The sequence below is a fragment of the Sutcliffiella rhizosphaerae genome (genome assembly GCF_917563925.1).
GTDB classification, from domain to species: Bacteria; Bacillota; Bacilli; order Bacillales; family Bacillaceae_I; genus Sutcliffiella_A; species Sutcliffiella_A rhizosphaerae.
On sequence record NZ_CAKJTJ010000006.1, the window covers coordinates 57,672 to 115,342 of the forward strand.

General features: G+C 37.3%; 49 protein-coding genes, 1 other RNA gene and 2 riboswitches (2 of these 52 cut by a window edge). Of the genes, 46 read left to right on the top strand and 4 right to left on the bottom strand.

Going from position 1 to position 57,671, the window contains the following annotated elements; translation table 11 throughout:
* A protein-coding gene (locus LRP81_RS07580; protein WP_230500665.1) for an ABC transporter ATP-binding protein crosses the window boundary here: on the top strand, positions 1-1,009 show its 3' portion. 719 nt of this gene lie to the left of the window's left edge; the window shows 1,009 of its 1,728 coding nt (coding positions 720-1,728); its start codon lies beyond the left edge, outside the window; it ends in the stop codon at positions 1,007-1,009.
* Positions 1,010-1,147: 138 nt separating this feature from the next.
* Here LRP81_RS07580 and LRP81_RS07585 read toward each other — a convergent pair whose 3' ends face one another.
* Complete coding sequence (locus LRP81_RS07585; protein WP_230500666.1) at positions 1,148-3,826, bottom strand: hypothetical protein; 2,679 nt, start codon at positions 3,824-3,826, stop codon at positions 1,148-1,150.
* A gap of 204 nt (positions 3,827-4,030) precedes the next feature.
* Here LRP81_RS07585 and LRP81_RS07590 point away from each other — a divergent pair, with 204 nt between their 5' ends.
* The 17 genes from LRP81_RS07590 to LRP81_RS07670 all read left to right on the top strand — a co-directional run bounded on the left by LRP81_RS07590 (position 4,031) and on the right by LRP81_RS07670 (position 18,592).
* On the top strand, positions 4,031-5,968 hold the full coding sequence (locus LRP81_RS07590) for an asparagine synthase-related protein (protein WP_230500667.1): 1,938 nt from the start codon (positions 4,031-4,033) through the stop codon (positions 5,966-5,968).
* A 14-nt stretch (positions 5,969-5,982) separates the two neighbouring features.
* Positions 5,983-6,117, top strand: coding sequence for a paeninodin family lasso peptide (locus LRP81_RS07595; protein ID WP_230500668.1), 135 nt, complete (start codon positions 5,983-5,985; stop codon positions 6,115-6,117).
* Between the two features lie 248 nt (positions 6,118-6,365).
* The gene (locus tag LRP81_RS07600; protein ID WP_230500669.1) at positions 6,366-8,159 is read left to right on the top strand and encodes an asparagine synthetase B family protein; all 1,794 of its coding nucleotides are present in this window, start codon (positions 6,366-6,368) and stop codon (positions 8,157-8,159) included.
* A 14-nt stretch (positions 8,160-8,173) separates the two neighbouring features.
* Entirely contained in the window at positions 8,174-8,356 is a 183-nt protein-coding gene (locus LRP81_RS07605; protein WP_230500670.1) for a paeninodin family lasso peptide, read from the top strand.
* A gap of 81 nt (positions 8,357-8,437) precedes the next feature.
* Complete coding sequence (locus LRP81_RS07610; protein WP_230500671.1) at positions 8,438-9,379, top strand: HPr kinase/phosphorylase; 942 nt, start codon at positions 8,438-8,440, stop codon at positions 9,377-9,379.
* Positions 9,372-9,665 carry a lasso peptide biosynthesis PqqD family chaperone gene (locus LRP81_RS07615; protein WP_230500672.1) on the top strand — a complete coding sequence of 98 codons (294 nt, stop codon included), beginning with the start codon at positions 9,372-9,374 and terminating at the stop codon, positions 9,663-9,665. Before LRP81_RS07610 ends, LRP81_RS07615 begins: the two co-directional genes overlap by 8 nt.
* Positions 9,666-9,690: 25 nt before the next feature.
* Positions 9,691-10,155, top strand: a complete 465-nt coding sequence (locus LRP81_RS07620) for a lasso peptide biosynthesis B2 protein (RefSeq protein ID WP_230500800.1) — start codon at positions 9,691-9,693, stop codon at positions 10,153-10,155.
* Positions 10,152-11,330 carry a nucleotidyltransferase domain-containing protein gene (locus LRP81_RS07625; RefSeq protein WP_230500673.1) on the top strand — a complete coding sequence of 393 codons (1,179 nt, stop codon included), beginning with the start codon at positions 10,152-10,154 and terminating at the stop codon, positions 11,328-11,330. The genes LRP81_RS07620 and LRP81_RS07625 overlap by 4 nt, the downstream gene beginning before the upstream one ends.
* Before the next feature lie 2 nt (positions 11,331-11,332).
* Entirely contained in the window at positions 11,333-11,470 is a 138-nt protein-coding gene (locus tag LRP81_RS07630) for a paeninodin family lasso peptide (protein ID WP_230500674.1), read from the top strand.
* A gap of 74 nt (positions 11,471-11,544) precedes the next feature.
* Entirely contained in the window at positions 11,545-12,117 is a 573-nt protein-coding gene (locus tag LRP81_RS07635) for a hypothetical protein (protein WP_230500675.1), read from the top strand.
* A gap of 151 nt (positions 12,118-12,268) precedes the next feature.
* Positions 12,269-14,065, top strand: a complete 1,797-nt coding sequence (locus LRP81_RS07640) for an ABC transporter ATP-binding protein (RefSeq protein ID WP_230500676.1) — start codon at positions 12,269-12,271, stop codon at positions 14,063-14,065.
* A 38-nt stretch (positions 14,066-14,103) separates the two neighbouring features.
* Complete coding sequence (locus LRP81_RS07645) at positions 14,104-15,075, top strand: metallophosphoesterase (RefSeq protein ID WP_230500677.1); 972 nt, start codon at positions 14,104-14,106, stop codon at positions 15,073-15,075.
* Between the two features lie 360 nt (positions 15,076-15,435).
* Complete coding sequence (locus LRP81_RS07650) at positions 15,436-15,738, top strand: hypothetical protein (RefSeq protein WP_230500678.1); 303 nt, start codon at positions 15,436-15,438, stop codon at positions 15,736-15,738.
* 225 nt (positions 15,739-15,963) lie between these two features.
* Entirely contained in the window at positions 15,964-16,371 is a 408-nt protein-coding gene (locus tag LRP81_RS07655) for a hypothetical protein (RefSeq protein ID WP_230500679.1), read from the top strand.
* A gap of 84 nt (positions 16,372-16,455) precedes the next feature.
* On the top strand, positions 16,456-16,998 hold the full coding sequence (locus tag LRP81_RS07660; RefSeq protein ID WP_230500680.1) for a signal peptidase I: 543 nt from the start codon (positions 16,456-16,458) through the stop codon (positions 16,996-16,998).
* 66 nt (positions 16,999-17,064) lie between these two features.
* Positions 17,065-17,721, top strand: a complete 657-nt coding sequence (locus LRP81_RS07665) for a hypothetical protein (protein ID WP_230500681.1) — start codon at positions 17,065-17,067, stop codon at positions 17,719-17,721.
* A gap of 55 nt (positions 17,722-17,776) precedes the next feature.
* Positions 17,777-18,592, top strand: coding sequence for a SipW-dependent-type signal peptide-containing protein (locus LRP81_RS07670; protein WP_230500682.1), 816 nt, complete (start codon positions 17,777-17,779; stop codon positions 18,590-18,592).
* Between the two features lie 234 nt (positions 18,593-18,826).
* Here the strand turns inward: LRP81_RS07670 and LRP81_RS07675 are convergent, their stop codons facing one another.
* Both LRP81_RS07675 and LRP81_RS07680 read right to left on the bottom strand, forming a co-directional pair.
* Positions 18,827-19,162 carry a helix-turn-helix domain-containing protein gene (locus LRP81_RS07675; protein ID WP_230500683.1) on the bottom strand — a complete coding sequence of 112 codons (336 nt, stop codon included), beginning with the start codon at positions 19,160-19,162 and terminating at the stop codon, positions 18,827-18,829.
* A gap of 93 nt (positions 19,163-19,255) precedes the next feature.
* Complete coding sequence (locus LRP81_RS07680; RefSeq protein ID WP_230500684.1) at positions 19,256-19,396, bottom strand: anti-repressor SinI family protein; 141 nt, start codon at positions 19,394-19,396, stop codon at positions 19,256-19,258.
* A gap of 29 nt (positions 19,397-19,425) precedes the next feature.
* A riboswitch (cyclic di-GMP riboswitch) is annotated at positions 19,426-19,533 on the bottom strand.
* A gap of 449 nt (positions 19,534-19,982) precedes the next feature.
* On the opposite strand from LRP81_RS07680, the gene LRP81_RS07685 reads away from it, so the two are divergent.
* The 11 genes from LRP81_RS07685 to LRP81_RS07730 all read left to right on the top strand — a co-directional run bounded on the left by LRP81_RS07685 (position 19,983) and on the right by LRP81_RS07730 (position 29,728).
* Positions 19,983-20,723, top strand: a complete 741-nt coding sequence (locus LRP81_RS07685; protein ID WP_230500685.1) for an alpha/beta hydrolase — start codon at positions 19,983-19,985, stop codon at positions 20,721-20,723.
* A gap of 167 nt (positions 20,724-20,890) precedes the next feature.
* Complete coding sequence (gene rnr / locus LRP81_RS07690; RefSeq protein WP_230500686.1) at positions 20,891-23,251, top strand: ribonuclease R; 2,361 nt, start codon at positions 20,891-20,893, stop codon at positions 23,249-23,251.
* A gap of 116 nt (positions 23,252-23,367) precedes the next feature.
* Positions 23,368-23,835, top strand: a complete 468-nt coding sequence (gene smpB / locus LRP81_RS07695; RefSeq protein WP_230500687.1) for an SsrA-binding protein SmpB — start codon at positions 23,368-23,370, stop codon at positions 23,833-23,835.
* Positions 23,836-24,018: 183 nt separating this feature from the next.
* Positions 24,019-24,384, top strand: a transfer-messenger RNA (tmRNA) gene (gene ssrA / locus LRP81_RS07700).
* A 155-nt stretch (positions 24,385-24,539) separates the two neighbouring features.
* The gene (locus LRP81_RS23200) at positions 24,540-24,920 is read left to right on the top strand and encodes an ATP-binding cassette domain-containing protein (protein ID WP_253073867.1); all 381 of its coding nucleotides are present in this window, start codon (positions 24,540-24,542) and stop codon (positions 24,918-24,920) included.
* The gene (locus LRP81_RS07705; RefSeq protein WP_253073869.1) at positions 24,878-25,555 is read left to right on the top strand and encodes an ATP-binding cassette domain-containing protein; all 678 of its coding nucleotides are present in this window, start codon (positions 24,878-24,880) and stop codon (positions 25,553-25,555) included. Before LRP81_RS23200 ends, LRP81_RS07705 begins: the two co-directional genes overlap by 43 nt.
* Positions 25,556-25,576: 21 nt before the next feature.
* Positions 25,577-26,299, top strand: a complete 723-nt coding sequence (locus LRP81_RS07710; RefSeq protein WP_230500688.1) for a hypothetical protein — start codon at positions 25,577-25,579, stop codon at positions 26,297-26,299.
* Between the two features lie 319 nt (positions 26,300-26,618).
* The gene (locus LRP81_RS07715; protein ID WP_230500689.1) at positions 26,619-27,407 is read left to right on the top strand and encodes a transporter substrate-binding domain-containing protein; all 789 of its coding nucleotides are present in this window, start codon (positions 26,619-26,621) and stop codon (positions 27,405-27,407) included.
* 138 nt (positions 27,408-27,545) lie between these two features.
* Positions 27,546-28,190: an amino acid ABC transporter permease gene (locus LRP81_RS07720; protein WP_230500690.1), complete on the top strand. Its 645-nt coding sequence runs from the start codon at positions 27,546-27,548 to the stop codon at positions 28,188-28,190.
* Positions 28,187-28,915 carry an amino acid ABC transporter ATP-binding protein gene (locus LRP81_RS07725; protein WP_317987045.1) on the top strand — a complete coding sequence of 243 codons (729 nt, stop codon included), beginning with the start codon at positions 28,187-28,189 and terminating at the stop codon, positions 28,913-28,915. Before LRP81_RS07720 ends, LRP81_RS07725 begins: the two co-directional genes overlap by 4 nt.
* Before the next feature lie 81 nt (positions 28,916-28,996).
* Entirely contained in the window at positions 28,997-29,728 is a 732-nt protein-coding gene (locus LRP81_RS07730; protein WP_230500691.1) for a glucose 1-dehydrogenase, read from the top strand.
* Positions 29,729-30,344: 616 nt separating this feature from the next.
* Here the strand turns inward: LRP81_RS07730 and LRP81_RS07735 are convergent.
* The gene (locus LRP81_RS07735) at positions 30,345-30,755 is read right to left on the bottom strand and encodes a VOC family protein (RefSeq protein ID WP_230500692.1); all 411 of its coding nucleotides are present in this window, start codon (positions 30,753-30,755) and stop codon (positions 30,345-30,347) included.
* Between the two features lie 186 nt (positions 30,756-30,941).
* On the opposite strand from LRP81_RS07735, the gene LRP81_RS07740 reads away from it, so the two are divergent.
* The 17 genes from LRP81_RS07740 to ade all read left to right on the top strand — a co-directional run.
* Positions 30,942-31,697: an alpha/beta hydrolase gene (locus LRP81_RS07740; protein ID WP_230500693.1), complete on the top strand. Its 756-nt coding sequence runs from the start codon at positions 30,942-30,944 to the stop codon at positions 31,695-31,697.
* A 16-nt stretch (positions 31,698-31,713) separates the two neighbouring features.
* Positions 31,714-33,897 (top strand): ABC transporter ATP-binding protein, encoded by a 2,184-nt coding sequence (locus LRP81_RS07745; RefSeq protein WP_230500694.1) that lies wholly within the window; start codon positions 31,714-31,716, stop codon positions 33,895-33,897.
* Positions 33,897-34,391, top strand: coding sequence for a DUF1854 domain-containing protein (locus tag LRP81_RS07750; RefSeq protein WP_230500695.1), 495 nt, complete (start codon positions 33,897-33,899; stop codon positions 34,389-34,391). The genes LRP81_RS07745 and LRP81_RS07750 overlap by 1 nt, the downstream gene beginning before the upstream one ends.
* 350 nt (positions 34,392-34,741) lie before the next feature.
* A complete protein-coding gene (locus LRP81_RS07755) occupies positions 34,742-36,115 on the top strand; it encodes an ABC transporter substrate-binding protein (protein WP_230500696.1) in 1,374 nt (457 codons plus the stop codon).
* A 33-nt stretch (positions 36,116-36,148) separates the two neighbouring features.
* Positions 36,149-39,088: an extracellular solute-binding protein gene (locus LRP81_RS07760; protein ID WP_230500697.1), complete on the top strand. Its 2,940-nt coding sequence runs from the start codon at positions 36,149-36,151 to the stop codon at positions 39,086-39,088.
* On the top strand, positions 39,078-39,971 hold the full coding sequence (locus tag LRP81_RS07765) for a carbohydrate ABC transporter permease (RefSeq protein WP_230500698.1): 894 nt from the start codon (positions 39,078-39,080) through the stop codon (positions 39,969-39,971). Before LRP81_RS07760 ends, LRP81_RS07765 begins: the two co-directional genes overlap by 11 nt.
* A gap of 43 nt (positions 39,972-40,014) precedes the next feature.
* The gene (locus tag LRP81_RS07770; protein WP_230500699.1) at positions 40,015-40,893 is read left to right on the top strand and encodes a carbohydrate ABC transporter permease; all 879 of its coding nucleotides are present in this window, start codon (positions 40,015-40,017) and stop codon (positions 40,891-40,893) included.
* Between the two features lie 16 nt (positions 40,894-40,909).
* On the top strand, positions 40,910-42,934 hold the full coding sequence (locus tag LRP81_RS07775) for a YIP1 family protein (protein WP_230500700.1): 2,025 nt from the start codon (positions 40,910-40,912) through the stop codon (positions 42,932-42,934).
* Complete coding sequence (locus LRP81_RS07780; protein ID WP_230500701.1) at positions 42,927-45,188, top strand: DUF5696 domain-containing protein; 2,262 nt, start codon at positions 42,927-42,929, stop codon at positions 45,186-45,188. The genes LRP81_RS07775 and LRP81_RS07780 overlap by 8 nt, the downstream gene beginning before the upstream one ends.
* Before the next feature lie 2 nt (positions 45,189-45,190).
* Complete coding sequence (locus LRP81_RS07785; RefSeq protein WP_230500702.1) at positions 45,191-46,054, top strand: carbohydrate ABC transporter permease; 864 nt, start codon at positions 45,191-45,193, stop codon at positions 46,052-46,054.
* A 14-nt stretch (positions 46,055-46,068) separates the two neighbouring features.
* Complete coding sequence (locus tag LRP81_RS07790; protein ID WP_230500703.1) at positions 46,069-47,025, top strand: carbohydrate ABC transporter permease; 957 nt, start codon at positions 46,069-46,071, stop codon at positions 47,023-47,025.
* Positions 47,026-47,484: 459 nt separating this feature from the next.
* Positions 47,485-47,610, top strand: coding sequence for a hypothetical protein (locus LRP81_RS23220; protein ID WP_263458233.1), 126 nt, complete (start codon positions 47,485-47,487; stop codon positions 47,608-47,610).
* A 142-nt stretch (positions 47,611-47,752) separates the two neighbouring features.
* Positions 47,753-49,912, top strand: coding sequence for a glycoside hydrolase family 3 N-terminal domain-containing protein (locus LRP81_RS07795; RefSeq protein ID WP_230500704.1), 2,160 nt, complete (start codon positions 47,753-47,755; stop codon positions 49,910-49,912).
* A 128-nt stretch (positions 49,913-50,040) separates the two neighbouring features.
* The gene (locus LRP81_RS07800) at positions 50,041-53,385 is read left to right on the top strand and encodes a GH36-type glycosyl hydrolase domain-containing protein (protein ID WP_230500705.1); all 3,345 of its coding nucleotides are present in this window, start codon (positions 50,041-50,043) and stop codon (positions 53,383-53,385) included.
* A gap of 132 nt (positions 53,386-53,517) precedes the next feature.
* Entirely contained in the window at positions 53,518-54,633 is a 1,116-nt protein-coding gene (locus tag LRP81_RS07805; protein WP_230500706.1) for a Gfo/Idh/MocA family protein, read from the top strand.
* 110 nt (positions 54,634-54,743) lie between these two features.
* Positions 54,744-55,730 carry a LacI family DNA-binding transcriptional regulator gene (locus tag LRP81_RS07810; RefSeq protein WP_230500707.1) on the top strand — a complete coding sequence of 329 codons (987 nt, stop codon included), beginning with the start codon at positions 54,744-54,746 and terminating at the stop codon, positions 55,728-55,730.
* A gap of 133 nt (positions 55,731-55,863) precedes the next feature.
* Positions 55,864-55,965, top strand: a riboswitch (purine riboswitch).
* Between the two features lie 342 nt (positions 55,966-56,307).
* Positions 56,308-57,671: the 5' portion of an adenine deaminase gene (gene ade, locus LRP81_RS07815; protein ID WP_230500708.1), read on the top strand. 352 nt of this gene lie beyond the right edge of the window; only the first 1,364 of its 1,716 coding nucleotides appear in the window; the start codon lies at positions 56,308-56,310; its stop codon lies beyond the right edge, outside the window.

A 57,671-nucleotide genomic window follows, 5' to 3' on the forward strand; every position in this document is an offset into this window, starting at 1 on the left:
GCTATTTATTGAGACGTTACTTGTATCTGTAGTATTAATAACCATGTTAATAATCATATTTCAAGGAACTAATACTACCCAACTTGTATCAACAATGGCCTTATTTGCTATGGCGGCTTTTAGAATAATGCCTTCAATAAATCGTGTAGTTGCTTTGATTACCAATATAAAATACAGCAAACCTGCATTGGATGTGGTATATGAGGATTTATTTTTGAACAAAGATTCAATAACTGAAAGTGGGAGCAATGGTACTTTATCATCCTTTAAATTAAGTCAAAGAACGTTTAATCAGTCAATTGAGTTGGAGAACGTATTTTTCAAATATCCTAATCAAAAAAATTATTCTATAAAAAATGTCTCACTTACAATTCCTACTGGAAAGTCTGTGGCCATCATTGGAGAATCAGGATCTGGTAAGACTACAATTGTTGATATTATGTTAGGGCTGCTATTACCTGAAAAAGGTAAAGTAATTGTCGATGGAGTGGATTTACATAATCAGATATCATTATGGCAGAAAAAAATTGGGTATATTCCTCAGACTATCTTTTTATCGGATGACTCCATACGAAATAACATTGCTTTTGGTGTTGACACGATAAATATCAATGATGACCAGGTTTGGAAAGCACTTGAACAAGCTCAATTAAAAGACTTCGTGCTAAGCCTTCCAGAAAAATTAGATACTTCAGTAGGAGAAAGAGGCGTAAGACTTTCAGGAGGACAAAGGCAACGTATAGGTATAGCACGTGCGTTGTATCATAATCCTGAAATTTTGTTTATGGATGAGGCAACTTCTGCTCTTGACAATGAAACAGAAATGGAAGTTATGAAAGCCATTGACAATTTGAAAGGGCAAAAGACTTTAATTATTATCGCACATAGATTAAGTACAATTTCAAATTGTGATATTGTTTTTAAATTGAAACAGGCACAAATAGTAGAGGTAGAATATCAGAATAATAGTTCAATTCCTAGACTATTAGGAAATATGGGAGTGAATTAATAACTAATGTTATTCCATTATTATGTGAGTAAAATTAATTGGTGAATTTTCAGCTTTAGTTAGGAAATTAGAAGAAATAAAAGCAGACGGGTAAAAATGTATTTTTCCGTCCAGCTTTTTATTTTGAAAAACTAAATTTTATACATTATTTCCATTTGCATCTCCCCATATTGCAGAAATGCCTTTACACACCCAAAGTATATTTCCATCTTTGGTAGTGCTTCCTACAATGGGAGAGAATGAAGGTTTAGTATTATCCGACTTTCCTTCAATTTGACACTCATACACATTGCCATTCTCAAGAACTAAATGTCCTACTCTATATGTTGTATTTCTTGCTGATAATTCTCTACAATAAAAACCACTTTCTTCCTTTTTGATAAAAATAGGCTTGCTAATGGTTGTATCATAGTATTCTAATCCATCCGTTAAATATCTTTGTGGACGGTAGTCAGTTGGACCTTTTGAGTGGGTGTCACCTACCTTGAGTAAAGGCTTGGAAATGTTAATATAAGAGTTATTTACAAAAACAGTAGGTTCAGTTTGTAATTTCCAATCAAAATTTAATGCTCTAACATTTGATGATAGTGCTGAAAAATGATTATCTTTAAACAAACAATAACCTCTATTAAAACCACTCGACGAAAAGAAAGATCCCAATAAAGCGTTTGGTGCAAAGAGACTGCAATTTTGAACGATAAATAATTTAGCAGCTGTTAAACTAATAAAGTCAAGCGTAGTTCCAGTATGTTTTACTTTACTATTAATGATTTTTAGCTTGGAATCAGGACTATTAAAAGTGATGAACCTTTCACTTAAGGTAAAATCACATTCATCAAAGACCATTTCCTTCTCATTGGCAGATACTACTGTCGTCATTAGTGAAGGGAATTTTATAATGCAATTTATAAATTTTAGAAAGTAGGACCCATTAAAAATAGGATTAATTAATGTTGAATCTTGAATAATACTATCCTCTTTAGCAATAATAGAGGCTCCATTTGTTTCCCTACCAGAAATGGTTATATTTTTTATTATGCATTCATGGTGAAAGCTAGAAATTGAGCCATTTCTATATTTATTACTATTATTATGGAAACTAGAATTACTAAGATTAATAGTGTAAGGCTCTGATTGATTCATCACTATACTTGAATTATGAAAAATACATGATGTAATGATGATATTTTTTCCTCTGTTATTACTACCAAACGAATATAGTGAGTCGTTACAAGTATTATTTGCGAAAACAACATCACTTGCAGTAATACTGCAACCAGCTTTTATAAAATGATTATCATTAATGGACCAGTATTTCCCACTGCCACCACAATTAGATTGGAATGAATTATTTGCTACTGAGACGTAATATGTTCCTACAAAAATAACATCATTGATACCGTGGCCATAAAACCTGTTCCCATGAATAAATATGTGTTGATTTGTTCTATAACCATCCTCAATATCAATTCCAGCACCAACGTACCCCGTATTATGATGAATAAGGTTGTCTTTTATGAAAAAAAATCTAGTACCAGCACCCACTATACCGATTCGTCTATTATTCATCACTTCACAATTTTCGATTGTGATGAATTCAGGTCTTGGTTCTGCACGGACTTCAAAAGCAATATCGGTAGTAGTTGTTTGATGAAGAACGATATGCATTGTTTTGGCCCCATTAGGGCGCTCAATATCCTCGTACCAAGTTTTATTCTCTTGAAGTTGAATAAATGTACCGTCTGCATCATAGAAAAACAAATCAAAAATATCAGTGTGTATGCCTCTTAATGCACCATATCCATTTCCAGTTAACATAAATTTGTTACCATTATTTGTAACCCTAACGTGACTCACATCATAAGGGGTTATTGTTCTTATTCTGGCAGCTGAACTTTCCTTATTTCCTGAACTTTTATTAATAGCACCAACTTCAAAATTCGACTGTGTAGGATATAGCCATACATCATAGTTACCTTCTCCGATATATCCATCACCTATAGCGTTTCTTAGTATACAATTGCGTATTTGGATAAACTTACAATGCCCCTTTAAAGAAATGCAATGCCCCCATTCATGGGTACCCCCTGGGGAAAAGTCGTGTTCATCGCGATCACCTATAAACTCCCCATTTGATATAACTATGTGGTGTGCTTTTTTTGTTGAATCAGCTGACCCAATGGATAATATGGAGTAGTTTTCTTGATTGTTTGGTTCCATAAACATTTTCGAGCCGCCAAAGTCATAGTGGGTATTATTTTGAGGGCGAATACTTTTGGAATGAGAAATTAAGTATTCTCCTTTAGGGAATACGATATTACGGTATCCGTTTTCTGCTGCCCATAAGAAGGCATTATTTATGCCATCAACTGTTTCTAAAGAATTAGTTTTGTCATTTCGAATTCCCCATCTCTGCAGTTCAATTAAATAAGAACCACTTAAACTACTACTGGTAGCGGCTACAGTGTTAGTAGGTTCAGGTTTAGAAGAGGCATTTAAAGTTTCTAACTTTAAATCTTTCAAGGGGCTAGGTTGTGAAGCTTGACCTTGTAAGTCAGTACCATTTCCATTTCTTTCATTTTCATTTATTTTCGCTTGAAATTCATTTATAGCAGAGACAATGTTTGTTTTATTTTGTGTAGTTAAGTTAGAAAGTTGTCCAATTGTTGTAACATCTAATATTTGAATATTCCCATGATCTCCTGAACCAATAAAAAGTTCATTTGTATCAGTACATAATCCGAATTCCCCGGTTTCCAGTACAGGTAATTCAGCTTTTAAACAACTAAATATTTGAAACCGATTTGCCATATTCAACCCACCGTTGTAAATAGTTTTATTATATTTAATTCATTGGATAGGAAAAGTGATTGTACATATAGGTAAAAATCTTCTATTAAAATATGATTACGTATCCGTAAGAAATTACATTGACGAAAGCCAATAAATAAAGTAAGATGTTATCAAGTTGTTCTTTATTAAGAACTTAAAAGTTATAAAATAAATATTTAGGAGAACAATATGAGTGCAATTTCTGGCATTTTCAACCTTAATAACGAACCAGTTCCTTTTGAATGTAGTTCTGCTTTAATGGGGCATTTAAACAAGTACCCAACAAATGATACTGGTACTTTTTTAGTAGAGAATATATTTCTAGGATGCCATGCACAATGGATTACACCTGAATCGATTGGAGAAAAGTTGCCATACTACGACCACCAAAGGAAACTTGCTATAACTGCTGACGCAATTATTGACAATCGAGAGGAACTCTTTGAAAGATTACAAATAAGAAAGAATCTTAAAGAAGATACTACTGATAGTGAATTGATATTACGGGCATATGAAAAGTGGGGGGAAGAATCCCCAAAGTTTTTACTTGGAGACTTTGCTTATATGATATGGGATGAGAAAAATCGTAAGTTTTTTGGAGCGAGAGATTTTTCTGGAAGCAGGCCACTTTACTATTATGGCAACCAACATACATTTGCTTTTTGCACAACAATGGAGGCATTGATGCAATTGCCTTTCGTATCAAAAGAATTGAATGAGGATTGGATCGCCCAATTTTTAGCTATTTCTGCTGTAGTGGATGCTGTAGACAGTTCCATCACTCCTTTTCAGAAGATAAAGCAAGTTCCACCTTCACATTGTATAACAATCAATAATAAGAAAATTACTTTGAAAAAATACTGTGAGCTTCAACCTGAGAAGCCTCTAATACTCAAATCTTCTGAGGAATATGTAGAAGCATTTCAAGATGTTTTTCGAGAGGCTGTCAAGTCAAGGCTACGGACTTTTCGTCAAATAGGTGCTCATCTTAGCGGAGGGTTGGATTCTAGCTCAGTGGTTAGTTATGCAGCTATGGAGTTAGGTGGTAAAAAGCCATTACACACCTTCAGTTATATTCCAACAAGTGATTTTGTTGATTACACGCCAAAACGATTATTAGCCGATGAACGACCTTTCATCAATAAAACGGTGAATTTTATTGGCGGATTGAAAGACTCCTATTTTGATTTTAAAGAGAGGAACTCTTACACAGATATAGATGATTATTTAGATATTTTAGAAATGCCTTATAAATTCTTTGAAAATTCATTTTGGGTAAAAGGAATGTTTGAAAAATCGCAAAAAATGAATGTAGGAGTTTTATTGAATGGAGGTAGAGGTAATTTTACTATTTCTTGGGGGCATGCAATGAACTACTATGCAGAACTTATGAAAAAGATGAAATTACTTAAGCTTATAAATGAGTTAAATCAGTACAGCAAGAAAGCAGGAGGTGCAAGATTTCGTAGAGTGCCTTTTGTTGCAAAATTAGCCTTTCCTTTTTTAAATAAAGCCTTTCCTCAACTACAAACTTATATTTTTCCAAAATTAATTAATGAAGACTTTGCAAGTAACACAAATGTTTTTAAACTACTTCAGGAACATGGACTTAACCACACCGGATGGTCTAGTAGTACGGACATATATGAGCAAAGAAGGAAGCATTTTCAAGATTTATTTCATTGGAATGCAACAAATACATTCGCAGCAAAATTATCCTTAAAATATTCAGTTTGGAAACGTGATGCCACAAATGACCTTCGAATCGTGAAATTTTGTTTATCTGTTCCAGAAGACCAATATGTTTCAAATGGAATGGATAGAGCACTTATTCGTAGGGCTACAAAGAATTACTTGCCTGATGAGGTAAGATTGAATCAACGTGTAAGGGGAGTTCAAGGAGCAGACTGGCTGCATAGAATGAGACCCCATTGGGAGCAAGTAATTATTGAGATGGAAGAACTAAGTGTCAATGAAAGTACAATGAGGTACCTAGATCCACAAACGATAAAAGCAGCTCTTCAAAAGGCAAAACAAGGATTTCATTCTGAAGACGCTACAGATCCACTCATTAGAGTACTAATGCGTAGTTTAATATTTCATCGGTTTTTACAAAGAGTTTCATGAAGGGAGGTGAGAGCATGAAGAAAGAATGGCAAGAACCACAATTAGAAGTTTTAAATATTACAATGACCATGGCTAACCCGCATAGTGGTAATCACCTCGACTATACTTATGAAGAGGGAACCCCTAGAGAAGACCTTACTTGGAGCTAAATAAAAAAGACTCCTTCTTGTCCTTATACTACTGCGGTATAAGGACTTTTTTTCTGGGATATTGAGGAGGAAAATATTAAGTGTTCCATCTTATAAAACTTCTTGACTATGTTCTAGTTAAGTGGTAATTTAACTATATAGCGTTCTTAATAATGAATTATAAGTTGGTTATATGCAATTATACCCTTGATTTTTTTTTTGCTACCAATGTTCTTTATAACGAATTTAAAGAGAGAGGGATGAGAATTGTGATTGAGGTTAAGGAAAGGACGAAAGAAATTCAAGGTCTTCATAAGAATATTTTTGTTCTTTCCAACAGTGCAATCTATAACAAAGATCAGTTAATTGATTTATTAGGTTTAAAGGTAAGCAAAGGATCTATTCTTAGTGACGAAAACCTAATTTTGCTCGCCTATCAAAAGTGGGGCGAAGAATCTCCAAAATATTTCGTAGGTGACTATGCTTTTGTTATTTATGATAAACAAAAGCAAAAATATTTTGGAGCTAGAGATTTTTCAGGTTCTCGGACACTTTATTATATTAAAGATAAGAATAATGTAGCTTTTTCCTCTCTTATCAAACCTTTATTAAAACTACGCAATTATAAGAAAAAGCTAAACTACTCTTGGTTAGCAGAATTTATTGCAATACCTACCCTTGTAGAAGCTATAGATATGACGTCTACGGTATATGAGGGAATTTATCAAGTTCCACCATCACACAGCATTGTAGTAAATAAAGATGGAAAGGTGCAACTAAAAAGATATTCCACCATAAATGTTGATCATGAATTACGTTTATCTTCCAATCAAGAATATATGGAAGCTTTTCACGAAGTTTTTAGTCAGGCGGTAAAAGAAAGGCTATCAACGAGCGGGGAAGTAGGCTCTCATTTAAGTGGTGGTCTGGATTCAGGAGCTGTGGTTAGTTTTGCTTCTAAGGAACTAGCAAAAGAAAATAAGATTCTACATACATTTAGTAATGTTCCTGAACATGACTTTGTGGATTGGACTTCTAGCTATTACATACCAGATGAAACTCCATATATCAAAGAAACGGTCAAATACGTTGGGAATATCAATGATAACTATTTATGTTTCCCTGGTGCAAGTCCATATAATGAAATAGATGATTTCTTGGATATTATGGAAATGCCATATAAGTTTTTCGAAAATGCCTTTTGGTTGAAAGGGATTACGGAAGAAGCTTCAAAAAAAGGAATTACAGTTATGTTAAATGGTGCCAGAGGAAATCACTCTATTTCCTGGGGATCTATGCGTTTAAATTACGATTATTATAGTAAGCTCCTCAAGCAATGGAAGTGGCTAAAATTTAACAAAGAGTTAATTCATTTTAGCGAAGTATTTAATACAGGAAGATCTGTCATGATTCCCTTTTTATTTAAACGTACTTTTCCGAAGGTAATATCCTTTAAAAAAGAAGAAACGGTGTATGAATTCCCAAGCTTTATAAACCCGTATTTGGCTAAGAAAACAAACGTTTATGAAAAGCTTCAGGATGCTGGTATCTATGATACTAGTGGGAAAATTTCTGATTTGAACTATTATCGACGGGATTATTACGAACAACTATATCCATGGAACAAAAGCGGAGTCGCAAATACGAAACTCGCTTTGCGATATGGAGTATGGGATAGAGATCCAACGAATGATATACGTGTTATTAATTTTTGTCTGTCACTGCCTAAAGAACAATACGTACTTGAAGGGTATGAACGTTCGTTAATAAGAAGGGCTATGCAAGGACGGTTACCCGATACCGTTCGTTTGAATCAACAAAGAAGAGGGTTGCAAGGAGCCGATGTCATACATCGTATGAGGAAAGAGTGGCATTGCTTTATGGAGGAGATTGAAAGGATGAGTAAGGACTCCATGATGGCGGATTTAATTGATACGAAAGTAATAGAACGCGCTTTTTCAAATATTGGGAAGTCGCCACGTCCTGAAATGATATTTGAGGATGACTTTAAAATCCTCACTCGCAGCTTGATCTTATATCGATTTCTAATGAAGCATGGATGAAAGGGGGTGATGGAATGAAGCGAAGATGGGAGAATCTTAGTTTGGAAGTATTAGATATTTCAATGACCATGAACGGACCAGGAAATGCGAATGCAGATTGTTTTGACGTTTCAGATGGGAGAACAGAAACTCACCCAGGCCGTTCTAATGCTAGCTGTAAAAATCCAGGTCCTGGTCAAGATCCTTTTGACTCATAAATATTACTAGATTGAATTATAAACTAATCATGCCCCTTAGATATCTTAAGGGGCTGTAAAAAACCTTTAGGAGAGATCCCCATGAATATTCCCTTTGTTAAACGTTCATATAAAGCTTTTGGCTTTACTATTTTAAGTGAATATCCCCTAAACGAATTAGAACCCCTTTCTATATTAAAGCAATCACCAGAAATCATTATTCAAAAAGGTGAATTAAAAAGGGATTGGGAAAGTGTCTGCAATCCGAATTCCTACTTTTTTATTGAAGAGGATGTTTGCATGTTTGAAGTGCCGCAAACAGCCATTTTTCTAATAAAAAACGGAAATGAAATCATTGTTAGTGAAGCGGAAGGTGCTAAAGAGGATCAAATCCGATTATATTTGCTGGGTACCTGTATGGGAGCTATTCTTATGCAAAGAAAAATCCTTCCACTGCATGGGAGTGCCATCGCCATAAACGGAAAAGCATATGCAATTGTAGGTGATTCAGGTGCGGGGAAATCAACCACAGCATCAGCTTTATTACAAAAAGGATGTCGGTTAATAAGTGATGATGTTATTCCAATCACAATTAATCAAGCTGGTATTCCTGTTGTAACCCCGGCTTATCCTCAACAAAAACTATGGCAAGAGAGTTTGAATGAGTTTGGGATGGATTCAAGATCTTTACGGCCAATCATAGATAGGGAGACAAAATTTGCTATTCCAGTAGTCGATCAATTTATGACAGAATCGCTTCCGTTAGCTGGTGTTTTTGAATTAGTTAAAAGTGAGAAGATAGATAACCAGTATTCCTTGGTAGAGGGGTTAGTTCGCTTACAATTATTATTCCGGCACACATATAGAAACTTCTTCCTGTCACGAGCTGGGATAATGGATTGGCATTTTCAAATAACAGCAAAAATGGCCAATAAAATGGTGTTTTACCGGATAGAGAGGTCGAATTCGAAATTTACGGCAAATGAAATCACTGATTTTATTTTGAAATCGATAGAAAGAAAGGGTGAAGTTGTAAATGGATAATAGCATATTATTAGCAAACAATCAGATGATAACTCAAGTAGAGGGTAATCTTGTTAGTGACATGGATGGAGAAAAAGTGATGTTTAGTATTACGAATGGAAAGTATTATAATCTTGGCGAAATTGGGGGAGTCATTTGGGAATTGCTTGAGAACCCTCATACTACCGATGATATAGTGATGGATTTATTAACAAAATACGAAGTGGATAAAAAAACTTGTGAAGATCAGGTATTCGCATTCATTTCGTTGTTACATCAAGAGGGTCTCATAAATATAGGTGAATGATTTAGATGTTACAGATTGGAAAGGGATTAGTGCCATGAATAAGCTTCTACTATTCATTAAAACAGATTGGAAATCTAAGAAACTATTGTTAGAGTCATATTTTTATCTAGCTTGGGCGAGGTGGTTAAAAAGAGTTCCGTTTTCTAATGTTGCACCTTCCTTAGGGGAAAGGATGAAGGAGACGTCGTTCGACTCCGCCATGACAGATAGGAAAGTATTAGCTACTGTTTCCCAATCCATTCATATTATGAGCAAATATACCTTCTGGGAAAGTCAGTGTTTAGTAAAAGCCATTGCAGCCATGAAAATGTTAGAAAAGCGAAAAGTTGAAAGCACCTTATATTTAGGAACAGCCAAAGATGATAACGGAAAGCTTATCGCACATGCATGGTTAAGAAGTGGCCCATACTTTGTTACTGGTTCAGAGGGAATGGAACGTTTCACAGTAGTTGGAAAATTTGCTAAAACAATTGGAGGGAACAGAGGATGAAAGGTTCAGGTTTAGATTTAACCAATGTTCCCAAAGAAATTTTATTTATGGGAGATCTATTAAAGGACGTCCCAGTAGATCAACTAGAAATTAGCGATAACATGGATTGGGAGTTGTTTATAGACTTCTCCCTACATCATCGACTTTTTCCCATACTACATCAAAAAGTAAAAAATGCGAACAAGATCCCAGTTCACGTCAGAGAAACACTGGCAATCTACTACAAACAAAATGCTTTTAGGATGTTACAGTTATCGGCAGAGATGATTAACTTCCATAAACATTTTGTAGAAAAAGAAATACCCATGCTTTTTTTAAAAGGGCCGAATCTTGCACATGATTTGTATGGGAATGTATCTCTACGTACATGCAGTGATTTAGATGTGTTAGTTCCTATTGATAGGCTGCAAGACGCTGAGGAAATCCTTTTGAATCAAGGATTTGAGAAGGATGATTATATTCAAACGATTTTAGGTGATTGGACATGGAGACATCATCATTTTACTTATATTCATAAAGAAAAAGAGCTAAAAGTAGAAATTCATTGGAGATTGAATCCAGGACCTGGGTACGAGCCTACATTCAGACAACTATGGGAGCATAGAAGAAAGAGTAATTTAACAAAAAAACCTTTATATATGTTAGGCAAAGAGCACCAATTTTTCTTTTTAGTTACACATGGGGCAAGGCATGGCTGGTCTCGGTTAAGGTGGTTGTTTGATATTCATCAAATGCTGAAACAAGAGATAGATTGGGAAATGGTCTTAAACATCTTCAAAAAGCACCATTACACAAAAGTTGGATTTCAAGCATTATTATTAGCCCGTGCATTATTTCAATCAAAAATGCCAATATTTGCAGAATGTAAAAAATCAAGAAAGCTTGCACAGAGTGCAATATATTATTTGGAGCGAAAAGTTAACTTACATAAGGAACCTCTACCAGAAGAGATATCCAAATATCATGAACAATATTTATTTGGTTTAATGTCTATACAACAAAAGCTTCTATATTCATTGAGTCTATTCTTCCCATATCCCGAAGATGCTCAAAGGTTTCCACTCCCGAAAAGATTGCATTTTTTATATTTCCCACTCAGACCAATATTGGGGGGAATACGGATGTTTAAGAAACAGACATTCCTGAAGAAACCAAACTATGAAGGAGGTGAGTAAATATGAAAAAAGAATGGTCACACCCAGAATTAGAAGTATTAGATGTCGCGATGACACTAAAAGGGACTAAGCCACCGAAACCACCAGTCGATGGCAATGATCCAGATCCACCTATTGAGGAGCCGGATTTGGATAGCTAGTGAATAATCCCTTATGCTTTCCGTATAGGGGAGACAATTACTTATATTATATGGGAAGTATAAGGGGGGTTCACATGTTTGAAATAGTGAAAAACAGCAAGCAACAAAAAGCTTTTCAACAGACATGGGAACATATTTGTGAAAAACAGGATTGGTATAACGATCCTTATGCTCGAAACGGAGTTCGTTACAATCTGCTCCATATCGAACGAAAGGTAATCTTCAGCAAGAAAAAAGTAATAGGAACGATTGAGTTCTTGCCATATGATCCTTTAAATCCTCAAAGTACTGTGGAAGGTCCGAGCAAATATGAATTTTCCAAATTAGAAAAAGTGAAGCTACATCAAGATAGAACATGGGAAATTGACAAGCTTTGTCTAAATGAAGCATATCAGCGAAAAGGGAATTTCCCCCTCTTTATTCATATTTTCTATGATCATATTCAAAAACATAATCCGAAATATTATATTGGTTTAATGGAGAAGAAATTTTTTAGGATGGTTCGTATTATTTTTGGTATTGGATTAGAACAACCTGGTGATGAGTTGTGCGGTTCTACAACATCACTAATTCCAGTAATCTTCCATATAGAAAAGCTAATGGAAGATAAAGAGAAAGTAGAGCACTTTTTACGAATGGTTAAATAGAACGGGAAAGCTTAGAGTCATTCAATTTTACATGGTGAGTGAATTAACTAGCTTTTTTCTTAAAATTGAACGTTCCATCATTTCTTGATGATTTTAATAGAGACCTTTTTTTAGAAAGAACGCATTAACACAAATCAATGGAGGTTATGGTATGAGGGCAATGCTCTATTTTTATAAGAAAATCCACAACTATGCTGGTAAGGTTTTATACATAAATATGCTCTCTATGATTATTATAGGTTTACTTGACGGTATAGGATTATTGTTGCTCATTCCAATGATTACCATGACGGGTTTCGTAAATCTCGATATAAGTGGTACGTCATTTGCAGGTGTTTTTGAGTTTCTTCAAAAGATTCCTGAAACTATTGGCCTTTCGGGTATTCTCGTTATCTATGTGTTAATAGTAGTTGCCCATAATTACCTAGAACGGCAGATTTCTATTAGGAATGCTATCATTCAGCATGGCTTTTTCCGTCATCTTCGTGTGAAAACGTATGATGCATTTTTACACGCAAATTGGAACTTTTTTATTAAAAATAGGAAGTCTGACTTGATTAACTTTATGACCGCTGAAATCGCAAGGGCAAGTGCTGGGACAAATTCTTTCCTGCAGTTTATTTCTTCCCTTATTTTCACGGTCATTCAAATTGGCTTAGCTCTTTGGCTTTCTCCGACAATTACAGGGTTTGTTCTTTTAAGTGGGGTGTTTCTTGTCCTCATGAATCGTAAGTTCCTAAAATGGTCAATGGAACTCGGAAAGAGAAATTACGATTTAGGTAGAAGTTATTTGGCAGGTATTACCGATCAAATAAACGGCATTAAAGATATTAAAAGCAATACTCTTGAAAATTCACGAATGGATTGGTATCAATCGATAACGGAACGGATGCAAAATGAACAGATACAATACACTAAATTAAAAACAAAGTCGCAAATGTACTATAAAATTGCTTCCGCTGCATTAATTGCTTCATTCATTTTTATTGCTGTAAATATGTTTAATGCTCAAGTGACCCAATTAATGCTCATCATTGTTATTTTCTCGAGACTATGGCCGAGAGTTGCAGGTATTCAAGGTGCCCTTGAACAGCTGGCGTCAACCATCCCTGCTTTTCATGCGGTAATTGGTATACAAACAGAATCACAGGAGGCCAGAGAGTTTTCTTCCTCAAAAGAGTCTTCAGTTGAGCCAATGACAATAATGGAAGGATTGGAATGCAAAGGTGTCTATTTCCGATACAATACCGATCAACCTGTATATGCACTACGAAACATCAATTTACAAATATCTGCAAATCAAATGACAGCTGTAGTTGGAAAATCTGGTGTTGGGAAAAGTACGTTAATAGATTTACTTATGGGTCTGAATCAACCTGAATATGGGGAAATTATAGTAGATGGGAAGCCCCTTTCTAAAGAGAACTTGGTCTCTTTTAGAAAAGCGGTAAGTTATGTTCCACAGGATCCTTTTCTATTTAATGCTAGTGTAAGAGAAAATTTGCTGCTAGTTCATCCAGATGCATCAGAGGAAGAATTATGGGAAGCGCTTGAATTCTCATCTGCTGCTGAGTTTGTTCAAAAGTTACCTGATGGCTTGGACTCTGTAATTGGAGATAGAGGAATCAAATTATCTGGTGGAGAACGTCAACGTCTTGTTCTAGCAAGAGCAATATTAAGGAAGCCGTCAATCCTTGTTTTGGATGAGGCTACAAGTGCATTGGATTCGGAAAACGAAACGAAAATTCAACAAGCAATTGAAAATTTGAAAGGGAAAATGACTATCATTGTTATTGCACATCGGTTATCTACCATTCGAAAAGCTGACCAAGTAGTCGTTCTCCATGAAGGAGAGATCATTCAAAAAGGCGGCTTTAGCCAGCTTACGGAAGAAAAGAAAAGCTTGTTTAGTAATTTAGTAAAGAATCAGTTAGAGGTTATGTCATAACACTTTCCTAGTTTAATAATTGGATTGGAGAGTTTAGTTTGTTTTCATTTAGAAATAAAATATGGATTGTCGTTATTATTATATTAATCCTCTATACAGTTTGGGATAACAATCGAATTAAAGTGGTAGAACAAGAAATTGAAATTGATTCACTTCCAGCTGACCTACAAGGATTTACTATATTGCAAGTGACAGATTTGCATGAAAAGGAATTCGGTAAGGACCAGATAAGGCTAATTAAAAAGCTTAATTCTATTGAGTATGATGTAATAGCTTTTACTGGAGATATGTTGAATAGAAATACTAGTCAAAATTATCGTCCTTTTTATCAAGTGATAGAGGGGTTGAAAAACAAAGAACATGCGCTTTTTGTTTCGGGTAACTCTGACCCACGTCCCTATATATTGAGCGGCTCAGGCTATAAAAGGAATGAGTTTATTACTGGAATGGAAGAGAGGGGTGTCACCTTTTTGGCATCCAATTATCCTTTTCAAGTAGGCGGTTCTGAGGTGGCGATTGTTGACTTTGAAAATGCCATTATTAACGATAAGAGAATCCGAGCTTTGAAAGTATCTGCATCTGAAAAGGAATATTCACCATATGTAAAACTTCAACTGGACGTTTTTGAGGAGAATCAATTACTCGAAGAGCGTTCTTTTGATTTAATAATAGCACTTAATCACTATCCAGTAGCTGATTCTCGAATGGATGTACTTTTTAGTGATCCCCACTATTCAATTAGAAATTTTGATTTACTATTGGCAGGCCATTATCATGGTGGACAGTATCGATTGCCACTTCTAGGTGCATTTTTTGTGCCAGAAGCCTACATTGACAGAAATGGCTTTTTCCCTCCTCAAGATAGAGTGAAAGGTTTATGGAACTACAGAGGTTTAAAGCAATATGTTAGCACTGGTTTGGGGAGCAGCGATACGATACCATTTTTAAAATTTCGCTTATTCAACTCCCCTGAGGTGAATGTAATTACATTTGTAAAAAAAGAAAACTAGGTTTGTATATTGGTTCTTTATGAAGAACGGAGTGTGCGCTTTATAAAAAACAAGAAACAGTGAAAATAAGAGATATCCTGAGTATTTAGTAGAATAATGTCCTTAATTGAGTGAATATGGTGTTATTTCGGAATTTATTAAGAACAAATTGTAAACTATACTTAAGTTATAGTTCTTTATAAAGAACAAAAGTGGCTTTGGAAGTAGGTGAAGAGCACTTGATTCAAAAGCTTACTTATATATTATTTAGTGTGGCTCTTTTATTTGTGTTTGCGAGTTCAAGTCTGGCAAAAAGAAAGTGAAAAGAAGGACATTAATATGGAGTTAGGAAAACATTTTACGCTGTTTCCTTAGGTGAAAATGGCTCCTTCCAGACATACAGAGGAAAATACCATTACCTTTATCAATACAAATGATGTGCCCGTAGGAATATTTTCAATTCTTTATAGAAAAAAAAGATGGGATAGTTTAAAGCTCAAAGAGATGCTCTTTTTTTATGAGTTAAGTGCAGCCATTAATCATATTGGGAAAATTTATAACTTGGACTGGACAAGCTTGAATCATGATGATGATCATATGCAATCATTTAACTTGCATTTACTACCTGCAAAGGAATCACTTGCTTTTACATATTCTTTAAGATTATCGGAACATAAACAATGATTTTCAATCAGTTAAACTTCATGGGAAATTACATGTACGTTCCTTAATGGATACTATAGTAGAAATAGAACCAATTCCAGAAGAGGGAAAATAATGGTATTTTACCAATTACAGCAACGAATTCTACATTATTTTTATTAGTTGGAGTATTGTTTTTAGTTGGTGGTTTAGTGTTATGGATGTACAAATCTATCAAAGAGATACATAGAAAAAGAGGTGTTGTCCATGGGGATTAATCTCAAAAAGAATAAACGTCTTTCACTTTCTTTTTTATTACTGTCTTTGACTATTTATATTTCAGCATTTCTAATTGCGGATACTTACTCACATTTTACCGTAGAAACCAAAATATATGGCTCACTAATGACAGAGGAGGATTTTGGCATCACTTTTTCTCAAGGATCTGAGATTGAAAACAAAGAAGAAATAAAAGAAGAAATAAAAGAAAAAGAAGATGTAGAACAGCAGAATCAGGAGATCATTATGGATACTGAGAAGGAAGATGTTTCGACAGAAGAGAATGCATTAACACCTAATGAAGAGGAAATAGAAGAAAATCTAGAAGAAGAAAAAGCGGAGTCAGAGGATGAATCAGTAATAGAATCCGATGAACCCGACGGTGACGCTGAATAGTATTAACGAACAATCATTTTAGTTTTGACCTTTTGTTCTTAATAAGGAACGATTATATTCTTAATAAAAAGAGGAGTGGCGTTATTGGTTAAAGGAATAATGAAAGTCTTATCCACCCTTATTCTAATAGTACTAGCTATTGCTGCTGGACTTGTTATTTTTTTCGTCTCCCAATCAAAGGGAGATATAGAAAAGGTTCCGAGTGTCTTTGGTTATAAACCACTGACTATTTTGTCTAATAGTATGCAGCCTTATTTTAATGCTGGCGATGTTATCTTGATAAAGCCAGATCAACCTCCAAAAGTGAATGATGTAATTACCTTTAAGCACCCTGAAGGGATATTGGTAACTCATAGAATCATAGATACAGCTGTAGAAAATGGGAAAAATGTATTCATTACTAAAGGTGATAACAATAATACTGCTGATGAGCTGATGGTCACATCAGAAAGTATACTCGGTGTGCAAACAAACATAATTCCTGGTGCAGGTCACGTCGCCAAGTTTGTTGCTGGTCCAATAGGATTTATTTTGTTGATAGGGGTGCCAATCTTCATTTTTCTATTAATAGAAATTTTTCAAAGGACTGGAATTATTGGTAAACGAAAAGAATCACATTCAAACTAGGGATCAACAAATAGAGATAACTCTATTTGCCACTATAAAACAAATTTGCAAAGGGGATGTATTTAAATGGCAAAAATGAAAAATGTCAAAAAGGCGTTAATTGGGACAGCACTTGCTGGAACACTAGCGGTAGGAGCAGGATTTGGTACATATTCTTGGTTTACTAGCCATGCTGCAGTTACAGGTGAGGTGCAGAACTCTCAGTTAAAAATTGAGGGAAGTGGCTTTAGTAAATTTACTTTCGAAAGAGATGCATTTACACGATTAGCACCATCTCGTTCTGTTATGACAGATTTCACTATCTCTAACGATCATGGAGGAGATGCAACTTTTGAAGATGTTATACTTCGTGGACAATTAGCTTTTGTTGTTAATAACAGGGGAGAACGCTTAACTTCAGAAAATATGAACCGTGCTTTTCCACGTAACGGAACATATCAAGGCCTTGCTCCTTACTCTTTACAAGAAGCACTAGCACAGTACTCTTTTACTTTTACATGGGGTAGCACAACGAAGACGATGAATGGTTGGGAATGGTACAACAATGGTGCAGATTTCTTAGAAGATTTGCCTCTTAATAACGGAGATGAGTTGCATGTGGACGTGAAAATTAAGCTGGATGAAAATGCAAATAATAATCTTCAAGGTGCTACGTTAAGACCAGTTGTATTAATCGATGCAAAACAGATTGACTTCGGTGCATTATACGAGGACGAATTGTAATAGAAGTAGAATTTCACAATTGAACTTAAAAATTGGTTAGGGAGGAAATAATGAGATGGCAAATATTAATAAAGTGAAAAAAGCTGTAATGGGAACAGCTTTAGCAGGTGTTTTAGTTGCAGGAGTAGGTTTTGGCACTTACTCATGGTTTACAGATAGTACAGAAGCTACGGGTCAAGTACGAAATGCAGTTGTAGAGATTGTAGGCGGTGGTCAAGCAAGCTTTGATTATTCTTCTGGCTATCTAGCCCCAAGTCGCTCCCAAATTGCAGAGGAGTGGAAGACGATCACTAACAATAGTACAGAACGCCAAATTAGCTTAAATGCCAATTTTACTGGGAAACTATTTGGTGATTCTTCGGATATTAATTTCTCTCAATATAAATCTACGGTGTTGTTTGTTTTTAATAGAGATGCTGGTGGGGTTCAGGATGCAGATTTCATTCATACTTCGTTAAGGGAATATTTAGAGGAAGATGACATGTCCCAACTTGAATTCGAAAAGATGATGCAAAGATTCTATGGAGCTAAAATGGAGATTATTGTAATTGATGGAGAAGAAGACGTGAAAACTTTGGAAACGACATTAGAAAACTCTGGTGATACTCCAGTGGCTGCAATAGTAAGTGCAGAGTACATTGAAGCGCAACTTGAGCAATCATCAACACAATCCGTGTCAGCACTTTCCCACGACCCTGTTAAAGTAATGGAAAAAGGAATTCTATTTGGTGAAATTATTAATCGTCAGCATTATGTACATGTCCTATTTGGAACTAGTTTAAAACAGACTGCAGGTAATGAGTATCAAAATGCGAAATTAGACTTCTCTATTGATGTTGAAGCAAACCAATTAGATAAAAGAACCAACTAATCTTCCGGTATCATGAATATTGTCCAATCTATACTACACACACTTATATAATGAGGGAGAAATTAATGTACAAAAAGTTTGTCCAATTAGCTGGAAGTCGTTTAGTAGGTCGGCAAATATCCGGTATTGGCAAATGTTATGTAATAATTATCTCTCTTCTATCCGCTAAAAATATTGTCCACATACTTCAAGCCAATGGAAATATAAAAAATAATCGCTGACCGAAGTCAGCGATTATTTTTTTTCTTGGTTAAATTTCCATTTATTAAATTCTAAGAACTCTTTAAATTGATCTTTTGTAACCCCGGAATCCATGGCCTCTTTTACAAGGATTGCCCATTCATAGTCTAGGTTTTCTTTAGCATGTGCATCTTTCTCGTCATGTAAGAGCGTATTAACTGCTACACCTAAAACACCTGAGACTTTTTCCAAAAATTGAACGGAAGGGTTGGATTGTAGGTTCCGCTCGATGGAACTAAGGTAGGATTTTGCCACACCAGCACGTTCTGCTAATTCTGACATGGACATTTTTCGTTGTTCGCGATATTTTTTGATTCGTTCACCAATCATGGATTTCACCTTCCTATCATGCATATTATAGCATATAACGAAGGGTTTGTTAGATATTTAGAACAAAAATACTTGATTTTCTATAATAAAAAGTTATTTGAATGTGTATTTCCCTTTATTATGTAAAAATTCTCTGATTTCATCAGATGATATCCCTAATTCAAGTGCACTACCTATTAGCTCTACCCACTCTTTATCTAAATCTTCAGTCAACTTAATCGTAACTTTTTCCATCCTTTTCCCTCCTAAAATACTTTGGTATTTCAGGCAGCCCAGCCATCTTAATTAGTAAAAGATATTTGAACACTTTTACAACCTTAGATCTGTTGACTTTGCGTCCTTGTTTTTCAACAAGTTTGCCTTTGACTGTTGTATTAATTTGTTAAAGATATAACTTTAGTATTAATACGATTGTCCTTCATAAATCCTAAGCTTATTATATTTTATATAATAATGGAATGTTGCTGATTGATGTCGAATGGGTAAAATTTTTTTAAAAAAGCTTTTGTAAGAACAAAATACTGTTTTTATTGATTATGAAGCTAAAAAAACACAAAATCTCATAACTTAAATCCAGTTTTTATGAAGAAATAATTAAAAATGAAAATAATATTTTTGTCGATTCCCTAGTACGAAACATTCATCTTTACAAAACGACCCTCATAAAGGTGAACCTCCATACGAAATGCGTTTACAAACCTATATTAAAGCTATTACAACTACGATATGGTAAAATAATCCCTTGGAGTTTCCCTATCTGATATTAAAACTAAAAAAAGCATATATTATATATAGAAGAAAGAAAGGATGTTCAATTGTGATGAAAGTAAAATTACCGAAACCTTTTACGTTTGAAGGTGGCGAACGCGCGGTATTAATGTTACATGGGTTTACCGGTAACTCAGCAGATGTTCGGATGATGGGGCGGTTTCTTGAAAAAAGGGGTTATACTTGTCATGCGCCACAGTATAAGGGGCACGGGGTACCGCCTGAAGAGTTAGTACATACAGGTCCTGAAGATTGGTGGCAGGATGTAATGGAAGCTTATCAATTTTTAAAAGACAAAGGACATGACAGTATTGCAGTTGTAGGGTTGTCCCTTGGTGGGGTTTTCTCATTGAAGTTGGGTTACACCGTACCAGTCAAGGGTATTGTGCCTATGTGTGCACCAATGTACATTAAAAGTGAAGAGGTTATGTATAAAGGTGTGTTGGAATATGCTCGCGAGTTTAAGCGTAGAGAAGGAAAAAGTGCGGAACAAATTAACCAAGAGATGAAAGAATTTGAAAAATCGCCGATGAATACCTTAAAGGCCTTGCAGGGACTAATTGCGGTTGTCCGTAATAATGTAGATATGATTTACTCACCAACACTTGTCGTACAAGCACGTCACGACCACATGATAAATACGGACAGTGCCAATATTATTTATAACGAAGTGGAGTCAACCAACAAAGAAATCAAATGGTACGAAGAGTCAGGCCATGTAATCACGCTTGATAAGGAGCGGGAACAACTGCATGAGGATGTTTATGAGTTTTTAGAATCACTAGATTGGTGATACTAAGAAAAGTGGAAGCGCCTTGGTCAGCCCCGACAAGCATATGACCTCGAGGGGCTAGGCGCTGGAGCTGGACAATGAGAAAAGCGGAAAGTGCCAGTTCAGTTAGAACAGCAAAAAACGGTATGACCGAAAAATTAACCTACTTAAAGAGGAGGGATAGTAAAATGGAAGAACACATTCAACAACATGTAGATAAGTTATTGTCCTATATGAAGGAAGAGGCGTATAAGCCATTGACGACGCAGGAGTTGGAGCAAGCATTTGGAATTGAAGGCTCTGAGGAGTTTAAGGAATTTGTTAAAGCGCTTGTTTATATGGAGGATCAAGGTCTTATTGTGAGAACCCGCAGTAATCGCTATGGTGTGCCAGAGCGCATGAACCTGGTGAAGGGAAAAGTAATAGGGCATTCTAAGGGTTTTGCATTTGTAATGCCTGAGGATAAAGAGATGGATGATGTATTCATTCCGCCGAATGAATTGAATAATGCGATGCATGGTGATATTGTGCTTGTTCGGGTGAGCAAGAAGGCAGCTGGCGATTCGCGTCAGGAAGGTACTGTCATTCGCATTGTTGAGCGGGCTGTAAAAGAAATCGTAGGTACATACACTGAAAGTAAGAGCTTTGGTTTTGTTATACCGGATGATAAAAAGATTGCGAACGATATTTTTATTCCAAAAGAAGCCAGCAATGGAGCAGTGGATGGCCATAAAGTAGTTGTGAAGCTCGTTACGTATCCAGAAGGTCGTCTAAGTGCAGAAGGGGAAGTTCTTCAAATCCTAGGACATAAAAATGACCCAGGTGTAGATATTCTCTCGGTTATTCATAAGCATGGATTACCGCAAGAGTTCCCAAAAGAGGTGCTGGATCAAGCAAATAGTGTGCCAGATGAAATAGAGGAGAATGAGATTGGCAACCGTCGTGACTTACGTGATCAGGTTATTGTCACGATTGATGGAGCAGACGCAAAAGACTTGGATGACGCGGTTACTGTTACACAGCTTGATAATGGAAACTATAAGCTCGGCGTTCATATTGCGGATGTTACTCATTATGTAACAGAAGGTTCTCCGATTGATATCGAGGCAATGGATCGTGGTACAAGTGTTTACTTAGTGGACCGGGTAATTCCGATGATTCCACATCGACTATCTAATGGGATTTGCTCTTTAAATCCAAAAGTAAACCGTTTAACGATGTCATGTGAAATGGAATTGAATGCTTCTGGTGAGGTCGTTAAGCATGAGATTTTTGATAGTGTTATTAAAACAACAGAACGTATGACCTATTCAGATGTAAATAAAATTCTAGTGGATAAAGAGGAAGAAGTAATCTCTCGTTACGAAGCATTAGTGCCGATGTTTCAAATGATGGAAAAGTTAGCTGCCATTCTTAGAGAAAAGCGAATGAAGCGCGGTGCCATTGACTTTGATTTTAAGGAATCAAAAGTAATTGTAGACGAAGAAGGCACTCCAAAAGACGTGGTTTTAAGGGAACGTTCTGTAGCTGAAAAATTAATTGAAGAATTTATGCTAGTTGCCAATGAAACCGTGGCAGAGCACTTCCATTGGATGAATGTACCGTTTATTTATCGTATCCATGAGGATCCTAAAGAAGAAAAGCTGCAGCGATTCTTTGAATTTATCACTAACTTCGGATATGTGGTAAAAGGGAAAGGAAACGAAATTCATCCACGTGCCTTGCAAGAGGTCATTGAAGCAGTTCAAGGGAAGCCCGAAGAAATGGTGGTTTCCACCGTTATGCTTCGCTCCATGAAACAAGCAAAATACGATGAAGAAAGCATTGGACACTTTGGATTATCGACTGATTACTATACCCATTTCACTTCACCTATCCGTCGTTATCCAGATTTGATTGTTCATCGTCTTATTCGCACATATCTTTTAGACAAGAAATTAGATGCGAAGACCCAAGAAAAATGGGGAGACAAGTTGCCTGAAATTGCAGAGCATTCTTCTAACATGGAGCGTCGTGCTGTTGATGCTGAGCGTGAAACAGATGAATTGAAAAAGTCCGAGTACATGCTGGATAAAATCGGCGAAGAGTACGATGGTATCATAAGCTCCGTTACGAACTTCGGGATGTTTGTGGAACTTCCTAACACAATTGAGGGACTTGTCCATGTAAGCTATCTGACAGATGACTATTATAGATACGATGAGCGTCACTATGCCATGATTGGTGAGCGAACTGGGAAGGTATATCGCATTGGAGACGAAATTACAGTCCGAGTAATCAATGTGAATAAGGATGAGCGTTCCATTGATTTTGAAGTAGTAGGAATGAAGGGAACACGACGTCCTGATAGGCAGGCAGCTCCACGAGTCATTCAAAGTGATCGCAAAAAACCGGCAAAAGGACGCAGTCAAAAGAAAAAAGCGGAAAGCGACATTGATGATTACACCTTTGAGATTGGATGGTCCACGCAAAATCCAAACAAGAAGAAAAAGAAGAAAGCATTTTTTGAAAATGCACCAAAACAGAAACGTAAAAAGAAAAAACGTTAATAAATGATTCAGAAGAGGAGCCTTAATATGGAGGAGGCTCTTCTTTCTTGTAGGAACGATAAGGTTTTGGTAAAATATTCACTACCGCTAAAGATAAAGAAAGGGGGAAAATAACGATGCCAAAAGGAGAAGGTAAGGTAGTCAGTACGAATAAGAAGGCCAACCATGATTATTTTATCGAGCAAACATATGAAACGGGTATGGTGTTACAAGGAACTGAGATAAAATCCATACGTGGTGGCCGCGTGAATTTAAAGGATTCCTTTGCACGTGTCCAAAACGGGGAAGTATTTTTACATAACTTACACATTAGTCCGTATGAACAAGGAAACCGTTATAATCATGATCCACTTCGTACCCGTAAGCTATTACTTCACCGTAAACAGATCAATCAATTGATTGGACTAACAAAAGAAGAAGGATATGCACTTGTTCCGTTGAAAATCTATTTGAAGAACGGTTATGCAAAACTTTTATTAGGGCTCGGAAAAGGGAAAAAGAAATACGATAAGCGTGAAGACCTTAAAAAGAAAGAAGCAAAACGCGATATAGAACGAGCATTCCGAGAACGTCAAAAGGGTTAATATAGCTCTATTTACAGTAACTTACAATTGGAAAGTCAGTTAGGAATATGCTATAATGAATTTGTCGCTGATAGACAGAGTGACAACCTGATAACTGAATAGCCAACTTTTCGGCTTGATTATCTTCCCGTTAACACCTCGGTACTTTGTTGATTTAAACTTCAACAGAGACATTTTTATCGAGGGGACGTTACGGATTCGACAGGGATAGTTCGAGCTTAGGTTGCGAGTCGGGGGGATCGGCCTCGTCATCAACGTCAACGCCAATAATAACTGGCAAAGAAAACAACAACTTCGCTTTAGCTGCTTAATAACAGTCTAATGCGGTTCCTCCCTCCATCGCCCATGTGGTAGGATCAGGGACTCACTCTTAGTGGGCTACGCCGGAGATCGCCGTCTGAGGTCCAAGGAAGAGAACAATCAGGCTAGCTGCAAGGATGCCAGTCGATAGGCAGAACTGACAGCGAAACACTAATATATCGACTACACTCGTAGATGCTTAAGTGGCGATGTTTCTGGACGTGGGTTCGACTCCCACCGTCTCCATACTTTTAATAAAAAACGATAAAGTAAAAATTCTCCGAAATGGAGAATTTTTGCTTTATTTTTTTAGCCTTTTCGGTTACATGAATTCATAAAAATATTGACAGAAAATACAAAATTCGAGAAAATAAAACAAATATAGATTTTGGTTTTTTTTGGTAATGAGTTTCGAGTCTTTGTTTGAAAAGTTAGATACAGGTTTCTATCTCAATAAAACCTGTTTATTTTGGGAGAGTTATAAAATAATTCAATTGAATAATGCTTCTGTTTCCTATGCTGGCTCATCCACTGTTCAAGCTTTATCAGACGCATCATTGAAAGTATCAACAGGGGAATGGGTAACCATTTTAGGCCCGTCCGGTTCTGGGAAAACAACCCTATTAAATGTAATCAGTGGAAACATACCATTAACATCTGGGGAAATTTTTGTTGATGGTCATAATTTTCAAACCTTTCTGATGAACAGCGTCAATCCTTTCGTAGAGACACTTGTGGATTCATTTATCAGCATTACCGGTTATTTGATCAATATTCTGTATTAGAAAACGTCATGATTCCAAATTGGCCATATAAAAGTAAAAAGGAATTAGAAAGGCAGTCCTTAACTTTATTAGAGAGATTAAATATGAAACATCGAGTAAACCATTTACCTCATGAATTATCTGGAGGAGAGAAGCAGCGTACGGTAATTGCTAGAGCACTATTAAATGAACCAAAAATATTGCTGTGTGACGAGCCCACGGGCAATTTAGATGCTGACAATAGAGAGATTATCTTAAATCTACTCAAAACCTTCCATTCAGAAGGGATGACGAAGGGTGACAAGCCGATTGATGCTATCCGTGTAAAAGTTGCTGGATTGAGTACATATAATGAAGAAGCAAATCTCCTAATTAAACATATAGCCTCAGAAATAGAGAATATGGGACTTCATGTTTCCACCATCGCTGGAGCTTCGCCACAGAAACTAAACATAGTAGTGGAGAATATTGGGGAAGTGGAGGAGTCGTGGACAACCTTAGGCGCTGCCGGAACCATAATTAGTGAATGGAATGTTACAAATGCTGTCCTAGCAATATCGTTTTTATTTTTCGCCATTACGTATTTAGCAAATCGAATGAGTTTTTGGCAAACCGTTCAATTTGATGATTTTAAGCTTTATCAGCAGTTAGGTTGAAAAAAAAAGGAAATAGTACGTTTGTCCATAGCAGAAATGATCAGTCTGATTCTATTATCTACCATTGCAGGGATGATAGGTTTATTGATCATTCAATGGAAATATGCCTTTTCAATCAATGTAGCTTTGTATTTTTTACTAGCAATCGTTTTTTCGATTATCTTTTTATCAATAATAATTTTCGTTAAAATAAATCAATTAGAAAAAGAAGCGGTTCTTAGCTCAAAGATGAGTACTGGATTAAGAAAGAGTAAATTTTTAGTATTGAAAGGTTTTTCATTTTATCTTCATGTTGTGCGTTCCCCATTTATCCAAATAAGTATGGTAACGGCACTCTCTTCTTTTGTTTATCTATCGCTAATGGCTACAACGGAACGAACAAACTTAACATTACTAGGTGAATTTATTAACATCCAAATTAGCGAATGGCAATACATGTTGGTTATAGGTTCTTACTTCCTGGCGGGTGTTACTTTAATAGAGAGTATCATTTCCTTGTTAACTCTAAGAAATAAAGAAATAAAAACATTTTTAGACATTGGTTGGAAAGTGAAGCATATATATAAGTTGTATTTCTTTGAAACAATGATTTGGATTGGTTTAGCCATTTTAGTAGGATCATTAATAAGTGCAGGGTTATTTGCTGTTGTATTCACAATGGGTGAAATTAGCTTATTCGGAATTTTTCTTTCGTCCATATTATTTTATCTCTCTTTAATAGTTGTATCTTCACCATTTGGTTGATAATACGAAAAAATAAAACAATAAACCCAAATTCTAACGCTCAAAAAAGTGCTTAAATAGATTCTTTCTAAGCCTCTTTTTCATAATAGAGACATATGAGTTTTTACCCGATTGAATAGATAAAATAAAAAGTTTTATCATTTATAGCTTTCTCGATTTATACACATACTAATTTTATTCTTAAAAAAATGTTTATCTTTTGAAAAAATAGGATAAAAGTATTTAGGTAATGTGTATGAGGTCTGCCTCGGCAGAAATTTTAGAAATATGTTATATTGGAGTTTGTGTTATATAATAAATTCACTTGGGAGGAAACTGTATGAAGAAATTTAGCATCATAACATTATTTTCTATTCTTACTCTCATTATTGCCGCATGTGGTACTAGCAATGATGGTACTACTGGCAATGGCAGTGGTGATGGTGATGGGGAAGCAACAACATATCGAGTCGGAATTGACACTACATATCCACCTTTTGAATTTGAAAAAGATGGAGAATACACTGGAATTGATATTGATTTAATTACTGCTATTGCAGAAGACCAAGGATTTGAAATTGACTTTAACCCTATGGATTTCGGTGGAATTATTCCCGCAATGCAAGCTGGACAATTGGATTTGGCGATTGCTGGTATGAGTATTACCGAGGAAAGAAAAAATGTGGTGGATTTTTCTAATCCATACTTTGAAGCCGGATTAACACTAGTTGTAAAAAATGATACAACAGATATTGAAGCAATTGAAGATTTAGAAGGTAAAAAAGTTGCAGTTAAAACTGGTACGACTGGTGCAACGTTTGCTCAAAACAGTGCAGATGAATACGGATTTGAAATAGTTCAATTTAATGACAGTCCTGCCATGTTCCAGGAAGTAGCAAACGGAAACGCAGACGCTCTTATTGAGGATTATCCAGTTATCGCTTATGCTATTGCTCAAAATGATCTTGGCCTTCAAACAGTTGGAGATAGGCTGAATGGTGATCAGTATGGAATAGCAGTTTTAAAAGGACAAAATGCGGATCTGCTTGAAAAAATAAATACAGGGCTAGAAAACCTTCGTGAAAGTGGAAAATACGACGAAATATTAAATAAATACCTTGGTGAATAATTACATGAATACAGAGTATAGCGTGCTTTGCGCGCTATATTTTTATTGAAGTGATTCCCACGCTTGTTGCTTTCGTCACTTTTTAGCATGTACTCACCAATCTTTACATAAAAAGAGTTATTGAAAGGAGATGTACAGATGGATGTTGTTAAAGCTGCCTTTCCATATTTAATGGATGGCTTACAAGTAACAATTTATATCTTTTTCATTGCAATAATAATTGGATTCATCATTGGGTTAGTCGTTGCTTTAATGCGTTTAGCTCCACTGAAAATACTTAATTGGATTGCGAAAATTTTCGTAGATGCCATTCGTGGAACCCCCTTTATCGTTCAGTTATTCTTTATCTACTTTGGTTTAAATACTTTATCATTCATTTCCATGAATAATACAACCGCAGGAATCGTGACTGTGGCAATCAATGCTGGTGCATATTTCTCAGAAATAATTCGTGCGGGCATACAATCTATTGATAAAGGTCAATCAGAAGCAGCGCGCTCACTTGGACTTAACAGTGTTCAAACGATGAGGCATATCATCCTGCCTCAAGCATTTCGTAGAATGTTACCTACTATCACAAACCAATCCATTATCAGTTTAAAAGACACGTCATTATTGTCTATTATCGGTATTGCCGACTTAACGCAAAGAGGACAAATACAAGCCACTGCAACTTATCAGGCTTTTACTATTTGGCTAACAGTAGGAATCATTTATTTCATTATCATTTACCTATTGTCCATGCTAGCAAGCTTTGTCGAAAGGAGATTTGAACTTCGATGAGTATCATTCAAGTAAAGAATTTGCAGAAATCCTTTGGTAATCTGGAAGTTTTAAAAGATATTAATGCAGAAATTAAAGAGAAGGAAGTAGTTTGTGTAATCGGTCCGTCTGGATCTGGAAAAAGTACGTTTCTGCGTTGCTTAAACCGATTAGAAGATATTACTGGTGGTCAGGTGGTAGTCAACGGGAAGGATATTACCGACAAAAAGCTGGATATCAATAAAATAAGACAAGAAGTCGGGATGGTGTTTCAACAGTTTAATCTTTTTCCACATAAAACGGTTTTAGAGAATATTACGTTAGCACCAATAAAAATTCAAGGAATTAGTAAAGCTGAAGCAAAAGAAAGGGCATTTGCTCTTCTTGATAAAGTAGGTCTTAGGGAAAAAGCAGCCAGCTATCCTGGCGAACTCTCAGGTGGGCAAAAACAACGTGTTGCCATTGCTCGCGCATTAGCGATGAATCCTAAAATCATGCTTTTTGATGAGCCTACTTCCGCACTAGACCCAGAGGTAGTTGGAGATGTACTTGCAGTTATGAAACAGCTGGCAGAAGAAGGAATGACAATGGTCGTTGTCACTCATGAAATGGGCTTTGCCCGTGAAGTAGGAGATCGCGTCATCTTCATGGATGGTGGCTACATAGTCGAGGAAAATATCCCGTCCGAACTTTTTGGAAATACACAGCACGAAAGAACAAAAGCATTCTTAGGGAAAGTTTTGTAAAAAGCGAAGGGCGATTCCCTTCGTTTTTTGCATTTGACAAACACTACTGCTCAAACAAAGACTATTAAGGGAGGACAGCGAATGGATTTTCATAATAAAACAGTCATTGTCACCGGTGCAGCAAATGGAATTGGTAAAGGCATTTCAAAAGCTTATGTAGAAAATGGCGCAAATGTCATTCTTGCAGATCTGGATTATAAAGCTGGCCAAAAGCTTGAACAAGAACTTGGTAACCAATCCTTATTCGTCCAAACAGATGTCCGTAAAGAAGAGGACATCAAACGGCTTATGTCTATCACGATGGAACATTTTAAACAAATAGACATTCTCATTAATAACGCTGGTGTCTCAACATTCACACCCATACATGATTTAACACTGAATGCTTGGGATGACATTATTAACACGAATTTACGCAGTGTTTTTCTAGGTTCAAAAGAAGCTTCGAAACACATGAAAAACGGCGGAGCAATCATAAATATCGCCTCTACTCGAGCTGCAATGTCAGAGCACCATTCAGAAGCATATGCAGCTACAAAAGGTGGTATAGTCGCACTCACACACGCATTGGCTGCTTCCTTAAGTGACTCCAATATTACCGTAAATGCTATTTCCCCGGGTTGGATTCAAACAGAGAACTATGAAGAGCTTCGTGAAAAAGATCATACCCAACACCTATCCAATAGAGTCGGAAAGCCCTCTGATATAGCAAAAGCCTGCTTGTATTTAACAGACAAGGAAAACAACTTCATCAATGGTGAAAACATCACTATTGATGGTGGGATGACGAAAAAAATGATTTACGAATCATAGGTGAAGTTAGTCAAAACGTTTTAGCTTAGGTGTGGAGAGGGTAAGAAGAAAAACCTATCGGATGCGTAGAATAAAGGTGTTGATAGAACTGATGAAAACAAAAACTTCCCGAGAAGAGGGGAAAATGTCATCATAGAGCTGATGAAGACAAAAACTCCTCTAGAAGAGGGGGAAAAAGTCATCATAAAGCTGATGAAGACAAAATTCCCCGAGAAGAGTGAACGAAATATCATCATCATAAAGTTGCTGCCAAAGTCAAATACCCTCCTTTGCACAAATTGGTGCAACATATGCAACCTTTCAAACATAACTTTGCAGGATGCTTGATTACCTTTTTATATTAGGCTCTTTTCTTAATGATTGTTGCTAGTAACCCGTAAGAAGTCACGTTTCTGGACTTTTTACTTAGATGTTACGTAAAAAATTCCCCTGATACTTTACCTAAATTGTTGGAAAAGAGCACGACGTTAACGATTATTCCAAGTAAATAAAAAAATTCGTAAAGCAACAAAGTTTGCGGAAACTGCCTTTTATAAACGGTACTTTTCCTAAAAAATCAATCAGGCCATAAAAAAATGCTTCAAGAGCTATCACAACTCTCGAAGCGTTTTTCATTCTATTGCTTTTTCGTATAATTAAGATCCCATTTCACACCAAAGGGATCTTCTACACTACCGTATCTAGCACCCCAGAAAGTGTCTTGAAGCTCCATTAGTACTTTGCCCTTTTCAGTAAGGCGCGCATATAAAGTGTTAATTTGTTCTTCGCTTTCTATTTCAATAGAGAGTGAGACGTTGTTACCCACTTGTATATCTTGTCCAGGAAAGCTGTCGGATGCCATTAAAAGTAGGTTGCCTTTTTGGAAACGGGCATGCATTACTCTGTTTTCTGCTTCCGGAGGTGTTGGAAAATCTGCTTCTCCAAAAGTTTGAAATAGGGTAATTTCACCTTCAAAAACTTCTTTGTAGTAATCCAAAGCTTGTTTTGCATTTCCATTAAAAGATAAGTAAGGTACCGCTTGATTCAAGTTCAACACTCCTTTTGTTTGAATGTGTACTACCTCTTGATTATATAGAAAGTAAATTGCAAAGTAAAGAACATACGTTCGACAAACTAGAAGTTTTTAACAAAAGTATTGAAAGCGGATTCAACTGCTCGTATAATGGAAAAAGTCGAAACGTTTCAATAATTATTAATTAGGGATGTGAGAATCTTGGCTAGAATTACGTGTGATTTTTTTTCAGAGGCTTTGCAGTGTTCAACTTCAATGACCGTTTTTTTACCTCAGCCGAATTCACAGATTGGGGTCGCTTCTAAAATAAAACAACAGAAACAGCCAACGCTTTATTTGCTTCATGGACTTTCCGATGACCATACCATTTGGTCAAGATTTACTTCCATTGAAAGGTACGCCTCAGCACTTGGGTGGGCGGTTGTTATGCCTGCTGCGGGGAGAAGTTTTTACACTGATATGGAGCACGGCTATGATTTTTATACTTATGTAAGTGAAGAACTACCAACCCTTGCGCAAAGCTTCTTCCCACTTTCAGATAAAAAAGAGGAAAACTTTATAGCTGGCCTTTCAATGGGTGGATACGGAGCATTCAAGGTAGCGTTACGAAATCCTGAGAAATTTGCAGCTGCAGCTAGTATGTCAGGCTCTCTTGATATCAATGAAAGGCTTCCTGCTTTTCCTAGAGATTTTAACTATATATTTGGTAATCGACCAATTCTAGGTAGCGATGATGATCTGTACCATCTAGTCTCCAATATTAAGGGACCTGGACCAAAATTGTATCAATGCTGTGGAACGGAAGATCATAACTATGAGGCGAATATCCGCTTTCGTGATCATTGTCTAAATGCAGGACTGGACCTTACATATGAGGAAGGACCAGGCGGACATGATTGGGGTTATTGGGATAAGCATATTCAACCTGTGCTGAAATTCTTTGAAAAGCAGCTTTAGAACGAGGGGGGACTATATGTCGTTAATTGAAAAAAGTCATTTACAAGTACAAATAGAAGGAAATCTGCTTTTTCTTGCAAAATCGGATATGGATGAAGCGGGGAAGTTTGAAGAGAGATGGCTGGCTATTTCAGATAGAGAGATTCAGCTATTAGATCGACAAGGAAACAAATTAAAAAAGTTTGAAGTGGCTGCTATTATTTCCTCTCAAATGGAGCAATATATCGGTGCTGGTTCATTAATTGTGGAACAATCTCAAGGGAAGGAAGTGGTGCTTCGCTTTTCTTCATCATTTATGCAAAAATTCTCGATTGCTGATAGAGTAATCAACTCTCTTGCAAAAAAGGAAGAGATACCTAAACTTTCAAAGGAAGATCAGCCGAAGCAATGTCCCAATTGTCAACGCCCTTTTGATGATGGAACAGCAGTTTGCTCGGTGTGTGTGGATAGGAAGAAAGTCATTGGCCGCGTACTGGATTTTACGAAACCATACCGTGGAAAGGTGATATTATCCATACTTTTTTTAATTATAGCTACTCTTTTGGAGCTAGCTCCTCCTTATATTACAAAGATAATTGTAGATGATGTGCTAGAGCCAAAAGATATGGGAAGCGCTCTGCTTATCCTTGTGCTATTACTTGGAGTTACTGGATTAGTGTTGGCGCTTATGCAATTTTTAAATGGGGTGTTAGGAGTTTGGATTGGGAGTAAGATTATGGGGGATATTAGAAAAGAAATTTATGAATCTCTCATGCGACTTTCAGTCAGCTATTTTGATAGAAGGCAAACCTCCCAATTTATAGGGCGTGTAAACAGTGATGCTGAATCGATTAGGAGATTTTTAACAGAGGGTGTCCTATATATTATTAGCCAGCTAATGTTATTAATTGCCCTTATTCTTATGATGTTCAGCTTGAATTGGAAGCTTGCGCTGTTTGCGTTACTGCCTTCACCAATTGTACTTCTATTTTCCATTTTTATCTGGCCACGTGTCCAGCATTTGTGGTACAAGCAATGGCAATCCATTAATAAACTGAATATGATTGTAGGGGATGCCCTTCAAGGAATTCGTGTAGTAAAAGCATTCGGACAAGAAGGCCAAGAGAAGAATCGTTATATTCAGGGAAATCATGCGCTCGTTAGCCAAACGATAAAAACGGATGGAATGTGGCAAGGTGTGTTTCCGCTTTTTTCTTTTATTACAGGGACTGGAATGCTATTAGTTTGGTATTTTGGAGGCTTATCTGTTATTAGTGACGATATTTCGCTTGGAACGTTGTTAGCTTTTGTTGCCTACTTAGGAATGTTCTTTGGACCATTGCAATGGTTTAATCAGATGTTAAGCTGGGTTTCAGAAGGAGTTTCTTCAGGAAACAGAATCTTTGAAATTATCGATGCACCAGCTGAAGTGCCTGATAAAAAGAATGCTAAAGTCCTAGAGAGAATTGAGGGACTAGTCCAAATAGAGAATGTTACATTTGGATACGAAAAGCATAATCCAGTTATTAAAAATATTGAACTTGATGTAAAGGCAGGAGAAATGATTGGTCTTGTGGGACATTCTGGTGCTGGAAAATCTACACTAATCAATTTAATTACTCGTTTTTATGATCCGAATGAAGGTAGAATAATGCTCGATGGTGTAGATCTTAAAGATTTAAAACAGGAACAGCTTCATCAAAACATCGGTGTCGTTCTGCAAGAAACATTCTTATTTGATGGAACAATTGCTGAAAATATTGCTTATTCCAAGCAGGATGCAACACCAGAAGAAATTATGCGGGCTGCAAAAATTGCCAATGCTCATGAATTTGTAGTAAAGATGGCAGATGGATACGATACGAAGGTAGGCGAGCGGGGACATCGCTTATCTGGAGGACAAAAGCAAAGGGTGGCAATAGCGAGAGCAATTTTGCATGATCCGAGAATTCTCATTTTAGATGAAGCAACTGCCTCTGTTGATACAGAAACGGAAAGAAAAATTCAGGAAGCTATATCAAGGCTAGTAAAGGGAAGAACGACCTTTGCGATTGCACATCGACTCTCTACTCTCCGTAATGCTGATAGGTTAGTTGTTATAGATAAAGGAAAGATAGCTGAAGTAGGAACACATGATGAATTACTTGAGAAGGAAGGAATCTATTATAAATTGGTAGAGGCTCAAAAAGAGCTGTCACAAATAAAAGGAGTAGAAGCATGATGAGTGAAACCTTTGATATCACTTACCTTCCACCAGCAGATATTCAGTTCTTTTACAGTGATGGAGGAATGCTGCAATTGAGAACGAATGGGGAAGTAATAAAAAGCCTTACCCTTCATCGTACTTTCCCATTTGCAAAGCCTTACGAATATATCTCTATTTGGGATGGCGATACAGAAATAGGAGTAATAAAGAACATCGGAGAGTTGGATGAACAAAGTCAAACTGCTCTAAAGCAAGAGCTCCACTATCGTTATGTTATTCCAACAGTTACAAAGGTTCTTTCTATAAAAGAAGAACCAGGATTGTGGACATTTAAACTGGAAACAGATCGAGGCAACTTAAAACTGATGATGAGAAATATACACGAGCATCTTTCTGTTTTGCCATCCAATCGTATTATTATCACAGATATGGATGGCAAAAGATGTGAAATCAGAAGCATGAAATCACTGGATCTTAATAGCAGAAAAGAGCTTGCAAAGGTTATATAATATCTCTTGAAAAATCTCATAAGCATTAAAAAGAAAATACCCATTTATGTTAGGTAATCGAATCGATTCTATAATCAGAATCGATTCTTTTTGTTGAAATCTAGCAATGCAGGAAACGGATTCCAACCTTACGTGTATTGATTTCACTCGAATATCACTTACTAGATAAATAATTTTATAAAATTTGATTGTAATCGTTTACAAGAGAGAGTATAATGACATTAGTGAAACGTATCAATTGCGGATATGGCAAGTGAAAAAAGGATGGTTAATCTGCCCTTTTATTTTTATGGACAAATTGAAACGTTTCGACAAGAAGTAAAAATAATAATTTAAGGGGTGTTTGGTTGATGAAATTGGTAAAGCCTTGGATCGCCATTCTAGCTTCATTTATGCTTATTGTTGGATGCAGCAATAATTCGAATGATGCGTCTAATGACAGTGAGAATAATACAGGAGATCAAGTAACCGTTACTTTTGCAAGTTGGGCTCTTGGAACAGAAGAGGACCAAAATCTTGAGCGTTTAATGATTGCTGAGTTTGAAGAGAAATATCCGAATATTAAAGTTGAGATTGATGAGTCCATTTCGACAGACGATTGGAACAACTCATTATCTTCTGCAGCAAGTGCGAATGCAATGCCAGATGTATTTATGGTTTCTCAAGTTCCAACAGGACTTGCGAATGACTGGTTATTAGATATAACAGAAATGTCAGAAGCAGATGAGGATTTTGCAAAAATTCCTCAAGTAGTAAGAGATTCAGCTACTTATAACGATGCAGTGTATGCAATTCCTAGTGCACAGCATTTCCTTGGTTACTTTGTCAATAAAGATTTGTACAATCAAGCTAACTTAGATGTACCTGAATACGGTTTCTCTATCGATGAGTTCACAGAAGCTGTACGTTCACTAACAAATGTAAATAGTGGGGTAGTAGGATTAAACCATCCGTTTTCTATCGTAGATTGGTATCCTTCTGCTGTTAACGAAACAATTGGTTGGTTCACATTCAGTGATGAAGAGTACCACTTAGACAGCAATGAATTTATTTCTGGTATTAACTTAACAAATAATATTGCAACAAATGGTTATGCATATGACAACTTGACTGATGACCAAAAAGCAAACTTCAATGGTGAGCATGCTGGTGAAGTATTTGCTAGTGGTGGCATTGGACTAAACTGGGATGGTACATGGGCAGTAGAAAACTATGCTGCAAATCTTGATTTTGATTGGGATTTTGTTGGTACTCCTGGTGGAAGAACAGTTATCGTTAATGATTTTATGGGAATCTCTAAATCGACACAACACCCAGAGGAAGCTTTCCTTTTCGCAAAATGGATGAGCTTCGGTAAAGAAGGATACTTAAAACGTTTAGATGTAGCAGTTGAAACAGATAAGGCAGTAAACAATCTTCCTGTTACCCAGGACCAAGAAGTGCTTGATGCATTTTTTGAAATTCAAGATGTACCAGGATTGCGTACAGCTTATGACAATCTAGAGAACGGTATTGTTGAACCAGTTAAAACAGTTCCAGGTTTCGTACAGTCTAGATGGGAAGCACCAACTGGAATTGCAATTGGTGATGAGCCAAATGCAAATGTTTCAGCATTAATTGACGCAAGTATTAGAGGCGAAATTAAGATTGAAGATTATGTGTCTCAAATTAACGAATTAGCAAATCAGAAGTACCAAGAAGGAAAAGAAGCGATTGGTCAATAAGAAGTTAGTACTGTGAAGGGAATGAGATAAGATATGAAACGTAAGATGATGTTCTGGCCATTAATACTGCTTTTGTTAGTACCGGGCCAAATCGCTTTTGCTAATGAAGAGAATAAGCCTGAGCAGGTGGCCGAACAAGTCATTGAACCTAGCTATCTATCAATCCTTGAGCAGTGGAATGAAGTGGGACAAGGCAGCGCGCAAAATTTTGAGCGCGTTGTCCCTCCCACTGCTTTTTTATCCATGGATGAAAACAAGTTGCAATCAGAAAATGAAAGCAAGGAGTATGGAAGTCAGGTTTATGCTTGGGATAATCAAGATTCAATTGACATAGAAGTAGAAGTCGAAGTAGAGGGCTTATATGAGCTGGGCTTTGACTATTTTCCTTTAGGAGAAGGGATCGTTCCAATCGAAGGCTCTATTCAAGTGAACGGGGAGTACCCTTACTTTGAAAGCCGTCGAGTTATTTTCCCTAAGGATTGGAAAAGTGCCATCAATGAATTTGAACAGGATCGTTTTGGTGATGAAATTATCCCAGCACAAGTTCCTATGGAACAATGGCATTTTGTAAAAGCAGAGGATTCAAGTTACTTACAAGCTAGACCTTTAATGTTTCATTTAAATGAAGGGAAAAACACGATTACCCTTTCGAATATTCGTGGTGAAATGCTGCTAGGAAATATATACGTAAATAGTGTGGGAACGATTCCTACATATGAAGAGTATTTAAAGCAACAAGAAGGTAGTATGACCCAAACAGGGATTGTAACGGTGGAAGCTGAGCATCCAACAAAGAAGAACAGTTCTTTCATTCGACCTGTTAATAGACAGGATGCATCTGTTGTGCCTTACAAACGCGATCAACGCCTACTGAATGCAATTGGTGGTGAGTCGTGGGAAACTAGCGGGCAGTCTGCATCTTGGGAAATAGAAGTAGAAGAAGATGGTTATTACCACATAACCTTAAAAGTATTACAGGAAAAACAATCAGGCTTTCCGGTTTTCCGAACAGTCATGATTAACGGAGAAGTACCGTTTGAAGAAGTTGAGAATTACTCGTTCCAGCAGAAAAAAAGCTGGATCAATGAAACGTTGAGTAATGAAGATGGGGAGTCTTACTCCTTTTATCTCACAAAAGGGAAAAACACCCTGACGTTGAAGGCGGATGCATCGCCTGTCAACCGAACCTTGTTTGAAATGGATGCTGTCATGAAGGGCATAGAGGAGCTTTCATTATCCATTAAACGATTAACAGGTAATAACCAAGATCGCTCACGTGGGTGGAGAATTACGGAGTACCTTCCTGAAATTGAAGGACAATTATCAGGGTGGGCAGATAAACTTGAAACGGAAAGTGAATATTTACTTGAGTTGAGTAAAGGAAAAGAGTCGGTGGAAGTGGTTTCCTTGCAGATTGCAGTGGAAAGATTGCGTGCGCTTGCGGCAAAACCAGATGAAATTCCATCTCGCTTAACACAGCTTTCAGAAGGTTCAAGCTCCGTTGCACAGCTACTTGGGAATGCAACATTGGATTTGAAAAAACAGCCATTATTTATGGATCGAATATATATTCATGGTGACGAAGAACTACCAAACCCAGAGCTAGGTTTTTTTGCAAAGTCAAAAGAATCGGTGATGAAGTTTTTTCACTCCTTCCAGTCTAACACTCTCGCAACAGAAAAAGTGGATGATGATGTGGTTGACGTATGGGTAAACAGACCTCGGCAGTATGTGGAATTAATGCAAAACATGGTGGATCAGCAATTCACCCCTCAAACAGGGATAAAAGTAAGGTTTTCCATCATGCCTTCTGAGCAAAAATTAATCCTTGCAAATGCTGCGAACAGTCAGCCGGACTTAGCACTCGGAATCAGTAGCTGGCTTCCTTATGAGCTTGCGATTCGTGGAGCTGCGTATGACCTAAGACAGTTTGATGATTTTAATGAAACACTTGCTCACTTTTCACCTGGAGCATTTTTACCGATGATTATTGATGATGAAGTGTACGGTTTACCTGAGACACAGGATTTCTTTGTACAGTTTTATCGTAAAGATATTTTAAATGCTTTAAACTTACCAGTTCCGGATACTTGGGATGATGTAGTGGATATACTTCCTGAGCTTCAGCGTTTTGGATTGAATTACTATACTCCGATTGCGGGAGCAGTAGCATTTAAACCATTCCAGGCAACCTCTCCATTTATTTATCAACAACGAGGAGACCTCTACAGAGAAGATGGAATGGGGACAACCATTGATAGTGACGAAACGGTTCGCGGCATTCAGCTAATGACCGACTTAAATACGATTTATAGCACACCTTTGCAAGTACCAAACTTTTATAATCACTTCCGTTATTCTACGCTACCAATTGGGGTATCTAACTTCCAGACATACGTAGAGCTAACAGCAGCTGCACCTGAAATTTCTGGTTGGTGGGATATTTCCCTTCATCCTGGTATTGAGCAAGAGGATGGGACAATAGATCGATGGGCAACAGGCTCTGGTCAATCTGGCATGATTTTTGATGGAAGTGTTAAGAAAGACGAAGGATGGGAAGTGTTGAAGTGGTGGATGTCCACAGAAACACAAATCGACTTTGCTACAACACTGCAAATTAGGTATGGTCCATCCTATATGTGGAATACAGCCAATTTGGATGCTTTTAAGCAGCTTCCTTGGCCTGAAGAGCATAAGGAAATTGTGTTAGAGCAATGGGAGTATTTAAAAGAAGTACCAAAAACCCCATATACTTATATGGTAGAACGTGAAATTAGTAATATTTGGAATAAGGTTGTATTTGACGGTGACAATACTCGTTCTGCCGTGGATGATGCGGTAGTGACGATTGATCGTGAAATGAGACGAAAAATGGAAGAGTTCGGATATATGGAAAATGGAAGAGTAGTTAAAACCTATCCAATTCCAACGATTGAACAAGTAGAAAGCTGGGTGGAAGAAAATGAGGAGTAGCCTTCAAAAGCATGCAAGTACATCAATCTTTCTTGCACCATATTTAATCTTTTTCTTTACCTTTATTATAATTCCGGTAGTTGTGGCGATTCTATTATCTTTTACGTACTTCAATGCCATTGAAATGCCATCATTTATCGGACTAGCTAACTACGTAAGTGTTTTGACTCAGGATGAGGTATTTATGCAACGAGTCCTACCGAATACGTTAATGTTTGCAGTTATTGTCGGACCGGGAGGATATGTTTTATCCTTCATACTGGCATGGATGCTAGCACAAATCTCTAGGTTGCCAAGAACTATTCTGGCATTGATTATTTACTCTCCATCCATGACTGCAGGTATTGCAATGGCTGTAGTTTGGACCATCATTTTTAGTGGGGACCAAACTGGATACTTAAATAGTATTCTTATCACCATCGGGATTATCTTTGAGCCGATACAATGGCTGCAATCCCCAGATCATCTGATGACTATCATGATTGTGGTTACGTTATGGGGAAGCATGGGAGTTGGATTCCTTGCCATGTTATCTGGTGTTTTAAACATCAATAAAGAAATTTATGAAGCTGGTTATATTGACGGGATAAAAAATAGGTTCCAAGAAATAATCTATATCACTATTCCATCTATGAAGCCTCAAATGTTGTTCGGTGCAGTTATGGCGGTTGTAGGTACTTTCCAAGCAGGTGCTATTGGTGTAGCTTTGTCTGGTGCCAACCCGACGCCACAGTACGCCGGTCAATTAATGGTTAACCACTTAGAGGATTATGGATTTATCCGCTATGAGATGGGCTATGCAGCAGCAATTTCCGTCCTGTTATTACTATTTGTATATATTTTCTCAAAGATTGCCTGGCGCTTATTTGGCGAGAAGGATTGACGGGCAGAATTTATTAATCTTCAAGATGTAGGGAGTGAACGATGTGTCGGCATTTCATGGAACGAAAATTAATCCAGATCGATTTCACAAAAGCCAATTGAAGTTCTATGCATTCTTAATACCGCTCGCCATCTTTATGGCTATGCCTATCGTCTTCGTCTTTTCTCATGCCTTTAAGCCAATTGATGAGCTATTTGCTTATCCACCACGCTTCTTTGTGCAAAAGCCGACGATACAGAACTTTATTGATTTAATGAACAATACGAGTACATCGGGTGTACCGATGTCCCGTTATTTATTTAACAGTATCACTATTACTCTGATTGTTGTTTTTGTAACCGTCTTAATAAGCACAATGGCAGGGTATGCGCTATCGAAAAAACGATTCAGATTAAAGAAAACGATTTTTGAAATCAATACGTTAGCGTTAATGTTCGTTTCAGCAGCAGTTGTTATTCCAAGGTACTTATTAATAGAAAAAGTAGGATTGTTGGACACATTTCTGGTTCATATTTTCCCCTTGATAGCAATGCCAATCGGGCTCTTCCTAGTTAAACAATTTATTGATCAAATACCAAATGAATTGATAGAAGCAGCTCAAATGGATGGAGCGACAGACTTTCAGATTTTCAGAAAAATAATTATTCCACTTGTCAAACCGGCGATTGCAACGATTGCTATTTTATCGTTCCAGCTAGTGTGGAATAACACCGAAACCTCAACATTGTTTGTGGATAATGAGAATTTAAAGACATTTGCTTTTTATATGACAACCTTAACGACTACCTCTACAGGAAATACGGTAGCTGGTCAAGGGATGGCAGCAGCTGCTTCCCTAATTATGTTTATTCCAAATCTTATTATCTTTATTATTTTACAGAGTCAAGTGATGAATACAATGGCACATTCAGGTATTAAGTAGAAGGAGGAGAAAGAGCATGAAGCGCATTTTCATAGGCTTATTGACTGTTTGGTTATTCCTTCTTTCTCCTATGCAATCCTTTGCTTCGCTGTCTGTTCCATATAAGACACAAACTATTTCCACAGAAGGGGATAACATTGAAACACAAACCGCTTATATCCCAGTTGGATTGTTTGGAAGTACGAGTGCGATTGTTAATCCAGAAGATATATATATTGATAATAATAACCATGTCTATGTGGCCGATTCTGGTACAAAAACAGTAACAAAATTTGATGAGAACGGCAGGAAATTATTAGAGGTGGGGGAAGGCATCCTACAAATGCCAACAGGAGTATTTGTAGATGAAGAGCAGCAAATCTATGTAGCCGATTACACAAATGAAAAGGCATATCGCTTTTCACAGGATGGGGAATTGCTACAGGAATACGCTCGGCCAGAATCACCGCTATTTGGAACAAGAACTCCATATAAGCCACAAAAGATTTCCGTGGATAAAAGAGGAAATCTCTACATCATCGGTGAAGGTTCAACAAACGGTATCATTCAGTTAGCGCAGGACGGTAATTTTCTTGGATTTTTTGGTGTAAACCGAACACGTCCTTCACTAATGTCGATCGTTCAAGATACCTTAACTACTGATCGTCAACGCTCTAACATGTTTTTGCGTGTCCCACCGGCACCAACTAATATTGCAATAGACGAAAAGGGTCTTGTATATACGGTTACTGCAGGAACAACCTTTGAAACGGTTAGAAAATTAAACATATCAGGTGGTAACATATTCTGGCCAGAGATTTTGGAGTCTTCTAATTTACGCGATATTACCATTGGTCCACTTGGAAACTTTTTTGTAATTAGTAGTAGCGGTCAAATTACGGAGTTTGATAGCTTTGGTAACATTCTCTTCATCTTTGGTGGAAAAGATGACGGAACGAACCGCCTTGGATTGTTTATGGATCCAACAGGGATTGCTACAGACAATTTAGGGAGACTTTTTGTTACAGATAGTGAACAAGGAACGATACAACTTTTTGAACCAACTGCTTTCGCAGAGATGCTGCACGGTGGAATAGCTCTATATGCGGAGGGTAAATACGTAGAGAGTGAAAAGTATTGGAGTGAAGTTCTTCGCTTAAACTCTTCTATCGGTCTAGCACATTATGCGATGGGAGAAGCTTATTATAAGCAGCAAGAATACGAAAAGGCACTAGAATCCTTCGAGCTTGTTGGGAGCGTGTACGGCTATTCGGATTCCTTTTGGGAAATACGTAACGAGTGGATGAATGAAAACTTGGCCTTAGTATTTGCCATCCTAATAGGGTTGTTTGCCATTCGTGCTTCCGTTCTATTCATTGATAAGAAAAAAGGAATTCTAGATCCAGCGCGAAAAAAATGGCAGACATGGAAGGAGTATAAACTTTTACGAGAGTTACTGTTTCTTGGGAAGTTTTTACGCCATCCAATAGATAGCTTTTATTATATTAAGCGACAAAGAAGAGTGTCTGTCTTATCGGCAACCATTCTCTATTTTATCTTTTTTATAGTGTATCTAATTATGAAGTATTTCACCGGATTTATTTTTAGAGGTGGAATTACCTTCGAACAAATAAACTTTGGGCTAGAGCTTATAACGCTTTTCGCCCCAATACTTCTCTTTATCGTTGCAAATTATTTAGTTAGTACAATTAATGACGGAGAAGGGAAATTTTCCGATATTTACATAGGTACCATTTATTCATTGGCACCTATCATTCTATTCCTTATACCAATTACATTGATGTCCAATGTTTTGACAATGAACGAATATTTCTTGTACGTATTCTCCATGCAAGTGATGGTAGGTTGGTCCTTAGTGATTCTCTTTATTATGATTAAAGAAATTCACGCATTTGAGTTCTGGGAAACTGTGAGAAATATACTCGTAACCATTTTCTGTATGATTATCATCGTATTAGTATGCTTTATTGTCTATGTATTAATGGATCAGGTAATTGATTTTGTAACGGCAATCATTCAGGAGGTGATTCTCCGTGTATAAAAAATTATTTTTAATATTACTAATTGCCATAATCCCAATTCATGCGCTTGCAGAATCGTTAACAACCACAGAAGAATTGGAAGAGATTGAAGTAGAAACTGAGCTTGGAGAAGAAACCCTCCGCTTTGATTCCAATCAGTTCACGCAGCCTGAAAAAGAGAACAAACCTTTACCAGAAGGAACATTGGAAGGCTTTACATTAGTAACCGAAAATGATCAGCTTGCTCTATATGTGCAAGAAGAGTCCTTAGCACTAAAGATTCAAAATAAAGAAACAGATTACATTTGGAACTCAGGTCTCGACAATTCGGAGAACTATCGTCTGAATAATACATGGACGGATATGGTTCAATCTGCTGTAACTATTGATTATTTAGACCGCAGAGGTAACTTAAAAACGGAAAGTATCCTGACAGAGGATTCCAAGCCAGAAATACAAATGCATGAAAATGGCTTTACAGCGAAAATAAAATTTAAGACGGCAAGTATTGATGTGGAACTAAGTGTCACGCTTGAAGAAGATAATATCATCATTGACGTACCAAGTGGCGGAGTAGAGGATGGAACATACAACAAGATTGTGTCTATGAAAGTCTATCCATTCCTTGGAGCTGCACATATGGACGATATAAGCGGTTATCTCTTCATTCCAGATGGTAGCGGTGCACTGATGAGATTTGAAAGAAGTGCATACCGCTCTGATACACCATTTATTGGAGCAATTTATGGGGAGGATGAAGGATTCTCGAGGCCAAAAAGCTCAGAGGATGAATTTACTTTTCCAGCTCAAGCTATATCCGTTCCAGTATATGGAGCGGTACATGGAGTAAAACAAAATGCCTTCCTTACTTCCATCGAAGAGGGACAAAGTTACGGACAAGTATTAGCTTATCCCTCTGGGGCATCCACTGATTTTTTCTGGGTGACGTCGGAATATCAATATCGTTTTAACTATTTTCAACCAACAAGTAAGAGCATGGGCGGCTTTAACGTCTATCAGCCTGAAAAAAACGACTTTAATATTAAACAAAAAGTGATGTTCCTCCAAGGAGAAGAAGCAGACTATGTAGGGATGGCTAATCGCTACCAGCAGCACTTAGAAGCGCAACAGATCCTTGAGAAAAATAATCAGGATGTTATGGATATTCGCCTTGAATTTCTTGGTGGCGAAACAAAGAAAGGGTTAATATGGAATTCCGTTCTTCCAATGACACCACTTCAAGATATCCCGGAATTTGTGGATGAACTTCAGCAAAACAATGTGGACAATATGCACATTGTTTATCGCGGCTGGACAAAAGGTGGATTAACAGGCACATTACCACAAAAATTCCCGATTGAAAGGAAGCTGGGTGGTAAAGGTGATTTGGAAGATACCATTGCATTATTAAGTGAGAAAAACATTCCATTTTATCTGCACTCAGATTTTACTACAGCATTTGATGGAGCATCTGGATTCTCAGGTAGCAAGGATGTCGCAAAGAAAATTAACTCGCAGCCTATTACCAAGAATCAATTCGGATATGGAAGCAACTATTTAAGTCCGAAAAAATCATTAGAAATGGCGAAAAAGGATTTAGTTGATTTCCTTGATCATGGAGTAACCAATATTGCTCTTGAAACAACTGGAAATAAGCTGTTTTCTGATTTTAATAGAGGCCTGTCTTCTTCAAGAGAAGAGATGATAAATATTTATCAGGAACTGTTTACTCTCTATCAAGAAGGAGAAAGTGAATTATCCTTCTATCGTCCGAACAATTACGCATGGGAGTATATGGAGCGCTATCTTGATATGCCTATGTACTCATCTAACTATATGTTTGTAACAGACACAGTACCGTTTTTGCAAATTGTCTTAAAAGGCTATGTTCCTTTCTATGCAAACTTTTCTAACTTCTCTCATAACCCGAAGGAAGAAGTATTGCGAATGATTGAGTTTGGTGCCTATCCATCCTTTTACCTGACAAGTGAATCTGCACAGTTATTAATGAAAACCCCTTCTAGAGGATTGTATACTTCGGAGTTTGATATTTGGAAGGAAGAAGTAATTAACCAATATACAATGGTCAAAGAAAGTCTTGGAACAGTGGAAAATGCGTCGATTTCAGATCGAGTAGTCCATCAACCAGGAGTTTCAGAAGTGGTGTATGACAATGGTGTCACTATTATTGTGAATTATACAGATGCAGACGTCACCATCAACGGACAAACAATTGAAGCAACATCATTTGAAGTTTCAGAAAGGGGGAATTAAGCATGAAACAGCTATCCATGCGCTCTAAGAACAGTCTAACTGGATTACTATTCATCTCACCATGGATTATTGGGTTTCTACTTTTTACTGCTTACCCCCTATTCTATTCTTTATATTTAAGTTTTCATCAAGTACGGATTACGACTCAAGGTATTCAGACAAAATTTGTGAAGTTTGATAACTTCGAGTATGCGTTTGCGGTGGATGCACTGTTTACACAAAAACTTTTGACATTTATACAGGAGCTTGTCTTATCTGTACCTATAATTATCGTATTCTCGTTAATTATAGCCCTATTGTTAAATCAACCTATTCGCTTTCGTAATTTTTTCCGGATGATCTTTTTCCTTCCGGTTATTATTGCAAGTGGTCCGGTAATTAATGAGTTAATTTCACAAGGTGTTACTTCTCTTCCTTCTATAAAGGAATATGCGGTGTTTGAAACGATGCTTTCAACAGATAGCTTTTTTAGTAAAGTCATCTTGTACTTAATGGACAACTTAATTATCATTCTATGGTTTTCAGGAGTACAGTTCTTAATCTTCTTAGCTGCCCTGCAGAAGATTGACAAACAGGTATATGAAGCTGCAAAAATTGATGGAGCATCTAACTGGGAGTGTTTCTGGAAAGTAACCTTGCCAAGCATTTTCCCGATGATTGTTGTAAACACAGTTTACACAATTGTTACGTTCTCTATCTTTTCATTGAATCCTGTCATAGAGCATATTCAAAGCAATATGTTCCAAATTAACACTGGATTTGGCTATGCTTCCGCCTTGTCTTGGATCTACTTCTTATTAATTGCAGCAGCTTTGGCTATTTCAGTGGGACTATTAACAGTACGAGGTAAGAAAAATTATGCGTAGAGGAGGTCGGTATCATGGCTAGCGAATTGCTGACAAATCGTAAAGGAAAAGGTACTGCTATCGTAACCAGATTGAAAAAGTTCGCTTTCGGAATGAAAGGGAACGACGGCCTTCTTTATAAGCTCTTTATTTATGGATTGTTAATCGGTATCGGTTTTGTATACTTATTTCCGTTGCTGTACATGATTTCTTACAGCTTGAAGAGTTTGGATGATATATTAAATCCTTTGGTCAACTGGATTCCGACACAAGTTTATTTAGATAATTATGAATCAGCGTATAAAGTATTGAAATTTTTACCTACCCTTGCAGAGTCATTATATGTAACGGTAATACCTGCTATTGTTCAAACCGCGGTCTGTGCAGTTATTGGATACGGATTTGCTCGATTTGAATTTCCGTTTAAGAAAACGATGTTTGTGCTAGTGCTTGCTACATTCGTTATTCCACCGCAAGTGACAGTTATCCCTCGTTACGTGTTCTTTAATGAACTTGGGATATTAGGAAGCATCCAATCGTTTCTCTTTCCTGCTCTGTTAGGACAAGGAATCAACAGTGCTATTTTTATTCTGATTTTCTATCAGTTCTTTAAAATGATGCCAAAAGCATTAGAAGAAGCAGCACAGCTTGATGGTGCGGGTTACTTACGTATATTTTTCACCTTGGCTTTACCGATGGCTGCACCGGCAATCATCATTTCGTTCCTATTCTCCTTTGTATGGTATTGGAACGAAACATATTTAGCTGCCATCTATTTTGGTAATTCTCTCACAACACTGCCACTAGAGTTGCAGAAGTTTGTAGCGACTTATCAACAAATGTATCCACAAAGTGGAGATACTTCTGAAATAAATGAAGGTATTAATATGGCAGGTACAGTTATGACCATACTGCCGATGCTTGTTGTTTACGCAATCACACAACGTTGGTTCGTGGAAGGTGTGGACCGCTCCGGTATTGCTGGGGAATAATGATATTTAGTAAGATGCTTTTCTTGTATAATTAGCTGTTTATTGAAGCAAAAGGTGTAGACTTCAGCGAGTAGAAGTAGAAGGCTCAAGACCGCCTCGAAGAATGTGAAGCCTTTTGCGAAGATAAACCGCGTCGTTTTATAGTTAGGCTCTTTTCTAAAAGATTGTTGCAAGTAACCGGTAAAAAGTCGGGTTCTGGACTTTTTACTAGAAAAGTCGGGTTCTGGACTTTTTACGTGCATGTTCAGTGAAAACATGTCCTTTTAACTGAAACTACATGCAGGAAAAGAGCACGATAGTAACGATTATACGAGTATCTAATAAAGTTCGTAAAACTAACAAAGTTTGCGAAAACGGCCTATAGTTAGGCTCTTTTCTAAAAGATTGTTGCAAGTAACCGGTAAAAAGTCGGGTTCTGGACTTTTTACGTGCATGTTCAGTGAAAACTTGTCCTTTTAAATGAAACTAGATGCAGGAAAAGAGCACGACAGTAACGATTATAACGAGTATCTATTAAAGTTCGTAAAAGCAACAAAGTTTGCGAAAACGGCCTATACTTATTTACTTGGAAAAAGAGCCGTTTGACAAGGCTTGAAGGTTCTTATCGAAAGAAATAGAAACGTTTCGACATTATTGTGGAAAATTTTCATTTTGTAGTTAATTTTACTCATATTATTTAGTGAAAACGTTTCGTTTGGTGAATGTAAAACTGGGGAGGTTACCAGGGATGGAAAAAAACATGGAAAATCTTTTAGAGCAAATGACCTTAGAGGAAAAAATAGCACAGCTAATGCAGCTGGCGACATTCTTTTATAAAGGTGCAGCAGGTGATGGAGAAATAACAGGACCACTTGAAGATATGGGAATTACCAATGAAGTGGTGCAAAATAGTGGATCTGTTCTAGGTGCATCTGGTGCCAAAGAAGTATCTAACATTCAAAAAGAACATCTCGCTGACAACCGCCTTGGGATCCCATTATTGATGATGGCTGATATTGTACATGGATTTAAAACCATTTTCCCGGTACCACTTGCAATAGGTTGCTCATGGGATCAAGAACTTGCAGAGAAAAGTGCGGAGATAGCTGCAAAAGAAGCTTCCGTATCTGGTGTTCATGTAACCTTTGCTCCAATGGTAGATTTGGTTCGTGATCCAAGATGGGGAAGAGTAATGGAATCAACTGGAGAGGATCCATTCTTGAACGCAGTATTTGCAAAGGCGTTTGTGAGAGGTTTCCAAGGAGACGATTTGACTCATGACCACTTTCGGGTTGCCGCATGTGTGAAGCATTTTGCCGCATATGGCGCACCAGAAGGCGGTAGAGATTATAACACGGTGAACATGTCGGAAAGACAGCTTCTCGAATCCTATCTTCCAGCTTATAAAGCTGCCCTTGATGAAGGCTGTGAAATGGTAATGACAGCTTTCAATACAGTGGATGGTATACCGGCATCAGGTAATAAAAAGCTTATGAGAGATCTTCTCCGCGACGAATGGGGCTTTGATGGTGTCATCATCTCTGATTGGGGAGCTGTGAAAGAACTTATTCCACACGGAGTTGCTGAAGATGAAAGAGAAGCTGCAAAAAAGGCTTTAGAAGCTGGTGTAGACATTGAAATGATGACAGCTTGCTATGCAAAAAGTTTGCAAGAGCTAGTGGAAAGCGGAGAGATGTCAGAATCACTAATAGATGAGTCTGTTTTACGAATTCTTCAATTAAAAAACAAACTAGGGCTTTTTGAGAATCCATATAGAGGTACAAGTGAAGAGCTAGAAGAAGAACTAATCATGTCTACAGAGCACCGAAAAGTGGCGAAGGAACTTGCTGTAAAATCGTGCGTTCTTTTGAAGAATGAAAATGTTCTTCCTTTAAAGAAAAACCAGAAAGTCGCAATTGTCGGACCGTTTGCAACGAACGGAGATGTCCTTGGTCCATGGTCATGGCATGGCTCCCGAGATGATGCAGTGAAAGTCTATGATGGGTTTTTAACGAAAACAGCAGCTTCCAATATCACAGTCGCAAAAGGATCTGACATTGAAACTGTAACAGAGGATCAACTTACTGAAGCAGTGAATGCTGCTAAAGATGCTGATGTTATTGTTCTAGCAGTTGGAGAAGAGTCGGAAATGAGTGGAGAAGGTGGCTGCAGAGCGGACATAAAGCTTCCTGAAGCGCAATTGACTTTAATTCAAAAAATGAAAGAGCTTGATAAACCTTTAGTAACAGTCCTTTTTAATGGTAGACCTTTAGATCTTCACGGCATTATCGATCAAACAGATGCGGTTTTAGAAGCTTGGTACCCAGGAACTGAAGCAGGGCATGCGATTGCCGATCTTTTATATGGTGACGCGAACCCTTCTGGAAGATTGAGCATGTCCTTCCCATATTCCGTTGGTCAAGTACCTGTTTACTATAATTGCTTCAACACTGGTCGCCCGCAAGGAGACGACAAGCAGGAGAGATATGTAACGCATTATCTTGATATTCCAAATGAACCGTTATTGCCATTTGGATATGGATTAAGCTATACGACCTTTGCGTACAGCGAGGTTAGTCTCTCTTCTGAAAAATTATCAGGTGACAGTGAGATTAAGGCTTCTGTCCATGTAACGAATACTGGAAATGTAGCAGGTGAGGAAACTGTACAATTTTACATTCGTGATATTGCAGGGGAAGTCGTGAGACCACTCCGGGAGTTAAAGGGCTACGAGAAAATAATGCTAAATCCAGGGGAGACGAAAGTTGTAACCTTCACTATTACGGAAGAGCAGCTCCGCTATTATCATTCAGATCTTTCTTTTACAAGTGATAATGGAGCATTCCAAGCACTTATCGGTCCTAATAGTAATGACTTAGCAATAGGCAATTTTTATCTGAAAAAGTGACTCTGTTAGTAAATAGAGTTGATTTATAGATACCTAGCTGTTGATTGAAGCTTAGTGCGAAAATCAACAGCGGTGTTTAACAGAGCAAAGTAATAAACATGCAAGAATAAAAGGAGGACAACGGGACAATGGCAATACAACTATCAAATCCTAGGCTAAACATAGACGCAGGAGATTTCCGTTTTACATTTTTAAACAGTGGTGACCTTTTTGAAGCAACGTATAAAGACATTATGCTTAACCAATGGATGTCTAATCCAATTGATGGGTCCTTAAATAATCTTTTCCTTCGTGTACATGACGAAGCAGGTATAAAAGCTTATCCACTACTTGGAGTAAAATCAGAAAGTACAGTAACGTATACTTCTAATTCTGTTAAATGGGTAGGAGAAGCAGCAGAAGTTGCTTATTCTGTAGTGTTCCGTTTATCTGACAAAGGAATATGGTTCTGGGATATCACAGTAGACGGACAAGGTCAAACTGTCGATCTAGTTTATGGGCAGGATGTTGGACTAGGAAGTAAAGGGTTTGTCCGTACGAACGAATCCTATCTTTCTCAATATATCGATCATACGGTGTTTGAAGATACGGAGAAAGGCTATGTCCTTTGCTCTCGTCAAAATCAGCCACAGCCAGGAGGGTTTTCTTACCTTCAACAAGGTTCTTTAACAAAATCTATTGGCTACTCCACAGATGGCTTCCAATTCTTTGGACTTTCCTACAAAGAAACGAATGAACCGGAAGTATTAACAAAAGAAAGCCTTGCGAACGAAATCTATCAATATGAGTTTGCTTTCACAGCCTTACAATCAGAAAAAGTTGCACTTACTGGTGAGAAGAACTTCGTATTTTATGGCTTGTTTAAAGAAAATCATGAGACTGCAGTTACCGAATTAGAGTTTACAGAGGATATTGCTCAAGCATGGCAAGAAGTGAAAGCAGTAGAGAACAGTGTATTTGAAAAACTTGAAAATGTTCAAATCTCTAACTCTATCAATGGTACGCTGTCCGGTGCTTCTTTAACAAAAGAAGAGTTAGATTCTTACTTCCCTATCCGACACCAAGAAGAATGGGAAGGAGATACGTTACTATCCTTCTTTACAGACACCCATGAGCACATTGTGTTAAAAGAAAAAGAACTTGTGGTGGAACGTCCTCATGGGCACATCATCATGACTGGTAATAATGACAAGATGACAGAAAATATTTTGACATCCACTTCTTATATGTACGGTATTTTTAACTCACAGCTTGTAGTGGGTAACACATCTTTCCATAAGATGATGACAAATGCCCGTAATGCATTAAATGTGATGAAAACATCTGGTCAACGCATCTATGTGGAAGTAGAAGGAACGTATAAGCTGTTGACGATGCCTTCTGTGTTTGAAATTGGATTTAACTATACTCGCTGGTACTATAAAACAGCAAATGATGTTATTGTCGTGACAAACTTTTCAGTTGTTGACTCTCCAGAAATCCAGTTGGAGGTTCGTTCAGAACAAGGAACAAGCTACCGTTATCTTGTGACAAACCAAATTTCCATGAACAATAACGAACTGGATGTTTCTTTTGATATGAAACAAGATGGAAAAGTACTTACATTCTCAGCAGTGGAAGGCTCTGACAGTAAGCATGTCTATCCTGATCTTTCTTATAAATTGACAGTGGACGGTACAGACTTTCATGTTGCAGACGAAACTAAGCTTGCAAAAGGAGTAGTTCCTGGTTCCGCTTCTCTTGTAGTATTGGAATTGGAAGCAGCAGCTAACTGGAACATGACGTTGCAAGGCTTGTTACATGGGGAAGAAAGGGAACTTGTTACCCATAAATTCGAAGAAGAAGTGGTGCGCTACCGTGCATTCTTTGAAAAGGTGATGAATGGATTCAAGCTGTCACTTGGTAGTGAAACAAAAGAAGAGCTGGAAAAAATGAATGCTCTTGCTTGGTGGTACACACACAATATGCTCGTTCATTATTCCGTTCCTCATGGCTTAGAGCAATATGGTGGTGCTGCTTGGGGTACACGTGATGTATGTCAAGGACCAACAGAATACTTCATGGCAACGCAAAACTACGATAGCGTAAAAGAAATTATCAAGAAAGTCTATTCTCATCAATACGAAGATACAGGAAACTGGCCGCAATGGTTTATGTTTGATAAGTATTTCCACATTCAAAGTGAGGAAAGTCATGGAGATATCATTGTTTGGCCACTAAAAGTATTAGGTGACTACCTGACTATTACGAAAGATTATTCTATTTTAGAAGAGAAGATTCCTTATACAGTTCGAGGTGCCTTCCACTTTACGGAAACAACTGCAACTGTTTTAGAACATGCGAAAAAAGAAATCCAGTTCATTAAAGATCATTTCTTACATGATACATTCCTTTCCTCTTATGGTGATGGAGATTGGGATGATACATTGCAACCAGCAAATGCACAACTAAAGCAATATATGGTCTCCAGCTGGACAGTATCACTAACTTATCAAGTGTTGAATACCCTTTCTAAAGCGCTTGAGGATGTTTCTGTAAAAGAAGCAGAAGAACTAGGTGCGTTAGTTAAAGGTATTGAGATCGATTTTAATAAATATATGCTTAGTTCTAACGTTATCCCAGGCTTTGTATATATGGAAAAGCAGGATAAACCAGAGCTAATGGTTCATCCTCAAGATACGAAAACGGGTATCCATTATCGCTTGCTTCCGATGACACGAAGCATGATCAGTGAATTATTGACACCTGAACAAGCTGAATCTCATTATCAGCTAATTAAAGAGCAACTGTTCTGCCCAGATGGAGTTCGTCTGATGAACCGTCCTGCAAATTATGCAGGTGGGGTAAGCACACATTTCAAACGTGCAGAGCAAGCGGCGAACTTTGGTCGTGAAATTGGACTTCAATATGTACATGCCCACATCCGCTATGTAGAAGCGATGGCAAAGCTCGGAAAAACAGACGAGGTATGGAACGGATTGAACATTATTAATCCAATTAACATCCAACAAGTTGTACCAAATGCAGAACGCCGTCAAAGCAACGCTTATTTCAGTAGCTCAGATGGACTATTCAATAACCGTTATGAAGCACAAGAGCAATTTGGTAAACTGAGAGATGGATCTGTTAAAGTAAAAGGGGGCTGGAGAATCTATTCAAGCGGACCTGGAATCTACATGAATCAGCTGATCTCTAACTGCTTAGGAATTCGTTTCCAAGGCGGAGACCTAGTAGTAGATCCAGTTTTGCCAGCTGACATGGACGGTCTTCACTTTACGTATAAAGTAAATGGCCTTGATGTAACATTCATTTATCGTTTAAAGAATGATCAAAAGAAAGTTCAAATTAACGGCCAAGAAGTGGATGGTAATGACATTTCCAACCGTTACCGTTCAGGTGGACTTGTTATTAGCAAAGAAGTGTTAGAACAGCACCTTATCAGTGACAAGAACGAAATTAAAATTTATATTTAATATAAGATTTCTCGAATACGGCGTAGCATATTTACGCCGTATTTCTTTATGAACGAAAAAATAAAGTGTTAACACGTCCAATGTTTGTGAAAGCTATCAAAGCCGCGTGTGCTTTACTAAGGAGAGATAAAAATGGAGAAAATGAAAGTAGGAATTATCGGTACTGGTACTATAAGTGGGATTTATTTAGAAGCTCCATCCAAGTTTTCCATTTTAGATATTGTCGCAGTTGCCGATTTGGATTTAGAACGTGCAAAAGAAAAGGCAAAAACTTTTAATATTAAAAAAGCTTGCACGGTAGAAGAGCTGCTTGCAGATCCAGAAATTGAGATGGTTATTAATTTGACCATTCCAAAAGCTCACTATGAAGTAAGCATGGCTGCTCTCGAAGCAGGGAAACATGTATTTGTGGAAAAACCGTTAGCTGTTGAGGTGGAACAAGGCAAAAAAATAGTAGAACTAGCTAGAGAAAAAGGACTCCGTGTTGGCTGTGCTCCAGATACATTTCTTGGGGGAGCACTACAAACTTGCCGAAAATTAATTGATGATGGTGTAATTGGACGTCCGATAGCAGCTACAGGCTTTATGCTAAATGGCGGACCGGAAGGGTGGCACCCATCTCCTGATTTTTATTATCAAAAAGGCGGAGGACCGATGTTTGACATGGGGCCATACTATTTAACAGCCTTTATTCATTTGCTAGGTCCTGTAAAAAGAGTGACAGGTTCAGCGCAATCCGGATTCCCAGAAAGAACCGTAACAAGAAGTGAAGACTATGGTCGTAAGTTACCAGTAGAAACTCCAACTCATGTAGCAGGAATATTGGATTTTGAAAATGGGGCAGTGGGGACACTTATTACAAGCTTTGATGTTATGGGTGGTACCCAGCTTCCGTCCATGGAAATATACGGAACAAAAGGAACATTATCTGTGCCAGACCCGAACAATTTTGGCGGAGTGATCAGAGTGCGAAAAACAGGGGAGCATGATTTTAATGAAGTGCCACTATCCTATGGCTACTCTGATAATAGTAGAGGAATTGGTGCGGCAGATATGGCACATGCCATTACAATAGGTAGAGCACACCGAGCAAACGGGGAAATGGCGCTCCAAGTACTTGAAATTATGCACGCAATTCATGAAGCTTCACTAAATGACAAACATATGGAAATCGAACACAAATGTCAACGCCCGAATGTTTTTCCAGTCGGCTTGAATCAAAGTAAGCAAGAGCTCTTTACTACCTAATATTAAACTATTGATTTATGAAAATGTTTACATTATGCTAAAGAAAGGATATTGAAACGTTTCGAAAGGGAGGGACTATAGGTCCATTCCATGAGGGGGTAAGGAACAAAGTGGCAACAATTAAAGATGTAGCAAAGCTTGCAGGGGTAGCAGTTTCCACTGCATCCTATGCACTTAATAATGTAAACAAAGTTAGTCCTGCTACCATGAAAAAGGTGCAGGACGCAGCAAGAGAACTCAATTATTTTAAAAATGGCTTTGCTTCTGATTTAAAAAGGACAAAAACAAATACAATTGCACTTATATTACATGATTTGTCAGGTCCATTCTACTCAGAGCTCATCAAAGGGGTACAGGAAGTTTCCATGACAAATGGTTATGACTTGATAGCATGTAGTTCAGTAGGGGGCGCACAGTCAACCGCAGTCAAATTTTTAAAAGAAAAACGAGTCGATGGTGCAATTATTCTTGCTCATAATATTTCAAATGATATAATCCTGGACTCTGCGCGTGAAGGCTTTCCCATTGTGATTCTTGACAGAAAACTCGACCATGATCATGTCTATCAAGTAGAAGTAGACAATATTCACGGTGGTTTCATCGCAACAGAACATTTAATTAATAAAGGACACCGTGAAATCGGTTTTGTAAGTGGCCCTTTGAATTCCCACGATAATGAAATGCGTTTTGAGGGGTATCAAAAGGCATTAACTTATCACGAAATTAAGTATCAGAACAAATGGAAGGTGTTTGGAGATTTCACTCGCGAAGGTGGATATCGTGCAACAAAAATGCTTATTGCCCAACGACAGCTTCCTGAAGCAATATTTTACGCAAATGATGAAATGGCAATCGGTGGCTTGCAGGCTTTCAAGGAAAATAACATTAATGTGCCAGGTGATATTTCCATCATCGGTTATGATGACATCCAACTGGCAGAATATATGAATCCTCCCCTTACTACAATACGTCAACCCAAATATGAAGCAGGTGCATTAGCAGTTCATGTTATCTTCCAAGCTTTGTCCAAGGAAAGCGAAGTGGAAAAATACTATAAACTTTCAACAGAAATTGTTGATCGTAAGTCAGTAAAGTAGGAATAAATCCAGCTCTAAATAAACTCTGTAGAATTGACTCTTTAAGTCAAACTAAAGGGTTTATTTTTTCTTCAATATTTTTCTACTTGACTCTTATTTGAAATCCTTTCTATAATGAGGAACAATTATCAAAAAAACAACAATAAAAGCTGCTCGTATAATCTTGGAGATATGGTCCATAAGTTTCTACCAAACTACCGTAAAGAGTTTGACTACGAGAATACACTACCTTGTCCGATAAAACAGGCACTAAAAGTCATGTTGTATGCGACTGATGCATCGGTTCCGGTAGGGTTCTCCTATTTAAAACTCCAAGTGATTTTACTTGGGGTTTATTTTTTAGACAGGCTATATTCAAAAGTTAGTTGCTAGTAACCCGTAAAAAGTCGATATCTGGACTTTTTATCAGTATGTTGTATAAAAATTTTGTCCTTATACTTTAAATTAATTTGCGATTATTACCAGTATCTAATTAAATTCGTAAAAGGCACAAAATTTGCGAAAACAGACTTTAGATAAAATGCTTCTCGAACCAGATTATGGCGCGTATGCTTTTTTAAATAGGAGGATAAAAAAGATGGATAACAACTTGCAATCTGTAATTAAAGCGGCAGCAAAAAAAATTAAAGTGGATACAGTAATAAAAAATGGCAGAATAATAGATGTATTCAATTTGGAGATTATAGAGGAAGACATCGCTATAAAGGACGGTATGATAGTCGGGTTTGGAGACTTTGAAGGGCATGAGGTATTGGATGCAGAAGGTTCCTACATATGTCCTGGGCTTATAGACGGTCATGTACATATGGAATCCTCCATGATTCACCCTTACCATTTCACTCAAACTATCCTTTCACATGGAGTCACCACCATTATTACAGATCCTCACGAAATTGCCAATGTCAGTGGGACAGAAGGAATTCAATTTATGCTGGATGCAACGGAAAACGTTTATGTTGACGTGTTTTTTATGCTACCATCTTGCGTTCCCGCCACTTCTTTTGAACATAATGGTGCTACAATTCATGCCCAAGATTTGGCTCCATTTTATCAACATGATCGTGTAATAGGGTTAGCAGAAGTAATGGATTTTCCCTCTGTTCGGGACGGTGATGAAGCAATGGTCGCAAAACTAGCTCAAGCAATTAAACATAAAAAGTTAATAGATGGCCATGGTGCCGGTCTCGAAGCGAAAGACTTAAATATTTATGCTTCAGCAGGTATTAAAACAGATCACGAATGTGTCACACAGCAAGAAGCATTGGAAAGAATCAAACGGGGAATGTATGTGATGATGAGGGAAGGTTCTGTGGCAAAGGATGTAAAAGCATTGCTTCCTTTAGTAAATCATAAAAATTCCAGGAGGTTCCTTTTCTGCACAGATGATCGGCACCTTGATGATCTAGTAAACGAAGGTAGCATCGATCACAATATACGAATTGCTATTCAAGAAGGACTCGATCCGTTAACTGCCATCCAGATAGCCACTCTCAATGCGGCAGAATGCTATTCACTAAAAGATAAAGGGGCAATCGCACCAGGATACTGTGCCGATTTAATACTGATAGAAGACCTTGAAAATTTCAAGATAAGAAAAGTGTTTAAAAATGGAAAGCAGATGGATTTTGCCAATTTATCTGAAATGCCTTCCCCTACTCCTAAGCTGCTTTTGGAATCAGTAAATATGAAGTCGCTCCATGTAAAAGACTTAGAAATAAAAATCGATTCACAAAAGCCCTGCAATATTATTGAAATCATTCCGAACAGCCTAGTTACAAACCACGTTTCAGAAAAAGTCACTACTGAAAAAGGCTTGTTTGTTTCTAGTATGACACACGATCTTTTGAAACTCGCCGTAATTGAAAGGCATAAAAGGACAGGAAATATTGGACTTGGAATAGTAAAGGGGCTCCAATTAAAACACGGAGCGATTGCATCTAC

Coding starts and splice junctions, on each gene's coding strand:
- LRP81_RS07715 (WP_230500689.1), top strand. CDS start 26,619: ATGAAGAAATTTAGCATCATAACATTATTTTCTATTCTTACTCTCATT.
- LRP81_RS23200 (WP_253073867.1), top strand. CDS start 24,540: ATGAGTTTCGAGTCTTTGTTTGAAAAGTTAGATACAGGTTTCTATCTC.
- LRP81_RS07680 (WP_230500684.1), bottom strand. CDS start 19,396: ATGGAAAAAGTTACGATTAAGTTGACTGAAGATTTAGATAAAGAGTGG.
- LRP81_RS07730 (WP_230500691.1), top strand. CDS start 28,997: ATGGATTTTCATAATAAAACAGTCATTGTCACCGGTGCAGCAAATGGA.
- LRP81_RS07615 (WP_230500672.1), top strand. CDS start 9,372: ATGGATAATAGCATATTATTAGCAAACAATCAGATGATAACTCAAGTA.
- LRP81_RS07635 (WP_230500675.1), top strand. CDS start 11,545: ATGTTTGAAATAGTGAAAAACAGCAAGCAACAAAAAGCTTTTCAACAG.
- LRP81_RS07675 (WP_230500683.1), bottom strand. CDS start 19,162: ATGATTGGTGAACGAATCAAAAAATATCGCGAACAACGAAAAATGTCC.
- LRP81_RS07655 (WP_230500679.1), top strand. CDS start 15,964: ATGGGGATTAATCTCAAAAAGAATAAACGTCTTTCACTTTCTTTTTTA.
- LRP81_RS07795 (WP_230500704.1), top strand. CDS start 47,753: ATGGAAAAAAACATGGAAAATCTTTTAGAGCAAATGACCTTAGAGGAA.
- LRP81_RS07755 (WP_230500696.1), top strand. CDS start 34,742: ATGAAATTGGTAAAGCCTTGGATCGCCATTCTAGCTTCATTTATGCTT.
- LRP81_RS07765 (WP_230500698.1), top strand. CDS start 39,078: ATGAGGAGTAGCCTTCAAAAGCATGCAAGTACATCAATCTTTCTTGCA.
- LRP81_RS07800 (WP_230500705.1), top strand. CDS start 50,041: ATGGCAATACAACTATCAAATCCTAGGCTAAACATAGACGCAGGAGAT.
- LRP81_RS07720 (WP_230500690.1), top strand. CDS start 27,546: ATGGATGTTGTTAAAGCTGCCTTTCCATATTTAATGGATGGCTTACAA.
- LRP81_RS07605 (WP_230500670.1), top strand. CDS start 8,174: ATGAAGCGAAGATGGGAGAATCTTAGTTTGGAAGTATTAGATATTTCA.
- LRP81_RS23220 (WP_263458233.1), top strand. CDS start 47,485: ATGAAACTAGATGCAGGAAAAGAGCACGACAGTAACGATTATAACGAG.
- LRP81_RS07610 (WP_230500671.1), top strand. CDS start 8,438: ATGAATATTCCCTTTGTTAAACGTTCATATAAAGCTTTTGGCTTTACT.
- LRP81_RS07630 (WP_230500674.1), top strand. CDS start 11,333: ATGAAAAAAGAATGGTCACACCCAGAATTAGAAGTATTAGATGTCGCG.
- smpB (WP_230500687.1), top strand. CDS start 23,368: ATGCCAAAAGGAGAAGGTAAGGTAGTCAGTACGAATAAGAAGGCCAAC.
- LRP81_RS07725 (WP_317987045.1), top strand. CDS start 28,187: ATGAGTATCATTCAAGTAAAGAATTTGCAGAAATCCTTTGGTAATCTG.
- LRP81_RS07805 (WP_230500706.1), top strand. CDS start 53,518: ATGGAGAAAATGAAAGTAGGAATTATCGGTACTGGTACTATAAGTGGG.
- rnr (WP_230500686.1), top strand. CDS start 20,891: ATGGAAGAACACATTCAACAACATGTAGATAAGTTATTGTCCTATATG.
- LRP81_RS07750 (WP_230500695.1), top strand. CDS start 33,897: ATGAGTGAAACCTTTGATATCACTTACCTTCCACCAGCAGATATTCAG.
- LRP81_RS07595 (WP_230500668.1), top strand. CDS start 5,983: ATGAAGAAAGAATGGCAAGAACCACAATTAGAAGTTTTAAATATTACA.
- LRP81_RS07785 (WP_230500702.1), top strand. CDS start 45,191: ATGAAACAGCTATCCATGCGCTCTAAGAACAGTCTAACTGGATTACTA.
- LRP81_RS07625 (WP_230500673.1), top strand. CDS start 10,152: ATGAAAGGTTCAGGTTTAGATTTAACCAATGTTCCCAAAGAAATTTTA.
- LRP81_RS07650 (WP_230500678.1), top strand. CDS start 15,436: ATGGCTCCTTCCAGACATACAGAGGAAAATACCATTACCTTTATCAAT.
- LRP81_RS07790 (WP_230500703.1), top strand. CDS start 46,069: ATGGCTAGCGAATTGCTGACAAATCGTAAAGGAAAAGGTACTGCTATC.
- LRP81_RS07775 (WP_230500700.1), top strand. CDS start 40,910: ATGAAGCGCATTTTCATAGGCTTATTGACTGTTTGGTTATTCCTTCTT.
- LRP81_RS07665 (WP_230500681.1), top strand. CDS start 17,065: ATGGCAAAAATGAAAAATGTCAAAAAGGCGTTAATTGGGACAGCACTT.
- LRP81_RS07685 (WP_230500685.1), top strand. CDS start 19,983: ATGAAAGTAAAATTACCGAAACCTTTTACGTTTGAAGGTGGCGAACGC.
- LRP81_RS07760 (WP_230500697.1), top strand. CDS start 36,149: ATGAAACGTAAGATGATGTTCTGGCCATTAATACTGCTTTTGTTAGTA.
- LRP81_RS07745 (WP_230500694.1), top strand. CDS start 31,714: ATGTCGTTAATTGAAAAAAGTCATTTACAAGTACAAATAGAAGGAAAT.
- LRP81_RS07590 (WP_230500667.1), top strand. CDS start 4,031: ATGAGTGCAATTTCTGGCATTTTCAACCTTAATAACGAACCAGTTCCT.
- LRP81_RS07670 (WP_230500682.1), top strand. CDS start 17,777: ATGGCAAATATTAATAAAGTGAAAAAAGCTGTAATGGGAACAGCTTTA.
- LRP81_RS07640 (WP_230500676.1), top strand. CDS start 12,269: ATGAGGGCAATGCTCTATTTTTATAAGAAAATCCACAACTATGCTGGT.